Source organism: Alkalinema pantanalense CENA528, from assembly GCF_050753345.1.
In the GTDB taxonomy this organism is placed as follows: Bacteria; Cyanobacteriota; Cyanobacteriia; order Leptolyngbyales; family Leptolyngbyaceae; genus Alkalinema; species Alkalinema pantanalense.
The window spans coordinates 1-57,671 of sequence record NZ_JBLZFX010000015.1; the positions used below are offsets into that span (position 1 = coordinate 1).

Genomic DNA, 57,671 nt, shown 5'->3' on the forward strand with positions numbered 1-57,671 from the left:
TATTACCTCGGCAATAAAGTATTAGGCGAAAGACAATTAAAGTGGAGCTATGATCAGGATAGAGGTACAAGGAGGTTTGTGATGGATAAACCGGATGCCCGACATCTCAGCATCGAAACGCAAGATTACCTGCGCCAGCAAGCGATTCGACTACGACAGCAGGGAAAGCAAGTGAACGATATTAGCGAATATTTGGGCGTGCATCGTAACACAGTCTCAGAGTGGTGGTGGCAGTATGAACACTACGGCGATGCTGCCTTATCCCAACAAGTGCGAGGACGGCAGGTTGGAGAGGGACGGATTTTAAGTCCGCAGGAGGAATCCGAAGTCCAAGCGGCCATACAAGGACATTTTCCGGAAGATTATGAGATTGACCATGCGTTATGGACACGCCAAGCGGTGCAATTGTTAATCGCACAGTTGTGTGGTGTGACATTGCCGATTCGAACCGTAGGGGAGTATCTCAAACGCTGGGGATACAGCCCTAAGAAGCCAGTTCAGCGAGCCTATGAACAAGACCCGAAAGCAGTGGAAAACTGGCTGAATCAGGAATACCCAAAGATTGAGCAACAGGCCCAGCAGCAAGGGGGCCAAATTGAGTGGGGAGACGAATCTGGGGTGTGTTCAACCGAGTATGGGGGACGGGGCTATGCCTTGATTGGTGTAAAGGCAGAGATTCGTCCAAGTCAACGCAAACGGGAACGAGTCAACTATATTGCCAGTGTGGACAACCAAGGGTCGGTGCGATTTATGGTGTACAGTTGCAAGCTGGATGCCACCGTGTTTCTCCAGTTTTGTCAACGCTTAATTGCGCATCACCCTGGCAAACTCTTTTGGATTGTGGATCGCCATCCTGTGCATCGACAGGCACGAGTGCAAGAATGGTTGGCGCAACACGACCAGCAGATCGAGATGTATGAGTTGCCATCTTATTGCCCAGAGTTAAACCCGGTCGAGTACTTGAATCAGGATACAAAGCAACTCATTCATGACAAACCCCCAACTCGTCACCCCGGTCAACTCAAGCGGCGTCTGTTATCTCAATTGCGAAAGTTGCAGAAGTTGCCTGCTCGCGTCAAAAACTATTTCAAGCATCCATCGATTGCTTATGCTGCATTGTAGAATTCACTCTATTTAATTGCCGAGGTAATAAGTACACAAGACTGTATTAAAGATTGCTGTTGGAAGACCACAGAGTCCGACCAAATATCATCAGGAACAACACACAAAGGGTCTGACAAACCATGAAAAAGGGTCTGACAAATAAGATGCTGAAAAACTTCAATCAACCTCAATTTCCGGCTAATCAGATACCTACTAGAAGTAACAGACCTCGAATGTTGCAATCATCTACATCGGGAGTAGCAGTTTCTGTTCCCCAAGGCACTGATCCAGACCACACACTTGAAACCTCTCCCAGTCAGGCACCTAACGGATATAACCAGGTGACTATTCTCAATGTTAATATTCACAATTTAGCTTTTGATGATTTTCTCAAACATCTCCACCATGGAATCGTCTTCACGCCCAATGTCGATCATTTGATGAAGTTACAGCGAGATCCTGAATTTTTTAGAACATATCAGTTGGCAGATTACAGAATTTGTGATAGCCAAATTTTGATCTATGCTTCACAGTTTTTAGGAACCCCAATTCAAGAAAAAATTTCCGGGTCAGATTTGTTACCTGTTTTCTGTCGATATCATCGAGAAAATGAAGATATCAAAATTTTCCTCTTAGGTGGAGGAAAGGGCGTTGCTCAGTGTGCCCAACAGAAGCTTAATCAAAAAACTAGACGTCGCATCATTGTTGCTGCCCATACGCCATCCTTTGGTTTTGAACACAACGAAGCTGAGTGTTTGGAAATTGTCAAACTTATCAATCAATCCCAAGCCAATGTATTGGTGGTTGGCGTTGGAGCCCCTAAACAGGAATTCTGGATCGTTAAGTATCGAGATCAACTTCCCAATATTGATATTTTCCTAGGATTGGGAGGCGCGATCGATTTTGCTGCGGGGGCTAAGCCGCGATCGCCCCAGTGGATCAGCGACGTGGGACTGGAATGGCTCTATCGACTGGTTTCAGAGCCGAGAAGATTGTGGAAACGCTATTTGATTGATGATTTTCCTTTTCTTGGACTCCTTCTGTTGCAAAAGCTCAAACTTTACCGATCCCCCTTTAAGCCTCAGTGGTTTAAACCCTAATTCCCAGACTTGAAGTCTCGCTATCAATCATCCCAATACGCTTCAAAATCAATTGTTCTCTAGTGCTCTCTGGCGTCATCAACAGCATTTACAGTGCGAGTGATCCTTCCTATGCGAGTCATTATTGTGGCTGAACATGCCTCGGCGAAATTTGGGGGTGAGGCATTTTTACCCCTCCATTATTTTCGCCTCTTGCGTCAACGGAATATTGATACTTGGTTGGTGGTTCATGAACGAACCCGATCGGAACTTGAACAGTTGTTTCCGGATGCCCTCGATCGTATGCACTTTGTGCCAGATACTTGGGTGCACTTGCTGTTATTTCGCCTAAGCCGCTTTTTACCACGACGGATTGGAGAAGCGACAACAGGGCTTCTCATGCACCTTCAGACACAATCGTTACAGCGTCGAGTTGTGCGCCAGTTAGTGCGGCAGCATGCCATTGATATCGTCCATGAACCGATTTCGGTCTCTCCCAAGCAGCCGTCCCTGATGTACAACGTAGGGGCTCCTGTGATTATGGGGCCGTTGAATGGGGGAATGAACTATCCACCCGCCTTTCGCGATCGTCAGAGCCAAGTCGTAGATACCTTTTTAACCGTAGGACGCTGGGCTTCTAATCTAGCCAATCGCTTGATCCCTGGGCGGCTGCGGGCAAAAGTCGTTCTAGTGGCCAACGATCGCACCGCTAAGGCACTCCCCCACGGCATCCAAGGCAAAGTCATCGAATTGGTTGAAAATGGCGTAGATCTGACCATTTGGCCGAGCCGCGAGAAACCCAGTATTCCACAAGCATCTGATCCATCGGTGCCTAGATTCGTCTACGTCGGTCGGCTAATTGATTGGAAAGGTCTTGATTTGTTGCTAGCAGCCTTCCGCCCCGTTGCCGATGCTACCGGAGCAATTTTAGACATTATTGGCGATGGAGCCATTCGAGAAAACTTAGAAGCCCAGGCTCACGCCTTTGGACTACGGGATCAGGTCATTTTCCATGGCTGGTTATCGCAACCCGTCTGTGCGGAACGCTTGCAACAGGCCGATGTATTTGTTTTACCCAGTTTGCTGGAATGTGGCGGAGCGGTCGTTTTGGAGGCTATGGCGATCGGGTTGCCAGTCATTGCAACTGCTTGGGGGGGGCCAATGGATTACGTCACTCCAGAGTGCGGTATTTTAGTGGAACCCACCTCACCCGCAGACTTTGTACAAGGGTTGACTGAAGCGATGTTACAGTTGGCACAATCCCCCGAATTGCGATCTCACATGGGACAAGCGGCTCAACGCCGGGTTCAGCAGCAGTTTGACTGGGAGCGAAAAATCGATCGAATGATTGAGATTTATCAGCAAACCCTCGAATACCCGAAAACTGCGTCGCAACCTTTGGCCACCCTGTCTTCCCACCGAGCATAGGCGTGCAAAGTGTTATGTGATCTTTTAGCCCGTGAATATTGGGGAGATTCCCATTGAACTATCATATTACGCTTAGTCGATCGATTGATTTTGCGACCATTGCTCAGGAAGCTGCGGCTGGACAAAGCCCTCGCCATGCCATGGGTCTATTACGGGATAAATTAAGTGCAATTGTGCATCATCCCACCCACGAAGTTATCCGTTTATCAGATAAGCTGTGGGCCAAAATTGCAGGGACTCCCCAAAGCTGGGCCCTTGCCCGTCGTTTGGCTCATACATTGACCTCGGAAGATGTAGTTTTTTGTACAGGGGAGGACATTGGGATTCCGATGGCAGCTTGCTGTGGAGCCTATTCTAATCGACCTAAAATTGCTGTATTTATTCATAATCTTGATCGGCCTCGGGGATTTCTATCCGCCAAGCTCTTTGCCCTAGCCCATCGCGTTGATTTATTCATTACCAATGCCCCCGCCCAAGCGCACTATCTCCATTCGCGTTTAGGAATTCCGATTTCAAAAATTTTCCTTTTAACTGAGCATATTGATACACAATTCTTTGTCCCTGGACAGTCTGATTGCCAAACAGCTAAACCGATCCTTGCCAGTGTGGGGTTAGAGAATCGGGATTATCGCACGATCGCCCAGGCAACCCAGGATTTACCCGTTGAGGTTCGCATTAGTGGCTTTTCCCGTGATGCTAAGGCGTTAGCCCGCGCATTTCCGAAGGTAATGCCTGCCAATATGAGCCGTCAATTTTATCCATGGACAGAGTTACGGCAGCTTTATTGGAATGCTGATTTAGTCATTGTCAGTTTGGTAGAAAATAAATTCTGTGCTGGCTTGACGGCTATTCTCGAAGCGATCGTCTGTGGCAAGCCCTTAATTGTGACACGTACCCATGGCTTATCAGGCTATCTCGAACAAATTGCTCCGGTGTGTGTCGTAGATCCGGGCGATGTTGTTGGAATGCAGCAAGCTATTGTAAGGGTTTTGAGTAATTTGGATCACGAGCAGGAACTGGCACAGCAACGAAGAATAAAGCTGCTCCAACGCCACACCATGGAGCAGTATATTGAAACGTTGGCGACACAATTGACCTCGCTCGCTCCAGGGTCTTCTCTCCCGCAAGGGCGGAGGCTGAACGTTATGATGTAATGGCTCAGTTAGCCTTCTCTGTGCGAGCAGTTGTTTGCAAGCAGTTGTTATTGTTGTTGACTTTGCTGGAATCGCGAAAACTGGTGTACCCCAAGCTCTAACGTTCTGTGCCTTTTAAAAAGATACTATTACTCCAGAAGTCTAGGAACAAATGTGGGGGTTCGTTGTTGGGGTTGCCCTTTGTTGCATCCTTCAAACGGCGGATTAAGTATGCTCCCATCCACAACATATCCGTCATTGCTGCATAGAGCCAACCGTGGTTTTTTACAAAGTAGCGACGACGGGAATTAAACCAGTATTGGGGACGACGTTTAGTCGGTTTTGTTGCTACCATGCCAGAGCTTTGACCCACCAAGTGAATGACTCGACTTTGGGGCACATACCAGCAGGGCCAGCCTTGTTTTTGGGCTTGGCGACAAAAATCAACTTCTTCAAAGTACATAAAGTACTTCTCATCAAGTAATCCTGCGTCTTCAAACACTTCCCGACGCACTAAAATACTGGCCCCAGACAACCAATCGGTTGGACAAGTTTCCGTGACAATGGGGGGGGCAACTTCCCATGCTTTCAACAGCCGAGTCACGAATCCTACATGCAAGCCGTAATCTAGTTCACTCCAGATGCTGGGAAAGCGAAAAGCCGAGTGTTGCGGTGTACCATCTAGATTTTCTAAACGACTGCCCGCCAAGCCTATCATCGGATGCTGATCCATAAAATCAATCAAGGCCGTGAGTCCTGCGGGGTGCACGATCGTATCGGGATTCAGCAACCAAATGTATTGCGGGGGATGGGGAGCCGTTAGGGCAACTCGAATGGCGGCGTTGTTGCCAAAAGCAAATCCCCCATTCCGATCGAGGGGCATTAGGGAAACCCAACTGGCCCAACGATTCTCGGCGATCGCAGCAGCAATTTTATCGACTGACCCATCCTGGGAATCGTTATCCGTCACAACAACATGGGCACCTGGGATCGCTTGAATTTCAGGTTGTAGGGATCGCAAACTATCGATCGTCAATCCTGGCGTTCGATAGTTCACGATCACCACTAGCAGACGACTAAAATCTTGCTGAACGAATGAACAAATCATAGTCAATTGTTTAATAGATTCAATTACTTTTGCCAACTGAACTTATGTTTCCATTGTAAAAACGGAGTTTCATAAAAGCGGTAGCTCAGTTCAGCAACCCCGATCGTGACGAGCGAACCCACTAAGAACAGAGGGGGCAAGAAAGGGATGAGGAAACGCGATTGCACTGCTTGTAAGACTGCAGCAACGATCGAAAAAATCCAGAGGTGGTAAAGATAAATTCCATAGCTAATCTGTCCAATGTGAACAATCGGTTTATAGCTCAGGACGGATTTGAAACAGTGGTCTTCCCGAACAACTAAGCTCCCTAAACCCAGGGTCATTACAATCTGAATCAATAACCTGGGCCAACCCGATATATCACTAGGAGCAGCATACAACAAAATAAAAAGAAGACTAAAAAAAACGAGCGGGGCGGAGCGTCGTCCTAATCCTTGGAAGAGCAGCGAAAATGACTGGGGTCGATGTAATAGGTGAGCTAGAACAATCCCGAGACAGATTGGCATGAAGGTAGAATCTAAGATTTCTAGGTGGGGGGCTTCTGGCTGACCGTATAGTTTGGCAAATAAGGGATCAAACAGACCAAAGTTAATACATTGGTTAATGACCAGCATCAACCCTAAGCTGACATAGACCCAAACTCGTTTACAGTATTTTTCGATCGCAGGCCAAATCAAGTAAAACTGTTCTTCAGCTGCTAATGACCACATCGATCCCAAACCGTTAGCTTGGATCAACGACCAATTAGAGAGATAGGTCACATACCAAGGTAAAGCCGCAAAAAAAGATGCACTCCCTGAACTAGTGGACTGCCAGAAACCATAAACGAGTCCTAAACAGAGGAGTAATCCGTAATACCCAGGAAAGGTACGCAACGATCTACGGACATAAAATTTTCGTAATGAAATTTTTCCTGTTTTCGATTTTTCCCGAAGCAGTAATGTGACAATTAAAAAACCGCTTAGTACAAAAAAGAGATCGACCCCCAGGAAGCCTCGAGTCAATAGAAGCGGCATATTACTGGGTTGGGAATGGTGCCACAAGACCGCTAAGATACAAAAGCAACGAATCCCATCTAAGGAGCCAAAATGCCGATTGCTGAGAAAGCGATCGTAGGAGGATTGGGAAACAGAATAAAGCTTTTGCTGATCTGATGAATCTAAAACTTCGGGAAGATGCATAAGTGATTACAATCTAGAAAAAACAACAGCTATTCAACCACCAGTCTCAAATTGCGAGAAATTCAATTGATCCAAAGTCTTGTAAATTACATTACAAGCTTCCAGCTAGAGTCATAGTCTTTCAACGCAACCTTTACTTTGGCAATCCTTGGCTTGGGAGATTGACATTTTAAATGGATAGCTATTCCGTCTATTCTGGTAAGCTTAGAGGTCTAGAAAGGAGGTCTAGAAAGTGATTGAGTAGTAAAGTGCAGCTTCGTGAGCTAAGTTTATCAAAAATAGGATTGAAGATTAGATGAATTTTGTAAGGAGATGACAAAGTATCAATAAATTTAAAAGCATTCCCTACCACTTTCTTTCCATAATGCTGTGAAAACACGCGGCTACTCACGATTTCAGAGATTTATTCAATTAAGCAGACAATTGCCTGGTTACAAAAATTGCATAAAGCAGATTTGAACGAATACTCATACTAATTAGATGTTTAACTCTCCCAGAGTAAGGCTTGATGTCAATCCCTCTGAAGATGGATATAAATTGATGAGTCTCCATCATTAGAAATAACTACTTTAATGACTATTTTGCGGATGAGTCACTTGACTAATAGCTTTAGAGATTCATAACGTGAAAAATAAAGGTTCTGACACAATACAAGGAGTTTCCACAATGCGGCAAGTTTTTTCTGTTCTTTCTGCCCGATCGTTGCCCTATGCCGAAAAAGCAATTGAAAGTTTATTTAAGCACGCTATCGAACCGCTGCATCTCACCTTAATTACAGATGATGCTGATGATCGCAAACAGATTTTCAATTCGTTAGTCCAGATTCCTAACCCGTTCAACCATCCTTGGCAAGTGTTCGACAAATTAGCGGCTGACGAACGGGCAGCAGAACAATTTAAAGGCTACTCCCACCTCCAGGCATTTCGCAATGGCCATCCCTGCTGGCGCAAAGTAACTGATCCCCTTTTGTTTAGCCCAGCAGGCACGGAGATGATCATTTTAGATCCAGATCTCTATTTTCCAAACCCATTTACCTTTGAACCCACCCCCGATCAGCAACTTCTATTAACCTGGCAACCCCCCAACTGTTTATTTCCACCTGAGGTGGTTCAAACTGCTCTCAAGTTATCAATTCCCTTGGCCAATCATGTTGATATTGGTATCGCACAGGTCAAAGCACCGATTGATCTCGACTGGCTCGATTGGCTGATCCAGCAGTTAGGGGGAACCAGTCTGCCCCGCATTGCTCACGTTGAAGCAATTATCTGGTCAGCCCTCGCAATGCGAATGGGCGGCGGATACCTGAATCCCCAGCAATGGCACTGTTGGCAGCATCGCCAATGGAAACGGTTACTCCTAAAATTAGGGGTACCTGGAGTTCAGCTACTTCGCTTACAGAAATGGAACTCTATGAAATGTTTTCATGGAGGGGGCGTGGCAAAGTGGTGGATTATTGATGCCTATCGCCAGGGATGGCTCGATCGATCCCATCGGCTCGCTCAACCCACTTCCACGACTCCGTTCATTGAACTTACATCCAGCCAATACCATCGAGAACAACGGCTGAAGCATCTGCTACGGAAACTAGGCTATTATGCCTTGTCTAATCATTAAATGACAGTGAATGGAATATCTTCCCTCCAATGTATAGGGAATCTTCTAGAAAATAACTACTTTCGTGAAAAGGAATGGTTGGACTCTAAATACTGAGGTTGAAGACGATTGGTTGGAGGCAAAAGTTGCTCAGCAGTCTGTACACTTATTCCACCCTTACCCATATATTCAGGTTCAATTTCAGTTGCAATAAGCCCCGACAAACTCCCCAAAGCTAACACATATACAGTATTTCCCATATTATTCACTAAGTTATCTGTCATAAAACAAATTAAAGACATAGAAATGGCAGCAGCGGGAGCAATTTTGGGGTGAAACCAAGTTTTTGCAGGAAAATAGTAGATAAACAAAACGATCGGTAAAAACATGACGGTCGTAATGCTGGCAATTCCCATTAATCCATTTGTACCAAACACAATCACCCAGAAACTATCTGTCACAGATACATCTTTACCATATTCATTAAAAACCCGTGCTCTGCCCCAACCACCCCAACCGAATACAATGCGTTTCCGTGCCTTCGTCACTAATGCTTTTTCCTGATCCAATCTAAATTGAAGAGATTCGGCTCGATCAGGGTTGACTGCCGTAGAGAAAAAATTAGTAATTTGATCCCCATTGAATGAGCCTGTTGTTGCAGTATAGAGGTAGGTACACACTAGGCCCATCAACAGTGTCATCAGAACAGATGTCTTAAGAAATCTTGCTATTACCATTACTGCAATAGATAGCAGTAGGTATAGCCAAGCGCCTGTTGACTGAATGATGATTACAACAAATAGTAGAAAAGATACAATTTTTTTAATCGAAATATTCCAGATTGTTTTGAGAGTCCCTGATTGCCAAAGCCAGATTCCAATAATTGTCGCGATCGACATCCACAATGCAACTGATAGTCCATGTAGATTAAAGACAAAAGGACGATATCCCCCTTTACGAATAGATTGTTGGAATGCATAGTCATTGACTGGTATGCCATAGATCCAAAGATGAAGCTGTGGGCTCATTCTAAATTCAAATAAGCATAATGGTGCGTAAACAAAACCTCCTGCCACAATTCCGACGGCTAAAGTTCGTAGGCCGGTAAGATTTCCCAAATATAGTCGGCCAAAAAAATAAGGAACTCCCCAGTAAGCACATTGTTCAGATGCAGCCCGAAACCCGTCATATGCACCTAGTCCATTATCCAGTGAAGTAATAAAAGGACAAGTACACCAAACTAACATCGGAATGTCAATCCAGCTAGGACGAAAGGTTTTGACATAATACCAATCCAGCAAAATTGCCGATGCACAGACTGCATAGCAGGTTGCTGTCATTTTGCCGTAGGCAGGTAGTCCTGGAATGAGATAGGCGTATACTGGCAAGAATAGATAAGCTGTAATGAAGCTAATAACCAGTGCTCTTTGAGGAGGTAAATGCTTGAAGAGAAAAAAGACGACTCCAAGCCAGCCAAATAATGTAATTGGAATCAGAATAAACATATATGTAGAGCCTGGTAGGGGTCTTCAAACGCCTCTTGTAGTTTAGAAATTATAATGAAGAATTAGGGCATCCATAATTTATGTAGAGGCCAGCTAAACCCCAAACTATAACGAATCAATACCATACCTGTGATACCAGCCAGAAAAAGCAATGTCGTCACTATATCTTGCTTCAAGGTATTCAATTTTTCTTGAAACATTCCATAGGAAATTACACAATAGAGAGGTATATCATTCAGCATGATGACTAGAATGACACCTAAAACTCCTAAATGGGAATAGGCAAAGGGTATTCCCAAACTAGTCCATAGCAATTTGCCCGCGTTCCCAAAAGTTTGGTATTGCGGTTTACCTAGAGCAAACAGAATGGGATAGGTCGTTTGAAACAAGATATTTGGCCACAGTCCCAGCGCCAGTAAAGGTAACATCCAAGTTCCATCACCATAACGTTGGTCATACATGATTGAGATCGGTAAATCGCCAAAGGCAACAAAAAATCCTAGACCCGCTGCAATTGCTAAGAGAACCGACTGTCGATTTTTCAACAGTTTATGGTGTAGCTCAGGACGCGGGAGATCAATCAGTTGAGAAACCGCCGGAAACAAGACCCGATCGGCCAATAGTGCCACAATATTACGCGGAAGATCGGAAATTGCAACTGCAACACCATAAACACCCAAAAAGTGCCAAGAAATCAGCTTTCCCGAAAGAATCCGATCGATTTGACCGGCTAAGAAGGTCAGCATGGTCGAAATCAAAATCCATCGTCCAAAATGGAAAAACTCCTTGGCATAACCTTTATCCCAGGCAAATCGATTGCGATACTTCGGGATCAGGAAATGAGACCAAACTGCTTGGATCGTTTGACCCACAAGATAACTGATAACTAGTGCCCAAATATTACGGAAAAAAATTGCAATTGCAATCGTAATGGCAGTAGAAACCAGTTGATTTTTTAATTCAAAAAAAGAAAATGATTTGGGATCTAGATTACGAGTTAGGGTAAAGATTGAAGTGGAATGAAAGCTACTAATAATGCAACTGACCCCGACGATCGGGAGTAGCCACATTAACCTCGGTTCGTTATAAAACTGAACCGCCGGGAGTGCAAACGCTAGGCAGCCTAACCAGACAATCACCCCTCGAATAACTTGTGCAGTCCAAACTGTATTCAGTAACTTTGGGTCATCTCCCTTTTCATGACGGACAATCATCGGGCCTGAACCAATATCCGAGAAAAGGTAAAGACCATTCATAACAATGTAAACCAGGTTCATCAACCCAAAAATTTCCGGAGATAGCAGGCGAGTCATGACCAAACTGCTACCCAACCGGACGACAATACTTAATCCATAGATGGCAATACTCCAAACAGCCCCTTGAATGGCAACTTTTCTGAGGTTCGAGGAGTTTTGGAAAAAAGTTTGAAATCGCCCACGCAACAGTTGTAGAGAAAGTTTAGACATAATTTTTCAAAATACAGCGTTAAACCTATCAGGATTAAGCGTTAAACCTGGAGAAGATCTGAATCTTGGGGCAACTCATCATTCAGCATAGAACAAGAAACCCCTACTAATTGTCCAGATTGAAAGAGATTAATCAATTTTTGCGCTTCTTTAAAGGCACTGTGTTGGCGTAAAACTTTTTGCTGACCGATTTCTCCCAGATTCGCTAAGCGAAAAATCGGACATTGAAGAACTTCTGTCATTGCTTGGGTTAAAGCCTCGATCGATCCTGCTGGGATCAACCAACCGCAGTTCCCCGGTTCCACCAACTCTGGAATACCTGCAATGTAGGTACTAATTACGGGTCTACCGAGGGCCAAGGCTTCCATAATCACCACCGGTAAGCCTTCTGCAAAACTGGGTAATACTAGTGCCCTTGCCGATCGCAGATACGATCGCACTGTTTCGCTACTGGCCCAACCCGTAATCGTAATGTGTTCTTGTAACCCATAGCATTGGATTAAAGATTCCAATTGTGGCCGCAACTCTCCGTCGCCCACCAGCGTCAGTTGTAGGTCTACTCCTTCCATAACCAGTTGACGAACTGCTTCCACTAAGAGTAACTGTCCCTTGGCAGCGCACAACCGACCTACACAAACCAAATGGGGCGTCTCAGGAATGGGCGTCATCGGTTGATTAAGAAAGTCGTGATCCAAACCACAACGAATAATCTGAATCTTCGACCACTGATCCGCAGGACACCAGCGATAAATCTGACTGCGGCTAAAGGAACTAATCGTTGCGACAAATTTAGCCCGCTTCACTTTTTCCGCTAACTTCATCGTCTGGGGCCGATCAAACTCATCCGGCCCATGCACCGTAAAACTATAGGGTGGCCCACCTAGGGCATGACATAGGCAAGCAACCGCCGTCGAATTCGACCCAAAATGGGCATGCACATGGTCAACCTTTGCCTTCGTCAGCCATTGCAGCAGCGTACAGGCTTCTAGGAAATAAATCAGGTGTCGTAAAATCCCGCGATCGGATTTCCAGCCCAACTGCATGGCAAGCTGCACTGCTTGAAAAAAGCGAATCGGCTGACTCAGAAAAACCTGAAAGCTGGTGATCAAGATAGCCCAAAGCCCTTGATTCAAGATGATGCGCGTTTTTTTCAGTTCTTCCAAATCCGCCGGATCAACCAATTCACTGGCACAGGAACGGATGGAAAACCGCTGCACGTCTAGGCCCGCTGCTTCCACCGCTGCAATTTCCCGCCGAATAAAGCTATGACTAACTTTAGGATACTGGTTAACCAAATAGGCAACTTTCACAGGACTTTCATCTAAAGAAGAAACAGACCTCATAGCCATGTACCAAATCAGTAGAGCGCAACTATTAAGAACGGGAAGAGCGAGCAACCTCCTTCGTATCACGTTGGGTACGCACCCAAGCCGATTGAGGACGAACTAAAAACTTAAAGTAAAGTGGAATTTTCCAAACCAGATAGATTGGAATAGCCAGCAATTGACGGAAAGAGACCATTTGCCGACAAAACTGATACCAGGCTGTGAGGACGCTCACCATCAGAAGCCCCCCAGCGGTACCTAAGATCAGGGTTGGTAACCAGAAATGACTGAGCCAGCCAGCCGAAACCGACAGAACCCAGCATCCAGCCCAAACCATCACCAATAAGGCTAAGGGAGGAATGCTTAAGTCAAGGGCGATCGCAGCTAATTCTAGACGCCGTTGTCGCAGGGATTCCTTCAGCAATACCCAGACTTGTTTTTGTAATGTTTTTAAATGTCCGTGCTCCCAGCGAGTCCTTTGGCTTTGGGCAGCCGATCCTTCCGAGGGCAGGAATCCGGTCACTTGCCCCTGCGAGGTAAACTTCGGTAAATGTCCTGCGATCGCCAAATCAATGGCTAATTGCATATCTTCAACTAAATTGCCTCGATCGAGAAATGCATCGGCAATAATATCCCAAGGGAAGGCCATCCCGTTTCCCGTCAACAAGCAGGGAAACCCTAACCGCGCTAGACCCTGGGGACGTACCCAGTTCTTTACCGTAAAAGCTAACGCAGAAATGGCATCCTTAGGCTTGGGCGGATTGTGGGGCGGATAGAGAAGATAGAGTGCTTGAATCGGGCGATGCAGGGCGATCGTTTGGCGAGCTAGATGATCGATCGTGCCAGGGTGCACTGTACCGTCGGCATCAAAAATAATGACTGCCTCCGGAGGATGCTTGGAAAGTTCTTGCAGGCCATAATTCAGAGCATAGCCCTTGCCGCGTCGCAGGGGATCATGGCGTTCTAACACGATCGCGCCTTGGGTTCTCGCAACAGCGGCTGTGTCATCATCACAATTGTCCGCCACAACAATCAAGCGATCGCCAGGATGGAGCTGTGCTTGAATCGTTTGCAGCGTTGGAATCATCCCCTCTCCTTCGTTATAGGCCGGAATTAAAACATCTAGAGAAGGACGACTATGATTCAAAGGGGGCGAATCGCTTGATCCAGGAAAAAGTGCTGCAATACATTCTAGAAAAAGTACGCCAATGGGAATCAAAATTCCTACAGCACACCCCAGAAGTATCCAGTTGAAAATCTGAGCGACGGAAGGCCATGTCACCACAGACACAAACAAACTGCAGGCATCATGTGCGGGAAATAATGACAGCAAAAACGCCTCTAGAGGGGAACTGCCTAATAACAAGATAGAATCTCCATATAATCAATTCTCCACGCTTCACTTTCAATTTGTCCCACAGACTCCCTTAATGTAAGGATTTTATACCCACGGAGTTAACTATCTAGCGAAGGAGTTTTTGATCGCCGATCGGATACCCGAGGCTCGGCATGATAGATCGGTTTTTGGTATCCATAGGACATACCAGAAACAGAACGAGGATGGTTTGTGACGACGCCTAAAACAGGCAGTTGAAATTCTTGTAACGTGGTCAAGGCTTGCATGACAATCGATCGCTTAGCCGTTCGAATTCCCACCACCATCAACAAGCCATCGGCATAGGCCGTTAAAAAGCAGGAATCCGTTAAGCCTAAAAGATGAGGAGAATCGTAAATCACCAGATCAAACTGCTCACTTAAATACTCCACTAGCTGCTTCATTTGTTGAGACGCTAACTTGCGCGGTGAATCCGCCGAAAAATGGCCTGCCGTCATCACCATGAGGTTTTCAGTATCGGGAGCAGACTGGATGCACGTTGCCAAATCTTGCTTCTGCTCAAGAATTTCCGCTAATCCCGCATTGTTATCTAATCCCAGATGAGCATGAACCTGCGGCATACGAAAGTTCGCATCCACTAATAAAACTTTTTGTCCCGCATCCGCTGCGGTCTGGGCTAGCTGTACTGCGATCGTTGTTTTTCCTTCCCCAGGAGATGCAGAACTAATCACCAGCGATCGAATCGGCTGCGAGGCTCCAAGAAACCGTAATCCTGCCAGCAAATTATTAAAGGATTCACGAAATAAAGTATTGTGCATCACACTTAGATGAATGCGATGCAACCAGTTATAGGAATTATCTTCGCTCAGGTTGATCTGACGACTGTAGGGAATGACGGACACCACAGGCACCTTAACCGCATCCTGCACATCCTCCGTGACAAAGAAGATATTACGAAATTTTTCCAAAAGAACCGCACCGAGAATACCCAAAATTAAACCACCCACGGCCCCCATTGGCACCTTCTTCTTAATATCTCGGGGCATGGGTACCGGCTGACCATTTTTATCCAAGGGCAGGGCTGGTTTAGCAGCTAGTTGCCAGGGAACCTCCTTTTGCGCTGCCTCAACACTCAACGTATCGCGTTGAAGCGTTAATTGATTCAACGTGCGGGTTGCAATTTCTAATTCCCGTTGGTACTCGTTGTATCGCCGAATGATTTGCGGAATTTGCTCAATTTTCTGACTGGTATCCTGTTCTGTACTGGCTAAGGCGCGGCTGCGAACTTCCAAAACTTGAATTTGATTGGCTGCATCTGCCAGTTGTTTGATGAGATCTAAGCGCACTGAATTTTGAAAGGCCAAGACTTGGGGATTGCCCGTGTCCCGAGACTGGGATCGTCCCACAATCCGTTGCGTCTCCTGGGCCAGCAAGTTCGCTAAATTACGTCGCTGATCTTGGAGTGCTATCACGACCGGACTTTCTTCACTGTAGCGAGCATCTTTAATGGCCAGTTGGCTATCAATTTGCTTGAGATCCGCCAGCAACTTTTGATAGGTTGGATCTTGGCTGAGGACGGAGGCGGCGATCGCTTCTTGGGGCGAAAGCTGAAGCTGGTTTTGCAGTCTGGCATATAAAACACGCTGCTCCTGCAATTCTCTAACCGCATCTTCCCGCTGTGTTTTAACCGTTAAAGCTTGCTTAACTAATTCATCGCCGCTACTACTGGGATTGGTCAGCCGATAGCGTTCCTGTAAGCTCTGCATCGCTTTTTGTAGAACTGTTACTCGCTGCTTTAATTCCGGTAACTGCCCCTCAATAAACTCTACTCCCCCACTAATCCGAGACTTGCGGGCTTCGAGACTATAGTCAAGATACTCCTGAGAGAGGGCATCTAAAACAGCTTTGACTTGATAGGGATTGCCGCTCTGGTAGGTTACATCAATTAATTTCGTGTTATCCAGTAGGTTTGTCCCAATGCGCTGCACGACTAATTGTTTCGAGCCGATCGCTTCAACTAGGGCATCGGTGGTGAGAGTGGGATAATCTTTCTTGACCCGTTCCGCCACTTTTGATAGCAAAGTGGGACTCTGCAAAACTTGCAACAGGGTTGGGTAGTCTACCGTAAACGAGGATGCTTCGCCACCCCGTGACAGAACGGAAGGATCTGTCAGTCTAGCTTCTCCCGTAATCGGTTCCACCAAAAGACGAAAGCCCCCAGAATAGGATCGTGGGGCTTTAAGACTTTTCATCGCTGTAAATGCTGTTAAGGCTGCCGCAATTCCTGCAACAAGTAATAGATTGCGCCGGATGGTTCTCCTCAAAGGGCGCAGGTTCAGTCCTTTCTGAATGCGCTGTAGATCAGAGGGTTGATTGGGGTCACTATTGGAAATCACTAACTCTAATCGCCCTTTCCCCTCTTTAAAAGAGACGACTGGCGATGATTCCTTGACTTCCATGTTCTCCTCACCTCTGACCATAACAACCCCCTTGCATTAGATACCCAATTGTAATTTCTAACTTTTATAACAATGAAATTTTTACGGCTCCAGGTTTGTAGCAAGACTTAGCACAAGACCTAACCCTTAACCAAAACCTAGCACTTCAAATCGTCCTAGAATCCTAGTAGCTTGAATACCCCTAATGCCCCTGTAATTGGGCTAAGGAGAACACTCAGAAAATCAGAGGTTCTAGCTAGAGAGTTCGGTTTGACCACAACGATATCATTGTTTCGCAAAGGGGGGTTTGCTTTCTCGTTCAGCCCTTCAGAAAAGTCGATCGCAACACTCGTTCGCGTAACGGTTCCATTCAAATTGAGCCGGATTAGTTCCACATCCCGTTTCCGAGCGCGTCCATCTTTAAACCCACCCGCCGCCAAAATTGCTTGGTTTAAAGACGTATTAGGCGGAAGATTCAAAGAACCGGGTGTGGTCACTTCCCCTACTACGCCAATTTTGATCAATTCTGGTGAGAAGTTGCTTTTAGCGACTTCCAGCGCTTCTTGGGGGAGAAGATCTTTCGCCTCAGGAATCAGGATCGCATCGCCATCCCGCAGCGAGAGATCCTGTTGCTGTTCAGCGGATTGTAAAAACTTCCATAGATCGACATTGAGGACTTCTTCTTGCCCCTGACGCGGCGATCGCCGTACTTGGATGTTACGAATATTGGCCATTTGCGTCACTCCGCCGGCTGCTTGAATCGCTCGGGTCAGGGTCGGCCATTGACTACCTACATCATTGCCACCTTGACGAGTGCTCAAATTAGCAGTGGAACTTTCATCACCGATCGGTCGAATAATGTAGGATCCCGGACGATTTACTTGCCCTAGAATGGCAATTTTGAGGGGACGAGGGGAAACCGTATTCAATGTAATGATGGGATTACGAATAAACCGAGCATAGCGCTGGGATAAGGTGGCGGCGGCTTGGGGTAAGGTCAGACCCGCAACCGGAACCGTCCCTACCCAGGGCAAGTTCAAGGTGCCATCCACCAACACTGTGTAGCGATCTTCAAGTTTTAGCTCTGGGGTATCGAAGCTATCAATGCGCAGGACATCTCCAGCTCCCAAGACGTAGGCATCTCCCAAACCAGGATTCTCGTCCACTGGCACGATCGGCAACTGAGCGGGTTGGGACAGGGGAACCGTGGAGGGAGGAAAGTTAGGCGGCGTTTTAGGTAGATCTGTTGATCCTAAATTGCTGGACTGAGTATGGCCATACCCTGGAAGAGTCACCAAGACGATCGCCAATCCTCCCCCGATCCCGATCGCAGACCAACTGCTGACCGCACCTTGAATCCCGAAAGGAGATCGACTAAGCATTCTTTGACCTATCCCTATTAAGAGAATTAATTAAAAAACTAAAGGGTCATTATTAATCACCCACTAATGTAGTCAAAAAATCACTTTCAAACAACAACCTGTAGGTTCATTGCAAGATTTTCAATGATTAGTTAGAATAAACCACTTTTATCAATTCAGTGATCAGCTTATGCGGTCATTACATTATAAGTTTGATAGCTATAAAGTTTAGAATATGGAGTCAAGGCAATTAAGGTTTAGATTCAGTAAGATACCACGCTTGGAGGGTAATAATTTTGATTTAGTTGAGCCTTCACCGTAAGTTTACATCTTGCTCTATCTATTAAGTCATTTAAACACCTACTTACTGAGAGGACTTGAAACTTAAGTACGCTTTTAATTCAGCTTTTAATAATGATCTAAATCATTTTTCAAATCGATATACGGCAGATTGCGTAACGACAAAGAACCCATACACCACCTAAAGAACCCATACACCACCTGGAGCCTAGTCTACAGTGGGCTGCTGTATCGATCAATCAGCAAGGGCTACATTCACTCAAATCAAGATTTCGTTGCATAGTTCGTATTCCAGAACAATCCTACCAGTTGTCATCAAGCTAAAAGTTTGAGACTTGATTGAAAGCTGAATTGAACAATATAGATCAGGTTAATTAATGGGTCAGGGTGCTATCTTTCCCATGACCCTACCCATACTTTTGTAGGGATTTACGAGTTTATGAGTTTAGAGGGGTAGCCAAGACATTAGTTAAGATTTTCCATCCCCCTTTTCTTGCAGAGAAGATGGATGGAAAATCCAAAGGAGTCAACAATTTTGATTTGATGGGATTAATTTGCTAACAAGGCATCACTTTGTCCGATCGCCGTGAGCGAGCGCGTGGTTGATGCAATTTCGGAGATGATGTGCCAAGGGCTGCACGTTGGGATCCTTAAGAATTCCAAGATGATCTCCCGGAATATCAAAGGCATCGACGCCCAAATCCGCAAACCGATCCCAGCCAAAGAGGGGATCAACTTCGATCGATTCAAATTCCCCGCGATCGAGGGCACGAAATAGCGTTACTTTACCGGGATAGGAACTCGGTTGGTAATTTTTGCCAATCTGTCGCCGAAACTGTTGCCGTAAATCATCGATCGAGTCTGCCGTTTCTTCGCCCGAGGATTCCCTAGAGATGCCTGAATAGCCCACTTTGGCCTTCAGTCTAGCCCCTACTTTTTCCAGTAAATAGGTTGGGCCTTCCTGCACTAACTTAGCCAAGTGCTGGGTAGCTCGCTGCGATCGTGGCAACTTGAGCGAGCAGTCGGGAGCCAAGGTGTCAAACATCGCAAGCAGCGCGACGGTTTCCCCTTGAGCTTGCAGGAGTTGCGCCATTTCGTAGGCGACCATTCCCCCGAAGGACTCCCCAGCTAATAGGTAAGGCCCGGTCGGTTGAATCGTCCGTACTTTTTGGAGATAACGTTCTGCGACCTGTTGCACTGAACCCAGTTGATCTGTAACCTCAAGCCCTTCCGATCTCAACAGATCCACTTCTTCTTGTAAGTACAATCCGTAGACCGTTTGATCTACCCCAATCGCCTTTGCCAGATCGTAGTACAGCAAAATGCCATAGACACAGAACAGGGGTGGCTTGTCAGAAGTTCCTTGTTGCAGCGGTACCAACCATTCCTGGGGAGCCGCAATGCCGTAGGAGCGAATTAATTCAGCCTGCTGTTCGATCGTGGGTGCTTGCAGCAACGTTGCCAGGGGCAGAGCGGTTCCAAAGACATTCTCAATTTTGCTAAACAGTTGCACCGCTAACAAAGAGTGACCACCCAGATCAAAAAAGTTATCACAAACGCCAATGGGATGAATTCCTAACACCGCTTCCCACAGTTGGGTCAGCTGCAATTCTAAATCATCCCGCGATCGCACTAATGCACCTTGGGATTCCTGATGTAATTGAGCATCTTCCACGATCGGCAGTTGGGAGACATCGTAAGCCCCCCGATCGGTTAACGGGAGCTTGGGCAACGTTATAAAGACGGATGGAATACCATAACTGGGCAATTGCTCTTTAAGAAAAGTCGCCAAATCACTCCCCGTCACAGCCTGATCCAAAGGGGGCACAAAGTAAGTGACAAGGTGCTGTTTCCCTTGACTATCCAATTGCGCAACCACACAGACTTCTGAAATAGCTGGATGCTGGTGTAGACATTGTTCAATCTGTTCCAGATGAACCCAAAAATCTCGAATCTTGATTTGCCGATCGCCTTGTCCCAAACGTTCAATCTGTCCATCCACTTGGTAACGAGCCAAGGTGGTGGTGCGATAGAAACTCATTGGAGCATTAGACCCAAAACGCAAGCCAATCCAGTCTGCCGACCAGCGATCGTCCACGGAAATTAAGCCAGGAATTTCGACATACAGCGTCCCGATCGCCCCCGCAGGTAAGAGTTGATGGTGGGCATCTAAAACCACCCGATCTCCAAGCTGGCTAACCCGTTCTCTAGCTAAGGCTGCACCTTGCGTCGGAGCAAGAGTAAACCAGTCTCCGATCGGAAGGAAGTCGCTCAGCGGATCACTACAGTAAATCTGGCATTGGGGAACGATTTGCAAAAACCGTTGCACCTGGGACGGAGACAGATCCGTTCCTACAATCCAAAGACGACGCAACGAAGCCAACCGGACAGAGGATCGATCCACTAGGCTGACCCACAGATTCACCCATTGATTAAAACAAGGACTGGTGAGCCAGAGGTCAGAGATCCCCGATTGGTCGATCGATTGCGCGACTTGGGTAGGTGCTGTGCTTAGGGTTGACTCTGGATGCAAAACGATCGTCTGTCCTTGAATTAACCCACCCCACAATTCATGCAACGCTAACCCAGAATCCAGTGGCGCAAGGGACAGTACGATCGCAGAAGCTTCAGCATTCCCCTCAGCATCTACCGCAGAATCCACCCTTGCAGCCATCAACAGCGCTACTAGCCCCCTGTGGGAGAGGGCTAATCCCTGATGGACATCCACAATGCAAGCCAAGCTGTCCTCCACCAAATCCAGATCGAGATTACTGGAGGCATACTGTGTTAGACCATTTTGCAGACTCCCTAGGGCGATCGTGGGAACGGGCATCGAGTCCGTAATGGCACCATCGAATTGCGTTAGCAACCATTGAATATTCGCTAAAGTATGCGATTGCTCAGCCCATGGCTTGTCAGGATGCAACCACAGGAAGGCAGCCCCTAGCTTGAGCAATGCAACGCTAGCAACCACTAAGTCAATTGATTTCGGTAATGCCACGGCCACCCGATCGCCCTTTTGCACACCGATCGTCTGTAGATGGCGAGCCCATTGATTCGCCCGTTGATTCAGTTGGCTGTAGGTTAGTGGGGTTACATTCACTCCTACGATCGCCACCGCCTCGGGGCACCGTTCTGCCTGGAGTTCAATCTGGCGATGGAGGAGAACAGACTGAACGGATTGAGCCACAGACAACACTTGCGAGTCCCGATTCCAGGCTGCACTTGCCAACCGTTGGGCCTGTGCCTCCGGCGTGAGCAACGGTAATTCATCAATCCGCCGATCGGGATTGGCCACAATCTGTTCTAACAGGGTTTGGAAATGACCCAACATTTGGGCGATCGTCGCCGCATCAAACAGTTCCGCATTGTAGTCAAAGACCGCCCCCAGACCTTCATCCTGCTCCCGCATCACCAGAATCAAATCGTATTTGGTTTGACCGTGATAGATGTAGCCAAACAGCGACGTCATCGTCAAATCCGGTAGCTGTACAGACGCCATACCCCGCCCATTGGACCAAGGCGGATTGAGGGCAAATTTCACTTGAAAGAGGGACAGTAAGTTTTGCCCTTCAGGACGAAGTTCTTCAATGATTTTTTCAAACGGGACATCTTGGTGGGCATAGGCTTTCAACGTCGCTTGGCGCACCCGATCGAACAACTCGCGAAAGGTGGGATTACCGCTGCACTGGGTTCGCAGAATCAACGTATTCGAGAAAAAGCCCAGTAGTCGCTCAGTTTCCACTTGGCTACGCCCCCCGCTGGCAAAGCTGATCAGCAGTTCCTCTTGCTGGGTGTAGCGATAAAGTAACAATTCAAATGCCGCTAGTAAGACCATAAATAATGTGCCGCCTAACTGCTGGCTCAGCACGGTTAACTGGTCATTCAATCCCTTAGGCAACATCCGGGCACTACGATCGCCTTTGTAAGTTCGAATAATAGAAGGCCGCAGTTGGTTATAGGGAAGATTCGCAATGGGTAAACTGCCCGACAGTTGCTGTTTCCAGTAGCTCAATTGCCGATCGAGAACCTCGCCCTGCAGCCAGTTCCGTTGCCAATGGGCAAAATCAACATACTGGATCGGTAGCGGGGCTAACGGGGAAGGTTGGCCCGCGATCAACGCACAGTAAATGGCTGTGAAGTCCTGATAAAACACATCGGAGGAGGCCCCATCACAGACTAGACAATGCAGATTCCACAGTAAAAAATGCTCATCTGACCGCAACCGTAACAACAAAAGCCGCAACATGGGGCCATTGTTTAAATCGATCGGGTGGTGGGCTTCCTGGGTGGCAAGGCGATGGGCCTCAGCCTTTCGTTGTTCCTCCGGTAGGTGTTGCAGATCGACGATCGGCAAATTGATCTTGACCTCCCCATGAATCACCTGGGTTGGCTGACCATCTACCACTGGAAACGTCGCCCGAAGCACTTCATGGCGGTTCACAACTGCTTGAAGACTCTGCTCCAACACCGCAAGATTCAAGTTGCCAGTAAACTGTACCACCACGGGCATGTTGTTAGAAGAACTCTGCGGCTCAAACTGTTGCAACATCCAGAAGCGCTGCTGGGCAAAGGAAAGCGGTAATTGTCCTGATCGATCAATTGGCACGATCACGGGTAATTGTGCATTGGCACTCGCGATCGCCTGCTGCAAAAACTCAATCAGTTCTGCTTTGCGAGCTTTCATTGCAGCCAACAGATCTCCTGACAGGGCATCCTTGGCTGCACGGTAGCGAAGCCGATCGCCCTCCAACCACAATTGCACCTCCCGTTGACGCAATTCCGATAGAAGTTCATCTAATGTTGCAAGTCCCATGATCTCAAATCTCCCCCTTCGCTAATGCCCCAAAGTAACGAACGAACTGCAGATATAACGGAATGACTGTTCCGCTTATAGTTCGCCCTCTTCATAGTCGTCAGCACCGTCTACGATCGATGCATTACCCGACTGAGTGGCCCAGCGCAAAGCTTCCACTCGATTGGCTAGCTCAGCCACCGTGGGTAAATCAAACAGGCTGGGTAGGGGAATTTCAACTTGGAGCGCAGGACGCAGGCGGGACACAATCTGAATGGCTAACAGGGAATACCCACCTAGCTCAAAGAAATTGTCGTGAATGCCGACCCGATCGAGGCTCAACACATTGGCCCAAATTTCCGCGATCGTTTGTTCTACGGGTGTGCGAGGAGCAACATAACTTTCGATCAAATCTCGCCGAGTCGCCTCTGGTGTGGGTAAGGCTTTGCGATCGACCTTACCATTGGGCGTTAGGGGCAGGGTCTCCAAGACCATGAAGGCATTGGGCACCATGTAGTCCGGCAGTTTGCCTTTCAAAAACTGGCGCAGGTTTGCTGTCAGATCTGCACTGTTCCCCTGGGGCACAACGTAACCCACCAACGTTTTTTCGCCGGAGGTTTCTTCGCGCACGGTTACGATCGCTTCTTTGACCCCTGGTGCTTGCAGCATGGTCGCTTCAATTTCGCCCAATTCAATCCGGAAGCCCCGCACCTTGACTTGGTTATCAATGCGTTGGAGATATTCCAAATTGCCATCGGGTAACAGTCGGACTAAATCCCCAGTGCGATAGAGACGACCGTTCGGCTGGGCGCTCAAACGATCGGGGATAAACCGTTCCGCTGTCAATTCGGGCCGATGCCAATAGCCCCGTACCACCCCTGTGCCACCGATATACAGTTCACCTGGTACACCGATCGGTACCGGCTGTTGGCATTCATCCAACACGTAGACCTGGGTATTGGCGATCGGTCGCCCGATTAAAACTTGGGTGGCATCTGGGGACACGGGATAACAGGTAGACCAGATTGTGGTTTCCGTTGGCCCATACATATTCCAGACTTCCTTCACCCGTTGGGTCAGATCCTGCGCCAAGGGTAAAGTGAGCGCTTCTCCACCGCAGAGGATTTTCAAATTCGGGGAGATTGTCCAACCTGAAGCTAGGAGCAATCGCCAAGTAGCAGGGGTGGCCTGCATGATTGTGGCTTGCGATCGGGCCAAGGTGTGCAGCAGGGCTTCTCCATTCATGGCCGTGGCACGACTGACGAGAACCGTGGTTGCACCCACAGTCAGCGGCAACAGCAATTCCAGCACCGCAATATCAAAGGACAGCGTGGTCACGGAGAGAAGGACATCCTGAGCTTGGATACCCGGTTTTTGCGCCATGGTTTGCAAGAAGTTAACCACTCCTCGGTGGGGAACCTGTACGCCCTTAGGTTTGCCCGTGGAGCCGGAGGTGTAGATGACATAGGCCAGATGATCCGGCGTCACTGGGGAAGCCGGAGATTCACTGGCTTGCTGAGCGATCGTCGGCCAATCGCGGTCGAGGAGCAGGGTGGCCAGTTCACCCGACGGAACTTGGTGGGCCACTGTACTATCGGTCAGCAACAGGGCTAACTGAGCATCAGCCATCATGTAGGCCAGTCGATCGGTTGGGTAACTGGGATCGAGGGGAACGTAGGCTCCTCCCGCTTTCAGAACTCCCAGCATCGCCACCAGTAGCTCTGGCGATCGCTCTAGGCTAATTCCCACCAACGTATCCGGCCCCACCCCTTGGGCTTGCAAATAATGGGCCAGTTGATTGGCACGGCGATCGAGATCGCCATAGGACAGGCGTTGCTCTTCATACATCACTGCCGTGGCTTCTGGCGTTACGGCAGCCTGCTGGGCCACGAGGTGGTGAATGCAGACATCCGATGCATAGGGAACTTGGGTTTGGTTCCATTGCTGGATCTGTTGCCACTCCTGCGGCGGCAGCATGGACAACTGCCCGATCGCTTGATCGGGAGCTTGCACGATCGCGCTCAGCAGCGTTTCCAATTCCGCCATCCGTTGCTGAATGGTTGCGCCGTCAAATAAATTCGTGTTGTATTGGCATTCCAGGGTCAGCCGACCGTTCAATTCCGTTGCATTGACAAACAGTTCAAAATTCTCGTAGGCGCGGGGATTGGAGAAAAACTCCACTGTCAACCCATCAAAGGGTAATTTACTGCTATCTAAGCCCTGGTCAATATTCAGCAGAATTGGCGCGAGGGGGATGCGGCTGGGATCACGGGGAATGCGTAGCTTTTGCACCAAGCTACCGTAGGTGAATTGCTGGTGATCGTAGGCATCAAGAATGGTGGATTTCCGAGCCGCTAAATAATCCTGGAAGGATTGCTGGCTGTCCACTCGACTGCGCATTGGCAAGAGGCTTACACAATGCCCCACCAGGTTATACAATCCGCTGGCTGCTTGGCCTGCCGCCAAGACTCCTACCACGACATCGGCCTGTTGCGTCAGTCGAGCTAACCAAGCTTCAAACCCCGCAAGCAGGACGGACATGAAACTACAGCCTGCGGCTTTGCCCAATTGCTTCAGATCGGCGACCAATTGCGGCGAGAGGTCATAGTCTTCCCGATCGGCGTTGAAGGTGCGGAAGGCTGGACGCGATCGATCCGTCGGAAAATCCACAACCGGAACGGAATCTGCAAATAACTTGAGCCAATATTGCTCAGCCGCCTGAGCGTCTGGACTCGCGGCTTGATCAGCGACCTGTTGGGCATAGTCACTGAAGCGATCGATGGGTTCGAGTTCTGGTGTTGTTCCTGCTTGATATGCCGAGTAAAGTTGTCCCAAATCATTCATCAAAACCGCCCAAGACCAACCATCGCAAATAATGTGATGGGCGGTGACGATCGCGAAATGCTCGTCCGGTTGCAAACGGTACAGTTCCACCCGCACCAAGGGGCCATGCTCCAAGTCAAACGGCTCTTTGACAGCCTGTTGGCGACGTTGAGCAATCCGGTCATTACGTTCGGCCTCTGGCAATTGCGACCAATCCGCCCCCGTAATCTCCAGAACCAGATCATCGTTAATGCAGAGATGTTGCCCATCGGGACTCAGGGTCGATCTCAATGATTCATGGCGCAATACCAGGGACTGAATCGCTTGTTCAAACGCTTTGAGATCGAAGCCTCCCTTGAATCGTAGTGACTGAGACTCGTTATAGGCACAGTTAGCTTCTTGGCCCATCCGCACCGAGGCCCAAATTTCTTTCTGAGATTCTGTGGCAGGTGCAGTTAACAGAACTTCTCCATCGGCAAAAGGGTCAAAATCAACCTTAGTTGCTGTGGGATTGAGGTTGGGATGTGCTGAAACCATAGTTGAATGACGCGATAGAAAGGGTGAATGAATTGGAAAAGGCAATGGAAATAAGGTTGCAAAACTCAGAATAGTGAAAAATGGATATTAACGATAAACAATGCTGGCGAGTTGGTTAGTTTATACTATTAAGTCTAAAATAGAAATCACGAAGATAACGCCAAAGATTAGTAACAAAGCTTATAAAAGAGGACTGCAACTTTACAAAGCAAACTTGCTGTTATTCTCATTTCTGCAAAGTAAATGTTGCAGATTTCAAGTTAATCAAGCTTTTTTGCAAAGATTTTAAGGGTATGGGTAATTTTTGCAGTCATTCCCCGCAAACGACGAATTCCCGAATAGAGAACATCACTCTTTGTTTGGGGACAGCGATCGCTGAATAAGCCAATCAATTTGATTTTAAGTGAATCCTTGAATGCTGATTGACCGGGAGGCGTAGGGTTTAAGCCTAATTTACGCAAATAGTAATTTACTTGATGAACTCTTGCACGTCGATCGTCGGATTTGAAATCAAAATGTATCCCTAGGGCGATGGAATATTGTTCTCCATTCTGATACCAGTGGGGCGCACAAACGGGATGGTGAACGCCTTTACCCGCTGTCATGGGATAGACGTAGGCCTTGGCTTGCTTTGCATCGCTATAGGTTGCCGCCGTTAAATCACCGATGTAAAAATTTTCCAATTCTTCTTCGGTCAAAATGCTGCGATCGTGGCCATCGAAAAGATTGGAAGTACGATCGCCATGCATTTGCATGAGAAATGTGGATTCATGGTCAATGTGATAGGAGGTGACAGCACGGGGAGATGCAATAAAAATGTAGGCATCAATCCAAGACATTTCCTGCCGTAGGGGTTGCCCAGTCAACTGTTCTAGTTCATCAATGATTTGATTGACTAGAGCACAATATTCCGGATCGCGCTGTACGCTGTATAGCAATAGCCAGGATTCGGAATGCTCAATGTTGGCAATAAACTCCGGCAACTTTTCCTGCAAATCCTCCTTGAGGGTGGCATCCGTCCATTTCAGGTGCTTGGGCATTTTGCTGGCCTGACAACGGATGCTTCCAGGGCCATACTGAATCAAGGTATTTGCCAATTCCACTAAGCGGGGCAATTGCATCAAGGAATGATCTGCCAAATAGTGGGAATACATAAAGGGCAAACGATTAAATTTGTCCCGAAAATCGGGTGACGGTTCAAAAATGAGATCGGGTCGCATCGCTGGTGGCAAAGGAGAAAGAGAGTTTGCTTGAAGAAATGACATCGCGATTCTCTCAGAGTGAGTCAAACTTATTTACACTGCGGTCACTTGACGGAAATAAAATCCGTGGTAAGCCGCAACAAAGCGATCGGGATGAAAGGGAATCGTACAGGTGCGATCGATGCGCCAGCGATCGACGAGTTGATAGCCTAAGGCCGCCAAGTCCGCCACAAACTCCCCATCGTTTTGAATCTTATAAGGCGCATAGGAACCCCAAAGATTTTGCAGTGTGATGTATTGAGCGCCGCTATAAAACGGGACATGATTAATAATCAAATGGCGGGGTTTGACGGCCAAGGGTCGCACAATTTCTGCCAGCGAAAGTTCCAAATATTGCAACGTACCGCAGGTCAGTAGAATGTCCTGCCCGTCTGCTGCTGCAAAACGACTGGTATAACTCAGACCAGGACTGGGAATCCGCTGGATTAACTCCTGGCCCACCTTGACCTTCTCCGGCACATCGCAGACTTGCCATTGCAGCCCCACCGGATAGGACAAAAAGCGACGGTAAGCATAGTAGCCTTGACCTAAGTTTCCCCCCAAATCAAACACCGTTGTGCTGTTCCCCAACGCTTCCCGCAACCAGACTAAGACTGGATAGTCGATCGGTTGAAAGGTATTCAAATCCTCTAGCGTCAGGGTCTGGGCCTGATCAACGCCATGTAACGAGGCATGGTTGTAGCCTGCTTGCATGGTTGGAGGAATGGCCTGCGTGGCCTCGGCAAAGGAAGCAAAGACCCCACGATAGGCATTAGCGGTTCTAGGAAAGACCCGATGGTAGGCATAGTAGTCCGCCACGATCGGTAACTTACTCACCAAGGTTGTCAGCGCAGCCTTGACCGAAAAGGGTCGGCGGTGGGAATAGCGGACGCGAGGCTGCCCTGGTACTGAGCCAACAGTCATGATCACACCCCTTGTAATTGCAGATATTTACCGGGCCGTTCTGGATCGGGAACAAACCAGGCAGGATTCCCCTGGGGGTCTCGGCCTAGGCGTGCACCGGGCTGAGGTGGCTGATTGCGATCGGCCTGGACGCCTACCGTTGTTCCCGGTAATAGCCCCGCCGCTTGCAGTTCCGCAATGCTGTCCTTAAAGGCACGGGTAACAAACTCGATCTCTTCATCGGTGTGCGCCAGGGTGAAGAAGCAGGGACGATGTTCCCAAATGTGCACCCCCCGTTCCCGCAGCAGGTAGAACAATAAACTGCCGTAGGTAGCTTCGGGAGCGTAGGTAACGTAGAAGAACGAGCTAAAGTGGGCAATTTTAATCGGAGCCTGGACGCGATCGCAGTGTTGTTGCAGATGGGTCGCAAAACGATCGACCTTCGCCGCCAGTTCCTGTTGCAAACTAGGGCCTGCCGCTTGTAGCCGTTGCAGCACCACTTCCGCCGCCGCCAACGCCATGGGGTGCCGCACAAAGGTTCCCGCAAAGAACGTCACACCCACTTCCGGGAATGAGGCATCGCCAAACTGCCATTGCCCCCCATCCAGCGCATCCATAAATTGCGATTTGCCCGCCACGACGCCAATGGGTAGCCCACCACCAATCACTTTGCCATAGGTGGCCAGATCCGCCCGAATATCAAAGTAGGCTTGGGCACCGCCGGGATGGACTCGGAACCCGGTGACCACTTCGTCAAAAATCAAGGCAGTCTCCGAAGCTTCCGTCAGTACCCGCAGATCTTTGAGGAAGTCGCGCGGTTGCAATTCAGGACGGCGGCTCTGCACGGGTTCCACCAGAATTGCGGCCAGATCATCGGCCCGATCACGGAGGATTTGCAAGGATTCCGGAGTGCCGTAATCTAACACCAAGACATTCTCAAACATCGAAGGCAGAATCCCAGGAGCCGCAGGCAGCGATCGCAGTTTTGGCCCACTGCGGACAATCACTTCATCAAAAGTGCCATGGTAGCCCCCCGCAAACATTGCGATCGTGCTGCGTCCGGTGACGGTACGGGACAACCGCATCGCCGCCATCACCGCTTCAGACCCGGTATTACAGAAGGCCACCCGTTCCATCCCTGTAATTTCTGTGACCATCTTGGCCACCCGACCTGCCAGGGGGGTTTGCGGGCCAATTTCAATTCCGGCATCCATTTGTGCTTTGACCGCTTCCGCCACAAAATCCGGAGACCAACCAAAGAAGTTCAGCCCAAACCCATTGGTCAAATCAATATATTCATTGCCATCTACATCCCAGAGCTTGGAACCCTTGGAACGCTCGGTCACAATCGGATAGACAATTTCCTTCAGCAGTGGCGTGAAGCCGGAGACGGTACGCGGATCAGCTAGATAACGGCGATGTTCTTGGGTTTGCCGCTTGGATTCCGCAGTACGACGAACATAGCGCTGGATGATGCGATCGAGGGCAGTTTGCTGCTCGGCAGTGAGGGTATGGTTATTGGTTTTTTCAATTTTGGCTCCTGGCCCAAAGTTTTTCTTAGGGGGAGCTGTTTCGGCTGCTTGGCCCGTCGTAGGCGGTTGGGCCGCACTCGCTTTTGCAATGCCGTTAGCCGTACTTTGAGCGCTGCCATTGGCATTAGCACTGCCATTCGCACTGCCATTTACACTACTACCATTTGCACTGCCATTAGCCCCATTGGAAACGTAGCCATTGGCCGCTTGCCCATTGCCAACAGGAGGCTGAACGATCGCACCTGCAGCCCCGCCTCCATTCAAGATTTGTAACTGCTGAGCCATGATTTGCAACTGTTGGGCAATCACCGCCTCGATCGCGCGGGTCTGTTCAGGAGAGGCAGGGGCGATCGGGCTGTAGGAACCATTGCCATTGCCATTGCCATAGTTGGCCGCAGGGGGAGGAGAGGTCATCGGTAATCCAGAAACAACAACTGGGGTGGGTGGAACCGCAGAAGCCACGGTCGGTGCAGGCTCCTCAACCACCGTCGGAGCCGGAGCCGGGAAGGCATCCACAGGTAAAAAGCGATCGAGGTGCTCTGACAGGCTGGCTAAGTTGGGATAGTCTTCGAGTAAATTGCGGAAGGTGAGTTTGATTTTGAACTTCTTCTGCACCGCCAGCGCCACCTGGGTCAAGGTCAACGAATCCATGCCTAAATCTAGGAAGGTACTCGTCAAATCTTCGCTATCCAATTCAAAACCAGAAGTTTCTTCAAAAACTTCTTGTAACAGAGGAATCAAACGTTTGATGCGGGGTTCAGCCATAGGAGAAATCACCTCAGATTGGACAGCAGGGAGATTCAACGGAACATTCAACAGGGAAGCTACGGGCAAGACTTGGGTGGGAATAGATTCCGGTTCCCGTACAGTTTCAGCCTCAGAACTGGCAAAGGGTTTGGGATCAATCCAATAGCGTTGCCGCTCAAAGGGATAGGTGGGCAGGGGCACCCGGTGACGGTACTCATCGGCGTAGAAGGCCGCCCAATCGATCGCCACCCCTGATAACCACAAATGCCCGATCGCTTGCATTAAACTGACCCATTCCCCCTCGTCATCGGCACTGCTGCCCAGGGAAGGAATGGCAATCTGCCGCTTAAGATCCTGGGCCTGCTGGCGCGCTAGGGTGGTGGCAGTGGTGCGGGGGCCGACTTCCAGCAATACCCGCTCCGGCTGTTGCCACAGGGTTTGCACGCCCTCCGTAAATCGCACCGTTTCCCGTAGGTGGCTGGCCCAGTACAACGGATCGGTGGCTTGCTCATCCCGAATCCAATCCGTCGTCACGGTTGACACAAAGGGAATTTGGGGCGGGGAAAGCTGGATTTGCTGAACCAGTTCCGCAAAGGGCGCAATCACCGGCTCCATCATCGGGGAATGGAAGGCGTGGGAGGTGTGCAAGGGTTTACAAATCACTTCCTCAGCTTCGAGTTCCGCTTGCAGTTTTGCCACCGCCTCCGTGGGGCCAGAGACCACACAAAGCGCAGGGCCATTAATCGCCGCGATCGCCATCTCTGCCGTCAGCCGAGGGGCGACGGTTTCCGCTGGCAGCCGCACCGAGAGCATCGTTCCCGGTGGCAACGCCCACATCATTTGGCCTCGCGTCGCCACGAGCTTTAACCCGTCTTCCAGGGAGAACACCCCCGCTAGACAAGCCGCTACAAATTCACCGATGCTATGGCCAATCAAAGCTGCCGGTTGTACCCCCCAACTGATCCACAGTTGCGCCAGGGCATATTCGATCGTGAACAGAGCGGGTTGGGTATACAGGGTTTGTTTGAGCCGTGCGGCGGCGGTATCCGCATCACCCTCAGCGGGGTAGAGGATGTCCCGCAGGTCGCAGCCCAGCAATGGTTGCAGAATTTCAGCACAGCAATCGACCGTTGCCTGGAACACAGGTTCCCGCTGGTACAGGTTTGCGCCCATGTGCAAGTACTGGGAGCCTTGGCCAGGGAACATGAACACCACGTCCGGCGGGGACGGCTGCGGGCTACGGGTGGCTGGACGCTGGGTTTCGCTAGGCGTTAAGACTGCGATCGCCGAGTCCCGATCGCGGCAAATGACAAAGCGCCGATGCTTCCAGCCTTTGCGTCCCTGCTGTAACGTGTAGGCCACATCCGCCAAGTTAACCTCGGTCGATCGCGAGAGAAAATCCCGCAGGTTGTCTGTGGCCCGATCGAGGGCCGTGGGCGTTTTGGCGGACAGGAGCAACAGTTGCACTGGACGGGAGGGGCTAGAGGGCGGCACGATCGGGGCTTCCTCCACAATCACGTGGGCATTGGTACCACCCACCCCAAAGGAGCTGACACCTGCCCGTCGGGGTGCATCACCGCGCGGCCAAGGTTGGTTTTGGGCATTAACGTAGAACGGGCTGTGGGCGAAATCAATTTGCGGGTTGGGGGCCGTGAAATTTAAACTAGCAGGCAGTTGCTCGTGGTACAGGGCCAGCGCCGTTTTCATCAACCCGGCCACCCCTGCCGCTGCCACCGCATGGCCGATGTTGCTCTTAATGGAACCGATCGCGCAGAATTGCTGGCGTTGGGTTTGCCGTTGGAAGGCTTGGGTCAGGGCTTCCACTTCGATCGGGTCACCCAAGGGCGTTGCAGTTCCGTGGGTTTCTACATAGCTGATGCTCTCCGGATGAACCCCTGCCATGGTTTGGGCCTGGACGATCGCCCCGGCTTGACCTTGGACACTGGGAGCCGTAAAGCTGACCTTATCGCTGCCGTCGTTATTCAGCCCCACACCCTTGATCACCGCGTAGATGCGATCGCCCGCGTCCAAGGCATCGGCCAACCGCTTCAGTACGACAATGCCCGCTCCGCTATTGAACATCGTCCCCTGGGCTTGGCCATCAAAGGGGCGACAACGGCCATCGGGGGACAGCATACTGCCTTCCTGGTAGAGGTAGCCCGTATTCTGCGGTGTGGTGATGGAAATGCCCCCTGCTAGGGCCAAGTCGCATTGATGGTTGAGCAATCCCTGCACCGCCTGCCCCACCGCCACCAGGGAGGTAGAACAAGCGGTATTGATGCTGACGCTGGGGCCTTGCAAATTCAGTTTGTAGGCAATGCGGGTGGTGACAAAGTCCTTTTCATTGGCCAGCATGGTTTGGAATGCGCCAACACGATCGATGATCTCTGGCCGCCCGCAGAGGTGCCGCTCAAAGTAGGTATTCTGGCCAGACCCGGCATAGAGACCGATCGAGCCAGGGTAGCTGTCGGGATTGTAGCCAGCGGTTTCCAAGGCTTCGTAGGCCAGCTCCAAAAAGACCCGCGCCTGGGGATCCATGACTTCCGCTTCCCGTGGGCTAATGCCAAAGAAAGCCGCATCAAAGTCTTCTGCTCCGGCGATCGTGCCCCGAGCTCGGACGTAGTTCGGATCATTGCGCAGTTCCGGATCAACACTGGGGTCAATTTCCTCGGGACTGAAGAAGGTGGTCGATTCGACATTATCAACTAGGTTTTGCCAAAACTCCGCGATCGAATTGGCACCGGGGAACCGTCCCACCATGCCCACGATCGCAATGCCATCGACTGCAGTTGCAGGCGATGGGGTTACAGGGCATAACAGTTGCTGGGCGTAGGGCGATTGCTGCAAGGGATGCTGCCAAGGCGTACTCGACTCCTGTTGCAGTTGCACCAAATACGCTGCCAATGACCGCACCGTGGGGTATTGGTATAGTTTGACCGCCCGCAGGGTGATGTTGAATTGTTTTTGAATGCGGGCTACCAGTTGCAACCCCAACAGCGACGTGCCACCCAGATCAAAGAAATTTTCTTCTACACTGACCTGATGTAGCCCAAGGACTTCTCCCCACAATGCCACCAGCCGTTGTTCTGTAGTGTTCCTAGCATTGACTGGAGAAACAGTGGTAGTCGATCGATCTGGTTTAGGTAGGGCTTGGCGATCGGCTTTGCCATTGGGCGTTAGGGGAATTTTATCGAGCACCACGATCGCCCCCGGCACCATATAGTCGGCTAACTGCTGTTGCAAGGCTACTCGGATGGTTGGAATATTCAAGGTCTGCTGGGGGTGTGCCGTCAGGTAGGCCACCAATTGTTTATCCCCCGGTCGATCTTCTCGCACCAGGACAATCGCATCCCGTACCCCCGGTTGCTGACTTAAAACCGTTTCAATTTCCCCCAGCTCAATGCGGTAGCCGCGAATTTTGACCTGGTGATCGGTACGACCGATAAACTCCAAATTGCCGTCAGGTAAATGGCGCACCAGATCACCCGTTTTATAGAGCTTGGCTTGGGAATCGGCTCTGAAAGGATTGGATACAAAGCGCTCTGCGGTTAGCTCAGGCCGATTGAGATAGCCCCGCGCTAAGCCATCGCCACCGATGTACAATTCACCGACAACGCCCATGGCCACGGGTTGCATTTGGTCATCCAAAACGTAAACCTGGGTATTGCCGATCGGGGTGCCGATGGGAATGGAAGTCCATGTGGGATCAAGGGGGCGTGGAATGCGATAGCAGCAGGTAAACGTCGTACTTTCCGTGGGGCCGTAACCGTTGATGAGCTGGGTGTCCGGCAACAAAGCTTGGGCTTGGCGAATGTGGGAAACAGACAGCGCTTCGCCTCCGGTCAGCAGTTCCTTCACCCCTTGTAAGGTTTCCGGTGCTTCAGCCACGATCGTGTTAAATAAAGCCGCCGTTAACCACATTGTCGTAATGCGGTAGGTGCGAATAATCTGTCCCAGGGTTTGGGGATCGGGCAACCCATTTTCGGGATAGAGCACACAGCAACCGCCATGGAGCAGTGCTCCCCAAATTTCTAACGTCGCCGCATCAAAGGAAACGGGAGCCAATTGTAAAAATGTTTGCTGACCATCGAGGGGCGTGTAGGTTGCACCGAAGACTAACCGCAACACGGCACGGTGGGGAATGGCAACACCCTTGGGACGGCCCGTGGAACCAGAGGTGTAATTCACGTAGGCCAGATGTTCAGCGGTGATCGAGACTTCCGGAGCCTGGGAATTTTGTGGCGCATCGACGCCCCAACCAGCATCCAAACAGAGAATCTGAGCCTGGGTTTGGGGGAGGCGATCGCGCAAATGGGATTGAGTTAGCAGCACCGGGGCTTGGCTGTCTTCTAACATGAAGGCCAAGCGATCGGCGGGATAGGCGGGATCGAGTGGCACATACACGCCCCCTGCTTTTAAGACCCCCAAAATCGCCACCATGGATTCGATCGATCGATCCATGGCGATCGCGACCAAGGTTTCAGTCGTGACACCTAACTCTTGTAATTGGTGAGCAAGAAGATTGGCGCGATCGTTCAATTGACGATAGCTCAAACGTGCCCCATGCAATTCCGGGAAGGATGGTAGAATGACTGCAATAGAATTGGGCTCGCGTTCCACTTGGAATTGAAAAAGATGATGAATACAACTATTGCGGGGATAGTTAACATTCGTCTGGTTCCAGGGATAGGAGATTTTCTGATAACTGGAGTCCACAATCTGTCCCATGGTCGCTATCCTACTAAAACACTAAGCAAAACAGTTATCTGCAAAACAGTCGCACATAAAAATATCAACAAACCCAAACATTTAGAAGGCAAAATTACTACTGTTCAATAGATTTCTAACAAGCAGTAAGCTAGTACGGTAAGCGTAACGTAATAGTAATCAATAAACAGTAATCATAACTAGCCCTCATCATCCACAATTACAAGCAGCATTCACAAACAGCAAGCAGGAGCGATGAAACCAATTAGCAATGAAAATTCATTGATAGTTAAAAAATCGATGGCTTGAGGCTTCATGCTGACAACAGTAATTAGATCTCGATTTCACCACCTATGACCTGTCATGCGAGTCAATTGTTAATGTCTCTGTCAATTAATGACTAATCATCAAATGTCATTGAGTCAGGTCAAGCGGGAATGGAAATCACCGATTTTCAGGGGTTTTAGCCGTTAATCTACACTTACCGTCAGTGCAATCAGTCAGTGCAATTCACTCACCAGTTAACAAAATTTATATCTTAAGATATGGAAACTCATAGTAGCTGGGTAGATGCAATCAATAACTGAACCATCGTATAAGTCATCGTAGTAGACAGGCATTCTGTAACAATCCCCTGCAATCATGTTTTCATCGATACCAGGTTCTATTAGGCCCTAGGAAATTCTTGCTGCCAGGATCTCAATCCGTTGCAGACTATCTATTGACACTAAATCATCGAAAGTCCCTTTTAGACTGAGGAAGACAGTCAAACCAAGGCAAAAATAGTCACGATAGAGACACAAACCCAAAAATTAATCTCAAGCGAACTTTTTCTGGATGTGGGAAAGCACTCCCTAAAAGTACTATCCCTAGGACAGTCACAGATCACAGACAATCACTGAACAGTAGAGAGCCGTCCAGAATAGAGATTAGAAATTTTTTCAAAGAACTTAGGAACAAACCCAGTAAAACCGACGTCTAAAGTTACATATCCAAAGTTACATACCCAAAATTTAATTCTTCGAAGATACATAGCTAAATCAAGCGGATAAATCAAGACGACAAAGAAATCATCAGAACAAACTTATCAAAAGTGTGAGTTGAGAAGTACAAGTTGAGAAGTACAAGTTGAGAAGTACAAATCCAGAAGTACGAGTGCAGCAAGAATTCTAGTAGTAAGAAAATAACATTCCTCACTCTATCTTAATAGACTCATTTTAGATAGATTCATGTAATCTTCATGCAGTTTTTCTGAGGCTCAATGGGATCAGAAATGCCCATTTTTCAAAAATTTGCTGTATTTCGAAGAATTATCGTAATTGCGACCGTATCCTTTCTTCCTTTTTCAACATCGCTTCCATTGAAAAAGTGAACACTCAGTAAATTCAAACTCGTTAATTGATTAAGGGATGTAAATTTGTTTTTGATCAGAGTTTTATATTGACTCAAGTTCTTCTTTTCTCTGATTTTTATACCTCTCTAGAGAGATGCGATATTTGAAATTACAGCATTCATTTATCGTTCCGAAACGGATAACTGCCATTACAAGAACTAGCTACTTTCAATTTATTGGATTAATAGATTGAACATTGTCATTTATTCACACAGACATCATTCTCAGAGTAGATTTTAAATCTAGCTAGCGGAAGATTTTTCAATCAAGATTGTTTTGAGCGATCGGCCAGAAATGTTCACCTTACTATTAGATCCTAGACCCGTGACAATAAATCTTGAAGCTTACGACCAGATAAATCCGGTACGCGCTTATATCCTCCGCTGGAAAGGCGGGGTTTTACACATTCACTCGATAAACCTGTTGGTAATACCGCTGGTAGTCCTCTGAAAGCAAGGGTTGCCACCAGTCTTGATGCTGCAAATACCAATCGATCGTTTGGCGTAGTCCCTGTTCAACCGTCATCTGAGGCTGCCAACCGAGTTCCTGCTGAATCTTACTAGCATTAATGGCATACCGTCGATCGTGTCCTAGCCGATCTTTGACAAAGGTAATTAAGGTCTCTGCCGGTCGAATGGGTAAATCAGCCACCCGTTGATCCATCACTTGACAAATCATCCGTACCAGATCGATATTTTTCACTTCATTGTTGCCGCCAATGTTGTAGGTTTCACCCGGTTGGCCCGCATGAATAACCCGATCGAGGGCCGCACAATGATCCCCAACGTACAACCAATCCCGCACATTCTGACCATCGCCGTACACAGGCAACGGTTTACCGAGCAAAATATTGATGCACATGAGCGGAATTAACTTTTCAGGAAAGTGGTAAGGCCCATAGTTATTGGAGCAATTGGTGATCAGCGTCGGCATGCCATAGGTGTGGAAATAGGCACGCGCTAAGTGGTCACTTCCCGCTTTAGAGGCCGAGTAGGGGCTATTGGGCGCGTAGGGCGTGGTTTCACAGAAAGCGGGATCCTCCGGGGCAAGGCTGCCATACACCTCATCGGTGGAGACATGCAAAAAGCGATAACGATCGCGACCAACCTGAGCTGCATCGGCCTGCCAATGGTGTCGAAAGGCTTCCAACAACGTGAACGTCCCCACCACATTGGTTTGGATGAAGCTACCCGGATTGAGGATCGATCGATCAACGTGGGATTCCGCCGCCAAGTGGGCCACGGTGTCGATCGCCTCCTCTTGAAGCAGCGTTTGCACCAATGCCGCATCACAAATGTTGCCCTGGACAAAGCGAAACTGGGGATGATTTTGTAGAGACGCGAGGTTATTTAAATTGCCCGCATAGGTCAGCGCATCCAGCACCACCACCCGATCGTTGGGATATTGCTGACACCAATGATGCACAAAATTAGACCCAATAAAACCCGCTCCACCTGTGATTAAAATTCGGCGATCGAGGCGGGCGGGAAATTGGGAAGCAAGAGATTCCTTCGACATAACAGATTCTAGGTTCCAGGTACCAAATTCCAAGCAACAGACTTTCAAGCGTAAACTTTAGGACTACACCAGCTCTACGTGGGAATCATCACCAATCATAAAGCGCAGGGCTTTGGGGCGGGATGGAGCCTCCGTTAGCTTGGCTCGCTGGCCAATCACACTATCCACAATCCGTTGGTGAATGCCCTCCACCTTGGCTCCCTGGAGCAGCATGCTATGTTCTAAATCCACCTCACGTAGGATGACGTGATCGGCAATGCTAGTGTAGGGGCCAATGAAGCTATTTTCGATATGGCAATTTGCACCAATGGCAACGGGGCCGCGAATAGTGGAGTTAATGATGCGGGTACCTTCGCCGATTTGAACTCGACCTAGGACTTGGCTACGATCGTCCACGATCCCGTGAACTTCCTTGTGTAAACGGGTGTCTAAAAGAATACGATTGGCTTCCAGCAAATCATCTTTTTTCCCGGTATCTAACCACCAACCCTGAAGTTGCCGCGCTTCGATCGCGCGTTGGTGATCAATTAAATCTTGAATGGCGTCGGTAATTTCCAATTCCCCCCGCGCCGAGGGTTGAATGCGCCCGATCGCCTCATGCACCGCTGCACTGAAGAAATAGATTCCCACCAGTGCCAAATTGGACGGTGGCTCTTTCGGCTTTTCCACCAGCTTTAAAACCCGTCCTGCGGCATCGACCTGCGCCACCCCAAAGGCCGTGGGATCATTGACGGCCCGCAACAAAATCAACGCATCAAGATTGCGCTCCTTAAAGACATTGGCAAAGTCATGGAGCGGATCGGGAATCAGGTTGTCCCCCAAATACATCACAAAAGCCGAATCGCCCAGGAACGGCTGAGCCGTTTTGACCGCGTGGGCCAGTCCCGCTGCTTGCTCCTGGAGAATGTAGGTAATATTGGCCCCAAAGCGATCGCCGTTGCCCGTTTTCGTACGCACTTCCTCGCCTGTTTCCGGGCTGATAATAATACCAATATCCGTAATGCCTGCGGCGACGATCGCTTCAATGCCATACCACAGCACCGGCTTGTTAGCAACAGGGACTAACTGTTTTGCCCCCGTATAGGTGAGCGGACGCAGACGAGTGCCTTTACCACCGGACAAAATCAGGGCTTTCATGAGAATCTCCAAAATGGGATAACAAATTGGGTCAGGAATCAGAAGGCGTAGCAGAAGTTGCCGTCAGCAAGGAATACTGCTGGAGCATTGATCTCAGGGAATGCCGCCAATGGCGAGGGGGGCCGCCTAGGATAGGCCATAACTGGCGGTGATCGAGCACCGAGTAAGCAGGCCGACGGGCGGGGGTTGGATAGTCAGCCGTGGTAACGGGAAGAATGGATTTTGTTTGAACCGGGAGGCCCAGGGCTTCCGCTTCTTCTAAAATTGCCACCGTAAAGTCATACCAACTGGCTACACCACTATTGGTGAAATGGTAAGTGCCTTGAATGACCGATCGCTTGTCAGCACGGATATTAGCTCGATCGCAAACAATCAGTTGCCCGAGGGCATGGGCAATATCCGCAGCCCAAGTAGGACTGCCAACTTGATCGGCCACAATCCTCAATTCTTCCTGGGTCGAACCGAGGCGCAGCATGGTTTTGACAAAGTTACTTTTACCATAGACCCCATAGACCCAGGCAGTGCGCAGAATCACATGGCGATCGCCCACTTGACGAATCCCCATCTCGCCCGCCAGTTTGGACTGGCCGTATACACTCAGCGGCTGCGGGGGATCTTCCACACGGTAAGGGCGATAGCTATATCCATCAAAAACATAATCCGTCGAGAGGTGCAGCAGCAATGCATTAAGCGCTTGGGCTTCTTGGGCCATCACCGTCGGCGCGATCGCATTAATTTGATTGGCTAATTCTGCTTCATTTTCGGCCCGATCGACAGCGGTATAGGCAGCAGCATTAACAATATAGTTGGGTTGGAATTGCCGAATACATTGGCGAATCTGATCGGGCTGGGTTAGATCGAGGGCATGGCGATCGAGGGCGACCACTTCTCCTACGTTGGGCAACACTGTTTGGAGTTCCTGGCCCACTTGCCCCGCCGCACCAATCAAAAGAATTTGGGTCATGCATCTACCTCTTTCCCATAGACTTCTGCCAACCGGAAGGATTGGCCCGCTTGATCTTTGGCGGATAAAATGGGTTCTCCCGAAAAAGGCCACTCAATGCCAATTTCTGGATCATTCCAGAGAAGACTGCGCTCGTACTGCGGTGCATAGTAATCCGTGGCCTTATAGAGCACTTCTGCAATTTCAGAAAGCACCACAAAGCCATGGGCAAAGCCGGGCGGCACCCAGAGTTGACGATAATTGTCTGCACTTAATCGACAACCGACCCACTGGCCAAAGGTAGCCGAAAATTTTCGCAAATCCACCGCTACATCGTAAATTTCCCCAACCACAGCCCGTACTAGCTTGCCTTGGGGCTGTTGGATTTGATAATGCAACCCCCGCAGGACATATTGCCCCGATTTTGAATGATTATCCTGCACAAAGCGAGCTTGAATCCCAGTGGATTCATAAAAAACCCGTTCGTTATAACTTTCTAAAAAAAAGCCACGATCGTCGCCAAAGACTTTCGGTTCTAGAATCAGAACCTCAGGAATTACTGTTGGAATTACCTGCATAAAGTTATCACAATACCAATCATCACAACACTAATCATCACAATACTAATCATCACCGCGACCAAGCCCCAACTAGCATTGCACCCGTTGGCCTATCCCAGGATCAGGTAACTGCTTAACATCACACTTGCACCAGAGTCAGACTAAACTGTCTCACGTTTTTAACGATCTTCTCTAACCATCTTGAATGTTTAAACTACTATTTAACTCTATATTCAACCCTGTCTCTAGCCTTAGGTTCAACCGTACCGTTACTAATTCCAACGTTGATCACTCAGTTTGCATTACTAGCCTTCTAGTTTAAGTTTATTGCGATTAATCATCTTCCATCTGATATAAATTCATGCACCTTAATCAAAACTTTTTAGAAAATTCATTGATCACAGGAGCCGAGTCAACCCATTATTTTGAACACTTCACCATCACGGGCTGGCAAACCCTAACCCACGATCGATCGAACCCATCCCAGCCAATTTGCTGTCATCCAACCGTAGATTCCCCCTAACGTAGCCCCTGTCACAAGCAGCGCAAGGAAATTAGGCATCAGACTAGTCATCACGCCCGCCGCCACTAGCGATCCGAGCATCCCGCCCAAGGCATTGGCTACAAGCCATCGTCGCAATGGTTGCGAGAATTTCCAGGAACGCTGTAAGCAGACAAGCTGAATCCAGGCTAGGACAACACCCATGAATGCCCCTGCGATCGCTTCCGAAGTATAGCGGCTCATCGCCCAAACTACACCTAACGGAAGATAGGGAAATACTGCAAGGTTCACCTGACCAAATAGCCAGTGGCGCACAAACAATGCCATGCTGCTTGCGATTAGCCAGCCCAAGCCTGTCCCGCAGATCCAACGTAGCAGCCACTTGGGTAGGCTGAAGCACCGCGATCCTAATCTCACAGACAGGTGTTGCTCAGATAGCTGCTGCTCAGATAGGTGACGATCGAGCAGGTGACGATCGCCCCAATTCTCCGAATACAACACCCAACCTTGCAGCCCCCCTAAGCAGAGGCCGGGAACGATTGCGCCCCCTAACCAACCCAGCAACCACAGCCAATTTGTCCCCCCAAAATAGCCAATCGTGCGATAAAGCGCTTGCCCTAACGGTAAACCTATCGCCAAGGCACTCGTACAGGCTAAGACCCAGGTCAGAGATCGGGCCGATCGCGGGGCTGTCTGTCGGGGGGATATCTGTTGGGGGAATGTCTGTCGATTCATGACTTGCGAGGCTCCCAAGGAAGCGGGGCTGGGGGAAGGGAAGAGAAGTCTGCCGATAGTGCAGCCTGCGTCGGCATTTGTGTCAGCATCTGAGGATCAAACACAACCGTAGCTAAAGGATCGCCCAAGACAATGTCTCGCCAGCCGACAAAGCGAATCGATCGATAGAATGCCGTAGCTAGATTTGCGCCAGAGAAATATTCGTTCAACAGAATCGCAGGGGAGCCAACCCCTTGACGTTCTGGTTCGTCAATGTAGCCCCGTCCCCCCGTCACACCTTGGGAGTCCCGCAGCAAATCCCCAATCAGGGACTGGCCTGTGCGGGTTGGGAAAAATGTACGGCCACTGGTGGACACCAACGTATCAACAATCGCCCCCGATCGAAACTGGAGACTTTGATAGTTCCGGCGATCGAAGGATTCATCATTACTCCCCCAAGAGGCATAGCCTAACAAATCAGCCCCCGTAACAAAGGACTGCCCAGGGGCCATCGTGACTTGCAGTTGAGGAAATTGATGTTGAATCTGTTCTTGGGCCAAACGAAGATCGTTATTGTAGTCCCCTTCAAAGGATTCCCAAGCGCCCTTCAGCTGCAATTGACACTGGGTTGGCCGATCGACCCCGCAGGACTGGGGATCAAAAATGTCGATCACCTGGGGATCACCCGTACTTTGGTTTTGTCCAATAGCATCTAGTAAAATAGACCCTGTCAGCACAGGTCGAGATTGCAACGCACGATCGACTAAGGCCAACGCATCTTCCTCCCGATAACCATCCAACCGGGTCACTAAATAGCCACCGGTTAACCGATGTTCAAAGGGATAGTTTTGCCGCCAGTATAAATTTGGGATCAACAATCCAAAGATCGTTTTACCCGTCAATTGTTGGTATTCCGTATCCCTAAAGTCGATCGGGGAAATTTTGTAATCTAGCGCCGCGATCGTGGAATCCAAAGATTGATTCTGGCGCAGAAAACGTCCTTCAATGTCTCGGTAAGGCACCTCTTTGATTCGTAGCGGAACCCCCTTCGTCAGCACAACATAGCGAATCTGATCCTGCCAATGTCTCTGATTCAAAAATTGCCGCAGCGGAGCTTCGACTTTTTGCTGGTAGGTTTTGTGGCTAATCGATTCAAATATCGGCAGGATGGTGCTGTCAGGCAAATCTAGGGTGAAGAGATGATCCGGAGGAATCCGCCGCCGCCGCATATAGTACTGAGCCACTCGCAAAGACGCGGGGCTATTGCGATTCGCCACTACGAGAACCCGATCGACCTCCCAATGACCTACGGTCGGTTGAAGACCATCGACCCAGCCCATGGGCGGCTCCACAGACCGGAAAATGCCTAACCACAGCAATCCCACCCCTAAGACAAGGCCGAAAGTAGCAAGAATACGCCGAAGATGTAGAGCGGACATTGGCATCGCTTATTTGAATCCATTGACTAGGGCAATCCATCGACAGGCTCCCCCCTCAATCCCGGATCAGGGAGCCCGGTTACTTTGCGCCAAGCCGTTACAAAGTCGCTGGCCATGGCGGGTGCATCCAGTTGAATGGTCGTGAGCAAGAAGGCCCAGGCTACGCGATCGGCAGCAGTCAACGATCGCGCCATCACCACATTAGTCAACCAACTGTCTAGGGATTGACCCGACGTCGGGAGTTCCGCGCTTCGTTGGTTGAACCATTGCTGACTCCAATCTACTAGCCATTGCGTAAAGTTGGAATCGCTGGGCTCGATCGACGAGATCGCTGGGGCTGGAGGCGCTTCTAAAATTAAGGAGCCGATCGTCCCAGCGGCGACAAAGTTATTTTGACGATCGCTCACCTGTTGAGCGTTGATGCGAATATTGTAGGATCCCGCCGCCGCTGCACTCCACGACCCACCCGGCGCGGTAATGCGATAGATTGCAGTCACCCGTTGATTATCAGGACTGGGCACAATACTCACCACTTGTGCCAACTGGGTAAAGTTATTCGGCCCCGTTACCGTAATATCTTGATCATCGATCGAACTGAGTGCAACCGTACTTGAATCCTGATAGGTCACAGCAAAGCTATAATCCTTGGCTGCCAGTTTGATCCCAGAATTCCAGGACAAGGTTGCGATCGGGGCGGTTAGATCGAATCGTAAGGCTCCCAGGGCCACCGATCCCAGGGAATTGCCGAGAATATCACTCACCTGATTCGCTTGTAAATTAAATTGATAGAGACCCCGATCGGCTTCATCCCAGCTTCCCCCCGGCGCATCCAAACGATAGGTCGCCGATAAAGAAGTTCCATCACCCTCTGGACTCGTACTGACCAAGGTAGCCATTCGCAATTCCCCCTGTGGCCCCGTCACGATAATATTGCGATCGCCCAAGGTTTGCCAGCTTACGCCTGTTATATCTTGATAGGTCACCGTAAACTGATAGGAATTACTGCCTGCCACCACAGGCACTAGGGCGTCCAATTGGACAGTCGGCGGTAAGAAGTCTACCGCAAAGGTAGCTAACGTTCCGGAAGCAGCAAAGTTTTGATCCAGATCGCTCAAGGCTTTCGGTTGAAGGACGATCGCATAATTGCCGGAGCCCGCACTATCCCAGCTTCCCCCCGGTGCTGCAATGCGATAAGTGGCAGTAATGGTTTCCGCATCCCGATCGCTACTAAATGCCAACAACTGTACCGGGATCGATGCGTTATTGGGGCCGTTAACCTGCAACGCATCGTAAAGAGAAATGCGTTGAACCGCCAAATCATCCCGATAGGTCACGGTGAATTGATAGTCGCTCCCTCCGGCCACGATCGCGCTTAATGGCCCAATCTGTGCAGTGGGTGGCGCAAAATCCACACGAAAGGTTCCCAAGGAGCCAGCCGCAATAAAGTTGCTGTCAATGTCGCTCACTTGATTGGATTGCAGATTTAGTCTATAAAGGCCGGTATCAGTCTCATCCCACAATCCCCCCGGTGCATCTAAACTGTAGGTAGCCGTCAGAATGCCGCCCGTGGCATCTTGACTAAGATTGACCAACTTGGCCGCTTGGAAGTAATTATTCGGCCCCGTTGCAACAATATCATCATCGTCGATCGTACTGCGCTTGACCGCAGTTGCATCCCGATAGGTGACGGTAAAGCGATAGTCATTACCACCACTTTGAGTGATGCTTTTTACATCAGTAGTAGCCGTGGGAGCAGTAACATCTGGAAGTAATAAGTTAGATTGTGGGATAATCTCCTTAACTTGGGTGTCGCTGGCCCAGAGTAGTTGAACAACCGCCCCTCCCGTATTTTCGTAATACTCTAGGCGGATATCATACTTTTGGCCTGCGACCAATGTGATTTGGCCTTGATCTTCTGTTAATGCATGATCAGCCCAATTATTAATTATCAGTTTTCCATCTACCCATAACCGAATTCCATCATCAGATCTTGTAAAAAAGGTATAGGTTTCCGAGTAATTAACAACTACTGATCCTAACCAGCGAACCGAAAAATCGTTAATTCCCACTTCCGAGGCCGGAGAACCCGCCCCCCAATCAAAATTAACGGACGCATCCGATCGCGTTAACTTCAGTTGGTCAAAGTTAGACCCGGCATAATACTGTCCTAGCAATCCATTCAAGGGTTGAGGTTCTGCCGCTAAAATCGCCGCACTGGCTGAAACCTGTGTGAAAAGGGGGGATCCCAACAACGCGCTTCCCACTTCATTGCCTATTTCATCACCTACAGATAACCCATTTAAAGGACTGGAATTCAAAAAATTTCCATTCGCAGAAAAAAGAGGATCGCTACTCACCATACTTCAATCTCTTTTAGAATGAATTCTGTTCAATTCGCTCATACTCTGGAAAGATTCTGAGCATTGATTAGTCAAAAAATCTATCTCAAGATTGAGGGTTTTCTCAGAAAATTTTCAACAAAGTGTTGTCACTATGATTCATTCCAGAACGTCATTCTAGATATAATTGACCTATTTCAGATCATTTAAAAAGTGACCTAGATAACTAACGAGTTCTGATAATTGCTGATAATTTCCGGGTTCAGTAGCTAACTAATTGAATACTTTCAACACGTTCTTAGAATACTGTATTTTGAATAAACTCGATCCACTTGTATCTTTAAAATATATTTTGCATTTAAATTTGTAGCTCGATTGTGTGTGACGCAAACGTTCGTAACACGATCGTTGGCAACTCCATCATTGATGACACGATCGTTCGTGACGCGCTGACGCGATCAAGCATGACTCAGTAACCACTTGTCAGTCATCTAGATCTCTACAGATCAACCACAGTGCCCTTTGATCACATCTACTTTGCCTCAATTCATCCTCTAAATTAAGACTTAAGTCTTCCTCACACATTCCCACAGGCTAGTATCTTGTACTACAACACAAGTCTTGTACGACAAGTTTGTCTAAAATAGTTTTTGTTCAAACAATAAATATTCTTAAACAACTCATCCGATCTCCTACAATCAAACGTCCTTGACAAGACCCACATCCCGATCGAGAATTGTGCCCGTCAATGAGGAAACATCCCATGAAGCCAAGCCACCCCTGGAATCCCTATCGGATTGTTCTAGGCTGTCTGACTACGACTATGTTGCTAGGAACCACACCCGCGATCGCGCAGGTTTGTCCTGCCCAGCTAGAGGGTCAAGTCAAATCAGCCCTGGGAGGTATTACTAACGGGCGTTGGGGTCTCCTCGTCCAAACCCAGGCTCCCATCGGGCAACGGCGCAATCTGGTAACTCTGAATGCAAGCACCCAACTGATTCCTGCATCCAATGCCAAAATTTTGACAACGGCAGCGGCCCTACAACGTTTGGGTGCAGACTATCGCATGCAAACCATTGCCACGGGCAATTCGATCGGCCCCAACCTAGCAACCTTACGAATTATTGGCCAAGGCGATCCTAGCCTGACAACTCAGCAGTTAGCGGCCTTAGTGACTCAGCTGCAGCAGAAAGGCATTCGGCAAGTGGATCAACTGATTGGGGATGAAACCTATTTTCAAGGGCCAACGATCAATCCAAATTGGGATGCCGAGGATATTGGGGAAGCCTACGCAGTTGCCATTAATCCCCTAATTCTCAATCAGAATGCGATTAACTTAACCCTACGTCCCCAAAACCTAGGCCAACCGTTACAAGTACAGTGGGAAGATGAAACCGATCGGCCCGATTGGAGATTAGTCAATCGATCGAGAACCGTTGGCCGTACCGCTGGCGAATCTGCCAATGCTTATCGCAATGGTTCTAGCATCGTCATTGATGCGGCCTTGCGCGTCGGGTCTGATCCAGAATTAGTCGGTGTTGCGATTCCAAATCCTGGCAACTATTTAGTCCGTAAATTTCGTAATTTATTAACCCAGGCAGGCATTCAAGTTAAAAATTCCACATTGGTAAAACAAAAAGCGGCTCCCCCCGGCGAAATTACCTTAGCCAGCGTCGTTTCTCCGCCCCTTTCAGACCTGCTCTATGAAACCAATCAAGAAAGCAATAATACCTACGCTGAAGCACTTTTGAAAACGCTGGGAAAACAGAATCGTACTAATTCTGGCAATACTACACAGGATGGCGTTACTGTTTTGAAAACAACGCTGACGACCTTAGGGGTTAACGCCAATCGCTATACCTTGGTGGATGGCTCCGGTTTGGCTCGGGGAAATCGAGTCAGTCCCGAAGCTCTAGTGCAAACCCTACAGGCGATCGCGCAGTTACCCACGGCGGATCTCTACAAACGATCGCTCCCCATTGCAGGTATGACAGGCACTCTGAAAAATCGCTTCCGGGGTACACCTGCTCAAGGAATTGTCTTTGCGAAAACCGGAACAATTTCCGGCGCGGTTTCCCTATCAGGCTACATCACGCCCAAAAACCATCCACCTCTAGTTTTTAGCGTCCTCGTCAATTCATCGACGGCACCTGCCACCATTCGTCAAGCGATCGATAATGTTGTCGTGACACTCTCCCAACTCAGCACCTGCGATCGGTCTTAAGAGAACAGCGTACTAGTAAAATCAAAGGAGGAGGATAGGAGATTGAAACACTCATACAATCATCGATCTTCATACCTCAAACCGTAGAATTTATACTATTTATCAATAACAGTCACACACATCGAGGAAACAGAAAACAGAATCAGCATTGCATTGTAGAATTCAGATCTGACAAACCATTAAAAGCATGTTTAGAACTTTCAACAACCCGTTGATCCCTTCTACTCACAATGCTGAATGCCAGCCATTAGAAGGCTTTCCAGTCCTCACGATTTAGAAAGAAGCCGTTGCCTTTCCCATTGGTGCAGGTCAGGCCATTCTTGCGAGATTGGCAGCTAAACCCATTCTTTTTCCAGGTTTTACCATAATCTAAGGTCGGATATTCGGGGGAATACATCGTATCGCTAACACAGAGAATTTCGGCTTTTCGAGCAGCTTTGGTTAACAAGAAACCATTGCCCCAGTCAAATTGACAGGACTTCGGCTGGGGTGGCATCGGGTTCAATTTGCTCAGGATTTCACAGCGGAGAATTTTGGTTTCTCTCCTTGCATCATCCAAGCTGTCATGGCTGATGCAAGCAATGTTTTTGCTAGGCATCAAAAAACCATCGCTATTCTCGATCGCCTTCGCAGGTTGCCCGATCGCGAACACAGCCGCAATACTTAAACCCATGATCATCCAATTACCGATCGTCAAACCCGCCAATGCCTTGTATGGCAATACTTTTGATTGCATAGAACGCTCCTCTAGTTTGCTAAACCAGTTATAGCAATTCCTTTATCGTACCCTTAACATCACCCTTACTATCTTGTTGCAGAGCCCTTTCTACAAGTGGTCAGCCGTTTTGTCATTGGCAACGAAAATAGGATGGCTAGGCTGGGCTATCGCGGCTTAGGGGAGCGTTATCAATCCTAAAAATGCAGTTGCAACAATTACAGTAGCGGTCAAATACCGATTCTACGTTTGAATCTGTAGCATTAATTAATCAATTTGGTATTAGGTCAAAGTCAAGTTGGGCGAAGGGCCAAAAATTCGATCGGTCAACTTCACATACCAAGCCGCAGCTTGAACCTGAATAATGTAGGCCATAGCAATAATTAAAGCAATCTCAGAACCTTGCTCTTTTCCAAAGGCAGTCATCGCGATCGCAAGGGCAATGGACAAATTACGCATAACGGTGCCGTACACCAAAGCAATTGCATCCCCTCGCTGAAAGAATAGTTTACCGACGACAGTACTAATGAAAAAATTTGCAATATATAAGATTGCTAAAGGAATCAGAAAAGATAACAAGATGCCAGGGTTGCCAACAATACTCTTCGCTTTGAGGGCCATGGCAACAAAGACAATCCCTAAAACCCCGATCGTTGAAAAACTGGGAAACTTCTCTTTGAGATTTTTTTGATACTTATCCATTCCCACAATTCGAATCAAAATCAGCCGCGTAGCAACTCCTAAAATCATCGGCAGAAACACAATAATGATAATTTGTCGGAAAATATCCACGAGGGGAATCTCGATCGCGGCTCCCATCAGCCACTTTGCATAAAACGGTGTCGCCAAGGAACCGAGGATTAAACCCACTACTGTCATTTTCACCGCAGCACTCAGATTCCCCTTAGCAAAGCCTGTCCAGGAAATGGTCATGCCACTGGTGGGCAGCAACGAAGCCAGCAGTAACCCCAGCAGCACCAAAGGCTGATCATGGAAAAACAGTTGGCCCAGTCCAAAGGCCATAAATGGGATAACGGCAAAATTCATCAACTGCGTCACCAGTTGCAGCTTGAAATCTCCCCCCGTTAATACCTTTTGAACTTGCAAATTGATCATCATAGGGTAGACCATGAGGAACGTTAGCGGAATCACCCAAGCCTTTAGTGGATCTGGATTCACTACGACGCCTATGACAATGCCTGTAATCATACAAATGGGAATCGACCAAACCAAATTTTTCTGAAGCAGCCCTAAAAATTTCCACACGATCGTTGCCCTCCGGTAGCATGGGTCAACTGCTTACAACTCAGTCAACCCAATATTGATGATCAATCGATTACGTTAGCCAAATCATCCGACAAATCATGATTTATGCCAGAAGCGGAGCATTTTGCCTCAACCGTTCCATTACAGCCTGCATGATTTGACTTCCTTCGTTCGCAATCACCTGGGCTTGTGGATCAGTAATCGCTAGAAACATCATCTTGGGATCAACCGCAGATACTTCAACTTGGCCGTTTTCGTGTTCCTGTACGACAACATTACAAGGGTAAAAGACACCCGCTTTATCATCGGTCTGTAGCATCCGATAGGCAATTTGGGGATGGCAAGCGCCTAGGATTTTGTAACGGCGGAAATCGACATCCAGCTTTTTCTTAAAGGCTGCTTGGGCATCAATCTCGGTCAGAATTCCCATTCCTTCTGCTTGAAGTGCTGCGGTCACCTGCGCGATCGCCTCATCAAAGGTGCAATTCAAAATTTGACTGAAGTGATAAGCCATCGGTTATAGCCTGCGTAAACAATATTGAGGGGCTGAGTTAAGGGGTCTGATAACCTGCGATGCAGGAATCGAACTCCGCAATCTACTTGATAATATAACTAAATAGTTGTAGAATGCAACTATTGAATTCAATCTCTTCAGAAATAACCTGTAGGCAATCATGACTTGCGGGTCATTTCCCCACTTAGCAACACTCCAGCGAGGCACCCCACCATGGTCAAAGAGTTTTCCCAATTCTCCCTGAAGCTACTGTTGGGGATGGTGATTCTTCTCTGGATCATCTGCTGGATCATCCCAGCACCCGCTTGGGCCATAGAATCTTCGATCGCCCATACTGTAACCCCCACCGTCACCCATCCAGCCGAGTTAACCAAAGCCATTCAAGCGATCGAAGACTTAGATCAGATGCGATCGGGGCTAGCGTCCACATTGGAAGGGCGCACCGAAGAACCGACGATGGCAACCATGAAAGAAGTTTGCCGTCCCGTAGGTATGCAGGCGCAACGACTCAGCCAAGAAAACGGTTGGCAGATCAAGCAAATCGCCGATAAATATCGCAATCCTGAACATGCGCCGGACAGTCCCCAAGCACGCCAAGCCTTGGCAACCTTTAGGAAAAATCCAGACTTAATGGGATTTTGGGAACACGAAACGATCGACGGTCAAGCAGGTACTCGTTACTATCGCCGCATTAATGTAGAAGCCAGTTGCCTCGCCTGTCACGGACAGAAAAATCAACGGCCTCAGTTTATTCAAGAGAAATACCTCGACGATCGCGCCTATGATTTCAACGTCGGCGACTTGCGTGGGATGTATTCCGTTTTTATGCCGGATCTACAAGCTGACATTCAATCTGCATTGCAAGACACGATTCAATAAATGATTGAGTAAAGATTCTCGACACATTGTTTCAGAGTTTTCATTAGCCTTTTCTTGACCAGTCGTCCATCTTGTCATTTTTAATTTTTTCTTGCTGTCAGTCACTTCTTACTAGGCAATTTAGTTCATGTTGAAAATTGTTCCCCCTTGGTTACACTCTACGATCGCGATCGTAATCATTATTATGCTGACCTTGACCGCAATCTTAGGCTTGCCCCCGACCTTGCCTGCGATCGCCGCCATTCAGCAATTTGAGGAACAACCGGGTCAAACCGTCTACCAGACCAGACACACCCTCAAGGATCAACAAAGTCGAAGCTGGCAAGCGATCGCCTTTAAGCGCATTAAACCCGATGGAACAGTCGTCTTGAATTTAAGACTTGCTGGGTTTCCCGGTAGCACCCGCATCGATCGAACTCAGCCCCTGCAATTTCGTAATTCCTTTGGCGAGGTGCTCACCGCTGAGGATGCTTCTAGTGAAATGTTCAGCGATACCAGTGCACCGGAACCGCACATCGGACAATATAATCTGCAACCCATTGTGTCTGATCTGCGGATAGAGTTGCCTTGGCGCTTAACTCTACCCACAGAATCCGGAACTGCCATCACGTTCTCCTTACCCCCCACATTCCTAGCAGATTGGAAAACTTTGGATCAGCAAACGAATGATTAGATGCAGCATTAGGTTATCACGATCAGATCATCGTTGATTCACTCCCCAATCCAGACTGAGCCTAAATCTCAGCTGATAACCTCCCCATCTGAAATCCGTTCTGAAATCCGTGTTGTCAAGTACCATTCCTGCAAGACCGATCGACATTGCAGACAGGTTAAATCCTGGAGCAGCGATCGTACCCCCCTGGCGTCGATCGAATAACGGAGGATGGGACTGTCAGACTGTGCAGGATTCCAGTCTGAATCCGCTGTAATTTCTGCAACCCATCCATAGAGCCTTTGGTTAGAAAACGAGCTATTAATGGCCCAACCTTGGGAATTCAGGGCTTCCAGGGAGGCGATCGCAGTCCTAGGAATGCCCAATTCCCGGTAAAGAATATCGCAAGCCGTTTCCCGCAAATCAGCCCCCGCAGGCAGTCGGCCCCCCGGAAAATCTAACATCGCTTGGCCAACACCGGGACGATAGCTGGGTTGGGGCAACAGAAACTGCTGATCCTGAATCGGAATCACGATCACAGAATCGGCCTTTTCGACCCGCCAATATTCCAGGTGATTCCCTTGGTGATCCTGGAGATGCTCACCAATCACCGTTAACCAACGGGACTGAATTTCAACAAAGCGATCGTGGATGTGCCAGGGCACAACATTAAGATTTATGGGTTCTGTTGCATCATTCATTGGATTTACGGTTTTCTGGTGTTAGGGAGGAGTTTTGTATTATGGCAAAATTTTCTGTCAATTTTAAGTTAATCACTACAATCCTATTTCCTAGTTCATTATTACTATTCACCAGTGGATTGATGGATGGATTTGCCAGTAGGGTAGCTGCAGAAACACCATTCGCACCTGTAAATCCCGATCATCACTCCGATGCGATCTCAAACGATTCGCTTGCAAATTCGCTAACTGATCCCCTCACCGATCCCTTTTCTAATTTCTTCAGCAATCCTCTGGCACAGGTCACTAGCGTTTCTCAATTGAGTGATGTGCAGCCTACCGATTGGGCCTTTCAATCGCTGCAAACCCTGGTAGAGCGCTATGGTTGCATTGCAGGATATCCCGATCGCACCTATCGTGGCAATCGAGCGGTCACCCGTTACGAGTTTGCTGCTGGATTAAACGCTTGTATTGACGCAATAAACCAGCGGATTGCTGTAGCAGGCGCAGAACTCGCCACCCGGCAAGACTTAGCCACCCTCCAGCGCCTACAAACGGAATTTGCCTCGGAACTGGAGACGTTGCGGGGGCGGGTTGATGGTTTAGAGACCAAAACTGCTACGCTACAGAAACAACAGTTTTCCGCTACCACTAAATTGCAGGGTGAAGTTATTTTCTCGGTGACCGGAGCGATCGGGGATGAGCGAGCCGATGGCAGTGGACGCAACGTTGAAGACAATTGGATTATGGATAACCGAGTGCGACTGAGTTTGAATACCAGTTTTACGGGCAAAGATCTGTTAAAAGTTCGCCTCGATGCCTTGAATACCACCGCCTTTGGTAGCAACGTCACGGGTACCAATATGACGCGGTTGGCCTTTGATAGCTCAACGGAGAATCAATTACAAATTGGGCGATTGTTCTATCGCTTTCCCCTATCACCCAAATTACGGGTCACGATCGATGCCGCTGAGAGTCGCTACGATACCGCCGTTGAAACGTTCAATCCGTTTCTCGCTAGCCCCTACAAGGGCGCAATTTCTAACTTTGGGCGGTTCAATCCCATCTATATCCAAGGTCGCCGGGGAGCAGGCGTCACGGTCTCCTACGATATCAGTCGATCGCTGAATTTCTCCATCGGCTATATGGCCCGCAATCCTGCGGAACCCACAACCAACAATGGCCTGTTTAATGGCTCCTTTGCCGCCTTAGCCCAGTTGACCGTTCGCCCGTCGGACAACCTCAGTTTTGGCGCAACCTATGTACGAGCCTACTATCCCCCAGGTAAAGCTTTTGTCACCGGAGGTACGGGCAGTCGGTTAGCTAATTCGCCCTTTGGCACGATCGCCACGTCAGCCAATCACTTTGGTTTGGAATCCAGTTGGCGCGTCAATCCTAAATTTACCCTATCGGGGTGGGTGGGCTGGACGCGGGCCGAGGCTGAAGGCGATGGCTTTGGCTTGGGTCGTGTGCCCGTCCGCCAAGGAGACAGCGCCTCGATTTTCAATTGGGCCATTACGTTTGCCTTTCCCGACTTAGGTAAAAAAGGCAGCTTAGCGGGGTTAATTATTGGCCAGCAACCCAACGTGACCGACATCGACCGTAGGGCAGCGGAGGATACCAGCTCCTGGCACCTCGAAGCTTTATATCGCTATCCCGTGAATCAACATTTATCCCTGAATCCTGGCCTCCTGGTCATTTTGAATCCTGAAAACAACAGCAACAATGACACGATCGTAGTTGGAACCGTCCGGGCCATTTTTGAATTTTAAGCTACGATCTCAACATCACACAGTATTCATCGCGAGTCATTCACTGCGAATCATTCATCACGAATCATTCATTACGAATCATTCATAGTAAATAACAACACAAGCTGTCTAAGCTTTAATGGAGCGTTCAACAACGATGAATCAATTCAAAGAATGGGGATTTTCAACAGCCTGGTGGCGGGGCGAACGGGGAGAATACTGGGTCATCGGTCAACTAATTCTCTTCATCGCCTTTATTCTGCTGCCTGTCTCCCCTGTCATTACTAGGGAACAGCCATCTCTCCTTTGGCAATATAGCAGTTGGGGCTTAGCAGGATTCTTCGGTTTAGTCGCAATGGGGTTATTGGTTGGTGGTGTCCTGAAGCTGGGGAATAATCTGACGCCCTTGCCCCATCCCAAGGACGATGGCGAGTTAGTAACGATCGGCGTTTACAGCATCGTCCGCCATCCGATTTACAGTGGTGTAATTTTTGCCGCGATCGCCTACAGTTGCTGGCAGTGGAGTCTGAGCCACGCGATCGGGGCTATGATTTTCTTGCTATTTTTCGATCAGAAAGCGAAGCAAGAGGAATCTTGGTTACAGACTAAATTTCCTGATTATGCAAGTTATCAATCCCGCGTGAAGAAACTGATTCCTTGGATTTACTAAAACAGCCACAATCGAAACAACATCAGCATTCTCTAGACGGTACAAATCGCACAATTCATCCCCTGAAAAGAGCCACCTGTGGTTAAATACTCAGAGGATTCTAACGAAATCACGATCGAGATCACCATGTGGCAGAGTGCGATTACAGCCTATTTACATTACCTGGGATTCATGCTGGCCTTTGGAGCCTTAGTCATGGAGCACCATTTACTCAAACCCGATCTCAAGCTCCAAGCAGCTTGGCAACTTCTCATCGCCGATACCATTTATGGTCTATCGGCTTTGATGGTTTTAGTCACGGGAGTTTTGCGAGTTCTCTATTTCGGGAAAGGAACAGATTACTACTTGAGTGATCCGGTGTTTTATACCAAGATTGGGATTTTCATCGTAGTCAGTTTATTATCCCTATATCCTACGTTTTCCTTCCTATCCTGGATCAAAGGATTACGGAATCAAACGCCTCCTCCATTAACGTTGCCCCAGGTACAACGCCTCTCTTGGTTTATCCGAGGAGAATTACTAGGATTTGCGTTCATTCCCCTATTTGCTGCAATGTTGGCACGGGGACTTCATTTTTAATCCAGCAAAGTGTAATCTCTAGAACTTCTAGATCTATCGATTGACTAGATTTAGAAGCTTTAGAGGTTTGCTCTCTTTTCCGTCAATTGTAATTTGAAATCTAGTGATGATTAATAATTGCTCAATGGGTTAGCTAAGGTTTCACTTGTAACGTCCGATCGAGTTCCGCTAGTAAATCCATCAGCCGTTGTTTCACAGAATCAATACTAATCGCCGGATTATCCTCAACCCCCATCGCAGCCAATTGCAATCCAATTTCCACCGCATCTTGAGGACTAAAACTCAACACCAACATTTGTGATGCGGTTTTATGGGGGTCTACTTCCAAATTCAGGTGAATTTCCGCTGGATTTTGGGCTTCTTGACCCACGATCGCGCCAATCCGCGACACTTTACTCCCCCGCACCGTCATCACAGCTTCCACATGCCCCATCACGGTGATGTTGCCCGTTGTCAGATCATGGGTGACATACTTGACCGTCATGATATCGCCTCCGAATGGTTTTAGGTTTAGTTTCAGGTTTAGTTTTCCAATTCACCACACTCCAAGCCGACTCTCCTGTCCACCCCAAGGGCGTAGTCATCCATCGGCAATGCGATGGGAGAGCGGACTCGGCTGAGATCGCACCAGATCAACCCCAAATAACGCTTTTAACCCCAACCGCTCAAACCAAGGAACTGCTGCCCCCAAGCGCATCTTGGTCATAAAGTATTGCTCAAAGGCTGCTTTGCCCCAAACCACCCATTTCCCTTGAATCGCGTAGGAATAGCGACGTTTTCCGGTCTCTGGGTCAGGCACCACGGGAGCCGCAACATAGAGAATGCCCGTATCCCCAAATTCCGCGAAACAAATTGCTTCTAAGGTGGGAATTTGCCGATCGGCCTGAAGAGCTCCCAAGGAGACGGCAATATTATGGGCTACGGCCATCCCCATGGCTTCTGTCATTTGTCCACTCTTGGGCATCCCGATCGGGACCGGAGACTTTCCCACTTGGGCCAAGGCAACACTCACCCCCAGCGCATAAATCTCAGGGAACTGGGGATGTTGATGGGTGGCTGTAACCGGAATAAACCCTTTTTCATTCCCCAATCCTGGTGCATCGAGAATAAATTGCACCCCTCGGAACGCTGGCAAAATCATCGCGTAATTTTGGGCAATCTCTCGCCCATCCTCTAGCGTAATTTTATCGACTGTTACCGATGTAATTGCAGCATTGTTAATAATATTAATATCGTGTTTTCGCAATAAGTTTTCTGTCAATCGCTGCGCGTTTTTCACACCACTCACACCCAAATGTCCGGCATAGGGTTCTGGCGTCACCAAGGTGAGGGTGGCCCGCTGGCGTAAGCCCTTGCGTCGCAAAATCCAATCTGCCATCAAGATAAACTCATAGGCCGGCCCAAAGCACCCCGCGCCTGGGGCTGCACCCACCACCAGCGATCCAGGATTTTCTAAAAACTGAAGCCAAGCAGCCCTCGCATCCAGGGCATGTTTAGCGGAACAAATCGAATGGGTATAGCCTCCGTGGGGGCCTAATCCAGGAATGGCATCAA

The 57,671-nt window shown here is 48.8% G+C and carries 37 protein-coding genes (1 of these 37 running past the window's edge); 11 read left to right on the forward strand and 26 right to left on the reverse strand.

What is annotated here, in order from left to right:
- The first annotated feature begins 81 nt into the window (after positions 1-81).
- The 4 genes from ACN4EG_RS07165 to ACN4EG_RS07180 all read left to right on the forward strand — a co-directional run bounded on the left by ACN4EG_RS07165 (position 82) and on the right by ACN4EG_RS07180 (position 4,765).
- Entirely contained in the window at positions 82-1,122 is a 1,041-nt protein-coding gene (locus tag ACN4EG_RS07165; protein ID WP_431628649.1) for an IS630 family transposase, read from the forward strand.
- A gap of 323 nt (positions 1,123-1,445) precedes the next feature.
- Positions 1,446-2,204 (forward strand): WecB/TagA/CpsF family glycosyltransferase, encoded by a 759-nt coding sequence (locus tag ACN4EG_RS07170; protein WP_431628650.1) that lies wholly within the window; start codon positions 1,446-1,448, stop codon positions 2,202-2,204.
- Positions 2,205-2,315: 111 nt separating this feature from the next.
- Complete coding sequence (locus ACN4EG_RS07175) at positions 2,316-3,611, forward strand: glycosyltransferase family 4 protein (RefSeq protein WP_431628651.1); 1,296 nt, start codon at positions 2,316-2,318, stop codon at positions 3,609-3,611.
- A gap of 53 nt (positions 3,612-3,664) precedes the next feature.
- Positions 3,665-4,765 (forward strand): glycosyltransferase family 4 protein, encoded by a 1,101-nt coding sequence (locus tag ACN4EG_RS07180; RefSeq protein ID WP_431628652.1) that lies wholly within the window; start codon positions 3,665-3,667, stop codon positions 4,763-4,765.
- Between the two features lie 97 nt (positions 4,766-4,862).
- On the opposite strand, the gene ACN4EG_RS07185 is transcribed toward ACN4EG_RS07180, so the two are convergent.
- Both ACN4EG_RS07185 and ACN4EG_RS07190 read right to left on the reverse strand, forming a co-directional pair.
- On the reverse strand, positions 4,863-5,852 hold the full coding sequence (locus tag ACN4EG_RS07185) for a glycosyltransferase family 2 protein (protein WP_431628653.1): 990 nt from the start codon (positions 5,850-5,852) through the stop codon (positions 4,863-4,865).
- A gap of 23 nt (positions 5,853-5,875) precedes the next feature.
- On the reverse strand, positions 5,876-7,033 hold the full coding sequence (locus tag ACN4EG_RS07190; protein ID WP_431628654.1) for an acyltransferase family protein: 1,158 nt from the start codon (positions 7,031-7,033) through the stop codon (positions 5,876-5,878).
- A gap of 666 nt (positions 7,034-7,699) precedes the next feature.
- Here ACN4EG_RS07190 and ACN4EG_RS07195 point away from each other — a divergent pair.
- Positions 7,700-8,647, forward strand: a complete 948-nt coding sequence (locus tag ACN4EG_RS07195; RefSeq protein ID WP_431628655.1) for a hypothetical protein — start codon at positions 7,700-7,702, stop codon at positions 8,645-8,647.
- Positions 8,648-8,703: 56 nt separating this feature from the next.
- Here ACN4EG_RS07195 and ACN4EG_RS07200 read toward each other — a convergent pair whose 3' ends face one another.
- The 18 genes from ACN4EG_RS07200 to ACN4EG_RS07285 form a co-directional block, all read right to left on the reverse strand.
- Positions 8,704-10,131 carry an O-antigen ligase family protein gene (locus ACN4EG_RS07200; RefSeq protein ID WP_431628656.1) on the reverse strand — a complete coding sequence of 476 codons (1,428 nt, stop codon included), beginning with the start codon at positions 10,129-10,131 and terminating at the stop codon, positions 8,704-8,706.
- Between the two features lie 62 nt (positions 10,132-10,193).
- The gene (locus ACN4EG_RS07205) at positions 10,194-11,597 is read right to left on the reverse strand and encodes an oligosaccharide flippase family protein (RefSeq protein WP_431628657.1); all 1,404 of its coding nucleotides are present in this window, start codon (positions 11,595-11,597) and stop codon (positions 10,194-10,196) included.
- Between the two features lie 41 nt (positions 11,598-11,638).
- Positions 11,639-12,940: a glycosyltransferase gene (locus ACN4EG_RS07210; RefSeq protein WP_431628658.1), complete on the reverse strand. Its 1,302-nt coding sequence runs from the start codon at positions 12,938-12,940 to the stop codon at positions 11,639-11,641.
- Positions 12,941-12,971: 31 nt separating this feature from the next.
- Positions 12,972-14,069 (reverse strand): glycosyltransferase family 2 protein, encoded by a 1,098-nt coding sequence (locus ACN4EG_RS07215; protein WP_431628659.1) that lies wholly within the window; start codon positions 14,067-14,069, stop codon positions 12,972-12,974.
- Between the two features lie 308 nt (positions 14,070-14,377).
- Positions 14,378-16,717 (reverse strand): GumC family protein, encoded by a 2,340-nt coding sequence (locus tag ACN4EG_RS07220; RefSeq protein ID WP_431628660.1) that lies wholly within the window; start codon positions 16,715-16,717, stop codon positions 14,378-14,380.
- A gap of 155 nt (positions 16,718-16,872) precedes the next feature.
- Positions 16,873-18,078, reverse strand: a complete 1,206-nt coding sequence (locus ACN4EG_RS07225) for a polysaccharide biosynthesis/export family protein (RefSeq protein WP_431628661.1) — start codon at positions 18,076-18,078, stop codon at positions 16,873-16,875.
- Positions 18,079-18,925: 847 nt separating this feature from the next.
- A complete protein-coding gene (locus ACN4EG_RS07230) occupies positions 18,926-23,173 on the reverse strand; it encodes a non-ribosomal peptide synthetase (protein WP_431628662.1) in 4,248 nt (1,415 codons plus the stop codon).
- Positions 23,174-23,248: 75 nt separating this feature from the next.
- Positions 23,249-26,512, reverse strand: coding sequence for a non-ribosomal peptide synthetase (locus ACN4EG_RS07235; protein ID WP_431628663.1), 3,264 nt, complete (start codon positions 26,510-26,512; stop codon positions 23,249-23,251).
- 260 nt (positions 26,513-26,772) lie between these two features.
- Positions 26,773-27,777, reverse strand: coding sequence for a hypothetical protein (locus ACN4EG_RS07240; RefSeq protein ID WP_431628664.1), 1,005 nt, complete (start codon positions 27,775-27,777; stop codon positions 26,773-26,775).
- Between the two features lie 30 nt (positions 27,778-27,807).
- Positions 27,808-28,677: a TIGR04325 family methyltransferase gene (locus tag ACN4EG_RS07245; protein ID WP_431628665.1), complete on the reverse strand. Its 870-nt coding sequence runs from the start codon at positions 28,675-28,677 to the stop codon at positions 27,808-27,810.
- A 2-nt stretch (positions 28,678-28,679) separates the two neighbouring features.
- Positions 28,680-35,663: an amino acid adenylation domain-containing protein gene (locus ACN4EG_RS07250; RefSeq protein ID WP_431628666.1), complete on the reverse strand. Its 6,984-nt coding sequence runs from the start codon at positions 35,661-35,663 to the stop codon at positions 28,680-28,682.
- Positions 35,664-37,434: 1,771 nt separating this feature from the next.
- A complete protein-coding gene (gene rfbB, locus ACN4EG_RS07255; RefSeq protein ID WP_431628667.1) occupies positions 37,435-38,553 on the reverse strand; it encodes a dTDP-glucose 4,6-dehydratase in 1,119 nt (372 codons plus the stop codon).
- Between the two features lie 63 nt (positions 38,554-38,616).
- Complete coding sequence (locus ACN4EG_RS07260; RefSeq protein ID WP_431628668.1) at positions 38,617-39,690, reverse strand: glucose-1-phosphate thymidylyltransferase; 1,074 nt, start codon at positions 39,688-39,690, stop codon at positions 38,617-38,619.
- Positions 39,691-39,721: 31 nt separating this feature from the next.
- Positions 39,722-40,654: a dTDP-4-dehydrorhamnose reductase gene (gene rfbD / locus ACN4EG_RS07265; RefSeq protein ID WP_431628669.1), complete on the reverse strand. Its 933-nt coding sequence runs from the start codon at positions 40,652-40,654 to the stop codon at positions 39,722-39,724.
- On the reverse strand, positions 40,651-41,211 hold the full coding sequence (rfbC, locus tag ACN4EG_RS07270) for a dTDP-4-dehydrorhamnose 3,5-epimerase (RefSeq protein WP_431628670.1): 561 nt from the start codon (positions 41,209-41,211) through the stop codon (positions 40,651-40,653). Before rfbC ends, rfbD begins: the two co-directional genes overlap by 4 nt.
- A gap of 439 nt (positions 41,212-41,650) precedes the next feature.
- Positions 41,651-42,430: a hypothetical protein gene (locus ACN4EG_RS07275; protein WP_431628671.1), complete on the reverse strand. Its 780-nt coding sequence runs from the start codon at positions 42,428-42,430 to the stop codon at positions 41,651-41,653.
- Positions 42,427-43,854, reverse strand: coding sequence for a TIGR03790 family protein (locus ACN4EG_RS07280; protein WP_431628672.1), 1,428 nt, complete (start codon positions 43,852-43,854; stop codon positions 42,427-42,429). Before ACN4EG_RS07280 ends, ACN4EG_RS07275 begins: the two co-directional genes overlap by 4 nt.
- A gap of 20 nt (positions 43,855-43,874) precedes the next feature.
- Positions 43,875-46,166, reverse strand: a complete 2,292-nt coding sequence (locus ACN4EG_RS07285; RefSeq protein ID WP_431628673.1) for a PA14 domain-containing protein — start codon at positions 46,164-46,166, stop codon at positions 43,875-43,877.
- A gap of 784 nt (positions 46,167-46,950) precedes the next feature.
- On the opposite strand from ACN4EG_RS07285, the gene dacB reads away from it, so the two are divergent.
- The gene (gene dacB / locus ACN4EG_RS07290; RefSeq protein WP_431628674.1) at positions 46,951-48,411 is read left to right on the forward strand and encodes a D-alanyl-D-alanine carboxypeptidase/D-alanyl-D-alanine endopeptidase; all 1,461 of its coding nucleotides are present in this window, start codon (positions 46,951-46,953) and stop codon (positions 48,409-48,411) included.
- A gap of 247 nt (positions 48,412-48,658) precedes the next feature.
- Here dacB and ACN4EG_RS07295 read toward each other — a convergent pair whose 3' ends face one another.
- From ACN4EG_RS07295 to ACN4EG_RS07305, 3 genes are all read right to left on the reverse strand, one after another.
- The gene (locus ACN4EG_RS07295) at positions 48,659-49,147 is read right to left on the reverse strand and encodes a DUF6636 domain-containing protein (RefSeq protein WP_431628675.1); all 489 of its coding nucleotides are present in this window, start codon (positions 49,145-49,147) and stop codon (positions 48,659-48,661) included.
- Positions 49,148-49,408: 261 nt separating this feature from the next.
- Positions 49,409-50,392 (reverse strand): arsenic resistance protein, encoded by a 984-nt coding sequence (locus ACN4EG_RS07300; RefSeq protein ID WP_431628676.1) that lies wholly within the window; start codon positions 50,390-50,392, stop codon positions 49,409-49,411.
- Positions 50,393-50,495: 103 nt separating this feature from the next.
- Complete coding sequence (locus ACN4EG_RS07305; RefSeq protein WP_431628677.1) at positions 50,496-50,906, reverse strand: DUF302 domain-containing protein; 411 nt, start codon at positions 50,904-50,906, stop codon at positions 50,496-50,498.
- A gap of 213 nt (positions 50,907-51,119) precedes the next feature.
- Here ACN4EG_RS07305 and ACN4EG_RS07310 point away from each other — a divergent pair, with 213 nt between their 5' ends.
- Together ACN4EG_RS07310 and ACN4EG_RS07315 are read left to right on the forward strand one after the other, a co-directional pair.
- On the forward strand, positions 51,120-51,785 hold the full coding sequence (locus ACN4EG_RS07310; RefSeq protein WP_431628678.1) for a Tll0287-like domain-containing protein: 666 nt from the start codon (positions 51,120-51,122) through the stop codon (positions 51,783-51,785).
- A 127-nt stretch (positions 51,786-51,912) separates the two neighbouring features.
- Entirely contained in the window at positions 51,913-52,458 is a 546-nt protein-coding gene (locus ACN4EG_RS07315; protein WP_431628679.1) for a DUF3122 domain-containing protein, read from the forward strand.
- 68 nt (positions 52,459-52,526) lie between these two features.
- Here the strand turns inward: ACN4EG_RS07315 and ACN4EG_RS07320 are convergent, their stop codons facing one another.
- A complete protein-coding gene (locus ACN4EG_RS07320; RefSeq protein ID WP_431628680.1) occupies positions 52,527-53,138 on the reverse strand; it encodes an NUDIX hydrolase in 612 nt (203 codons plus the stop codon).
- A gap of 41 nt (positions 53,139-53,179) precedes the next feature.
- Between ACN4EG_RS07320 and ACN4EG_RS07325 the strand changes: the two genes are divergently transcribed.
- From ACN4EG_RS07325 to ACN4EG_RS07335, 3 genes are all read left to right on the forward strand, one after another.
- Entirely contained in the window at positions 53,180-54,889 is a 1,710-nt protein-coding gene (locus ACN4EG_RS07325; protein WP_431628681.1) for an iron uptake porin, read from the forward strand.
- A gap of 136 nt (positions 54,890-55,025) precedes the next feature.
- Positions 55,026-55,538 (forward strand): methyltransferase family protein, encoded by a 513-nt coding sequence (locus tag ACN4EG_RS07330; protein ID WP_431628682.1) that lies wholly within the window; start codon positions 55,026-55,028, stop codon positions 55,536-55,538.
- Between the two features lie 78 nt (positions 55,539-55,616).
- Positions 55,617-56,117 (forward strand): DUF2214 family protein, encoded by a 501-nt coding sequence (locus ACN4EG_RS07335; protein WP_431628683.1) that lies wholly within the window; start codon positions 55,617-55,619, stop codon positions 56,115-56,117.
- Positions 56,118-56,250: 133 nt separating this feature from the next.
- On the opposite strand, the gene ACN4EG_RS07340 is transcribed toward ACN4EG_RS07335, so the two are convergent.
- Together ACN4EG_RS07340 and ACN4EG_RS07345 are read right to left on the reverse strand one after the other, a co-directional pair.
- Complete coding sequence (locus ACN4EG_RS07340) at positions 56,251-56,601, reverse strand: hypothetical protein (RefSeq protein ID WP_431628684.1); 351 nt, start codon at positions 56,599-56,601, stop codon at positions 56,251-56,253.
- Positions 56,602-56,697: 96 nt separating this feature from the next.
- Positions 56,698-57,671: the 3' portion of an NAD(P)/FAD-dependent oxidoreductase gene (locus tag ACN4EG_RS07345; protein ID WP_431628685.1), read on the reverse strand. 331 nt of this gene lie beyond the right edge of the window; 974 of the gene's 1,305 nt are visible here — the last part of the coding sequence; the start codon falls outside the window, past its right edge — the gene reads right to left on this strand; its stop codon occupies positions 56,698-56,700.

Coding starts and splice junctions, on each gene's coding strand:
- ACN4EG_RS07165 (WP_431628649.1), top strand. CDS start 82: ATGGATAAACCGGATGCCCGACATCTCAGCATCGAAACGCAAGATTAC.
- ACN4EG_RS07175 (WP_431628651.1), top strand. CDS start 2,316: ATGCGAGTCATTATTGTGGCTGAACATGCCTCGGCGAAATTTGGGGGT.
- ACN4EG_RS07185 (WP_431628653.1), bottom strand. CDS start 5,852: ATGATTTGTTCATTCGTTCAGCAAGATTTTAGTCGTCTGCTAGTGGTG.
- ACN4EG_RS07190 (WP_431628654.1), bottom strand. CDS start 7,033: ATGCATCTTCCCGAAGTTTTAGATTCATCAGATCAGCAAAAGCTTTAT.
- ACN4EG_RS07195 (WP_431628655.1), top strand. CDS start 7,700: ATGCGGCAAGTTTTTTCTGTTCTTTCTGCCCGATCGTTGCCCTATGCC.
- ACN4EG_RS07200 (WP_431628656.1), bottom strand. CDS start 10,131: ATGTTTATTCTGATTCCAATTACATTATTTGGCTGGCTTGGAGTCGTC.
- ACN4EG_RS07205 (WP_431628657.1), bottom strand. CDS start 11,597: ATGTCTAAACTTTCTCTACAACTGTTGCGTGGGCGATTTCAAACTTTT.
- ACN4EG_RS07210 (WP_431628658.1), bottom strand. CDS start 12,940: ATGAGGTCTGTTTCTTCTTTAGATGAAAGTCCTGTGAAAGTTGCCTAT.
- ACN4EG_RS07220 (WP_431628660.1), bottom strand. CDS start 16,717: ATGGAAGTCAAGGAATCATCGCCAGTCGTCTCTTTTAAAGAGGGGAAA.
- ACN4EG_RS07225 (WP_431628661.1), bottom strand. CDS start 18,078: ATGCTTAGTCGATCTCCTTTCGGGATTCAAGGTGCGGTCAGCAGTTGG.
- ACN4EG_RS07230 (WP_431628662.1), bottom strand. CDS start 23,173: ATGGGACTTGCAACATTAGATGAACTTCTATCGGAATTGCGTCAACGG.
- ACN4EG_RS07235 (WP_431628663.1), bottom strand. CDS start 26,512: ATGGTTTCAGCACATCCCAACCTCAATCCCACAGCAACTAAGGTTGAT.
- ACN4EG_RS07240 (WP_431628664.1), bottom strand. CDS start 27,777: ATGTCATTTCTTCAAGCAAACTCTCTTTCTCCTTTGCCACCAGCGATG.
- ACN4EG_RS07245 (WP_431628665.1), bottom strand. CDS start 28,677: ATGACTGTTGGCTCAGTACCAGGGCAGCCTCGCGTCCGCTATTCCCAC.
- ACN4EG_RS07250 (WP_431628666.1), bottom strand. CDS start 35,663: ATGGGACAGATTGTGGACTCCAGTTATCAGAAAATCTCCTATCCCTGG.
- rfbB (WP_431628667.1), bottom strand. CDS start 38,553: ATGTCGAAGGAATCTCTTGCTTCCCAATTTCCCGCCCGCCTCGATCGC.
- ACN4EG_RS07260 (WP_431628668.1), bottom strand. CDS start 39,690: ATGAAAGCCCTGATTTTGTCCGGTGGTAAAGGCACTCGTCTGCGTCCG.
- rfbD (WP_431628669.1), bottom strand. CDS start 40,654: ATGACCCAAATTCTTTTGATTGGTGCGGCGGGGCAAGTGGGCCAGGAA.
- rfbC (WP_431628670.1), bottom strand. CDS start 41,211: ATGCAGGTAATTCCAACAGTAATTCCTGAGGTTCTGATTCTAGAACCG.
- ACN4EG_RS07275 (WP_431628671.1), bottom strand. CDS start 42,430: ATGAATCGACAGACATTCCCCCAACAGATATCCCCCCGACAGACAGCC.
- ACN4EG_RS07280 (WP_431628672.1), bottom strand. CDS start 43,854: ATGCCAATGTCCGCTCTACATCTTCGGCGTATTCTTGCTACTTTCGGC.
- dacB (WP_431628674.1), top strand. CDS start 46,951: ATGAAGCCAAGCCACCCCTGGAATCCCTATCGGATTGTTCTAGGCTGT.
- ACN4EG_RS07295 (WP_431628675.1), bottom strand. CDS start 49,147: ATGCAATCAAAAGTATTGCCATACAAGGCATTGGCGGGTTTGACGATC.
- ACN4EG_RS07305 (WP_431628677.1), bottom strand. CDS start 50,906: ATGGCTTATCACTTCAGTCAAATTTTGAATTGCACCTTTGATGAGGCG.
- ACN4EG_RS07310 (WP_431628678.1), top strand. CDS start 51,120: ATGGTCAAAGAGTTTTCCCAATTCTCCCTGAAGCTACTGTTGGGGATG.
- ACN4EG_RS07315 (WP_431628679.1), top strand. CDS start 51,913: ATGTTGAAAATTGTTCCCCCTTGGTTACACTCTACGATCGCGATCGTA.
- ACN4EG_RS07320 (WP_431628680.1), bottom strand. CDS start 53,138: ATGAATGATGCAACAGAACCCATAAATCTTAATGTTGTGCCCTGGCAC.
- ACN4EG_RS07325 (WP_431628681.1), top strand. CDS start 53,180: ATGGCAAAATTTTCTGTCAATTTTAAGTTAATCACTACAATCCTATTT.
- ACN4EG_RS07330 (WP_431628682.1), top strand. CDS start 55,026: ATGAATCAATTCAAAGAATGGGGATTTTCAACAGCCTGGTGGCGGGGC.
- ACN4EG_RS07340 (WP_431628684.1), bottom strand. CDS start 56,601: ATGACGGTCAAGTATGTCACCCATGATCTGACAACGGGCAACATCACC.